Source organism: Streptomyces sp. NPDC088915, from assembly GCF_044749825.1.
Lineage (GTDB): Bacteria > Actinomycetota > Actinomycetes > Streptomycetales > Streptomycetaceae > Streptomyces.
In genome coordinates, this window is record NZ_JBIVIR010000022.1 from 55703 (window position 1) to 113373 (window position 57671).

The window sequence follows — 57671 nt, forward strand, 5'->3', positions numbered from 1 at the left end:
ACTCTTTCGAGTCGGGACGACAGGATTTGAACCTGCGACCCCTTGACCCCCAGTCAAGTGCGCTACCAAGCTGCGCCACGTCCCGATGCGCGTCTTCGGCGGGTTGTTCCCGCGTCGGCGTGCAGGGAAAACATTACCTCACTCCGGAGGGTGGGACGACGCACGGGCTGTCACCGCGTCGGAGGTGACGAGGGAGGCGCCGCAGGCGGTGGCCAGGGCGGTCGCCTCGGCGAGGGCCTCGGGGGAGTCGGTGGCGCGGGCCAGGTCGAGGCGGGCACGGGCCTCCTCGTAGCGGGACGGGGACGCGGCCAGGTGGGCGACCGCCTCGGTGAGGAGGCGGCGGGACTCGGGCGGGTCGGCGAGGAGGGCCGCGCAGCGGAGGGCCTCGCCGAGGGCCGTGGGGGTGCCGATGCGTTCGGCGTGGGTACGGGCCTCGGCGGCGAGCGCGGCCGCGCGGTCCGGGTCCGTGGGGGCGAGCGCCCGCGCGAGGTCCAGGGGCCAGGGCGCCCACACGATGTGGTGGCGGCCCCGGCCGATCAGGGCCTCGGCCGCGGCCTCCAGGGTGGCCACCGCCTCCTCGACGCGTCCCTCCGCGAGCAGGAGCCGGCCGAGGATGCTGGGGCCGTCGGGCAGGACGATCGCGTCCGGCCACGGCGGCCCGAAGGAGTAGTGGTCGGCCACGCTCCGCGCCTCCGCCGTGCGGCCCCGGGCGACGAGCGTGTCCACGAGCAGGCAGGCGGTGTCCCAGTGCACCGGGAGGCCGTTGCCCACCCGGTCGGCCAGGCGCAGGCCCTCCTCCAGGTAGTGCTGCGCCCTCGGCAGGTTGCCGCGGCGCCGGTGGACCAGGCCCAGGAGCGTGTGGGCGAACGCGAGGTGGGCGCCGCTCCAGCCCGAGATCTCGAAGGCGCGGACCGCCTCCGTGAAGAGGATCCCCGCCTGGTCGGGGCGGTCGGAGAACGCGTACGCGATGCCGGTGAGCGCCGGGATCTCGAAGCCCCACGTGGGGTCGGTCCAGCCGAGTCCACGGGCCGGTATGCCGTCGACGAGGGCGAGGTCGCAGAGGCGCACGACCTCGTCGGCGGGCTCGCCGCGCATCATGGCGTCGAACCCGCGCACCGTGAGCAGGGCCCGCTCGGAGTTGTCCGCGCCGGTGAAGTGCGCGGTGAGGTCGGCCAGGCGGCGGGAGCGGCCGGGGCCGTCCTCCTCGGCGGCCTGGAACCCCTCGTACATGAAGTTCGCGGCCTGCAGGCGGCGGCGGTCGGTGCCGGGCGGGGTGCGGACGGCCTCGGCCGCGAGGACCCGCGCGGCGTCCCGGAGCTGGTTGTTGTGGGCGAGGGCCTGCGCGAGCCGGTAGGTCGCGTCGATCCGCAGGTCGTCGTCCAGGCCCGGCAGGTCGAGCGCGGAGCTCAGGTGGCGGACGGTGGCGGCGGGCGCGGTCAGCAGGGAGGCGCAGCCGAGTTCGTACAGCACCCTGGCGTACGAGTCCGGGCCCGGCGGTTCGGCCAGGGCCCGCTCCAGACAGCGCCGGGCCGCGTCCGGGGCGCCCACGGCGAGGTGTTCGACGGCGGCGGCCCGCAGTTGGTCGACGACGTCCTCGTCCTCGTCCGGGTGCACTTCGAGGAGGTGCCGGGAGACGGCGGCCGGTCCGTGGCCGGCCTCGGTGAGCGCCCAGGCCGCCCGTCCGTGCATGGCGGTCCGCGCGGCCGGTGACATCGAGCCGTACACCGCGGACGCGATGAGGGGGTGCGCGAACTCCAGGTGGGTGGACTGCCCCACGGGCGTCACGGGCGTCACGGGCGTCATGGGAGTCACGGCGGGGTCGGTCCCCGTGCCGGTTCCGGTGTCCGGTCCCGGCCCGGCGGCCGGTCCGGTCTGTGCCTCCCGGTCCGCTCCCGTCGTCACGATCCTCGCCTGGCGCAGGAGTTCGGTGTGCTCGGCGACCTTCGCCCTGCTCGTGCCGGTGAGCAGTGCCAGGAGGTCCGGCGTGCTGTCCGCGCCGAGGACGGCGATCGTCCAGGCCAGGCGGGTCGGGCCGACGCCGAGCTCTTCGAGGCGGGCGACGAGCCCGCCGCCGCGCGCTTCGGCACCGAGGCCGCGCAGGAGGGAGGCGGAGGTGGCGACGGGTTCGAGCATCCGGTCGCGGGCCTTGGCGAGGAGTTCGACCGTCTCGTACGGGTTGCCGGAGGTCACCGACCACAGCTCCCGGCAGAACGGCTCGTCCGCGTGGCCGCCCAGCGTGTCCCGGGCGAGCGCGGCGGTCGCGCCGGGCGTGAGCGCGTGCAGGCCCAGGGTCACGACGGCGCGGTCGGCGAGCGCGGCGAGGACGGCCGGCACCCCGGTGCGCTGCGGCTCCTCCGGCAGGGGGCGGTGGGCGAGGACGACGAGGGCGGGCAGGCGGCGGTCCTGCCGGAGCCGGGTGAAGGCGTCGAGCCACGCCAGGGATTCGGCGTCGGCCCAGTGCGCGTCGTCCACGAGCAGGACCGGGGGCCGGTCCCGCAGCCGGTCCGCTAGCCGTCCCAGGAGCTTGGCCAGACCGTCCCGCACGCCCTGCGGGTCGGCCGGCGCGGCCGACGGCGGAGGCGGCGGGGCGAGGCCGAGCGCGGGGGCGAGCAGGTCGAAGTGGCCGCCGAAGAGGAGGCGGACGTCCTCCTCGTCGAAGCGGTCGAGCGCGGGCTGGAGCAGCTGGCGGGTGACGTGGAACGGGACCGAGGTGAGGGTCTCGCCGCCCCGGGCCCTCAGGACGGTGCACCGGTCGCGGGCGGTCCGGTGTATCTCGTCGAGCAGGGTGGTCTTGCCGATCCCCGACTCTCCCCGGTAGACGAGGATGCCGCCGCGCACCGGACCGTCCGCCGCCGCCGCTCCGGTGACGAGTTCGTCGACGGCATGGGCGGCCGCGGCGAGTTCCGGGTCCCGTTCGAGCAGTCCGCCGTGGGACCCGTCCGGGACCACGGGAACGAACGGCGTGACGGGCGACGGCTTTTCGGGATCCGACGACACCGGTGACTCACTCCCCTACCCGAGCTCCTTGCGCGCCGCGGCCGGCGAGACCCACGCGGACCGGCACGAAGCGCTTGTCGGACGAGCCTAGCGTTCCTGATCGTTCCGGGGGCGACAATGGAGGGGTGAACCGGACCACGAGTGACCGAGGCAGGGATCGCGACGAGGAGGGGCGGGCCCGCAGCGCCCGCCCCCGCGACGGGCTCGGCCGCCCGCTGCCGTACGGGGCGGAGGGGGTGCCCCGGCAGCCCGAGGGGGTCGTACGGGATCCCGGCGCGACCCTGCGCGAGGCGCAGCGGCTGCTGGACGCCGGGATGCCGTTCCACGCGCACGAGGTATTCGAGGACGCCTGGAAGTCCGGTCCGGAGGCGGAGCGGGACCTGTGGCAGGGGCTCGCCCAGCTCGCCGTGGGTCTGACGCACGCCGCCCGGGGCAACACGGCGGGCGGGGCACGCCTGCTGCGGCGCGGCGCCGTCCGGTTGGCGAACGGGGCGGGCGGGTCGGGAGCCGGGAGGGACGGAAGGGCGGAAGCCGGTTCGCCGGAAGCCCGGGCCTCGGTCTCCGGGCCGTACGGGATCGACGTCGGCGGGCTCGTCTCCTGGGCGCGGGAGTTGGCCGACCGTACGGAAGGGGGCGGAGGGGCGGGGGGTCCCGTCGTGGTCGACGCCGCCGTCGAGGCGCCGCGGCTGCGCGGGGACGTCCCCTGACACCGCCCACCGGGCCCGCTACTCCCCCGTCCCCTCGATCTCCTCGCGCAGTACGGACGCGTGGCCGGTCGACGGGTCCTTGACCGCCGTGAGGAGCGTGACCGTGCCGCGGCCCGCGAGGTCCTTCGGGCGGGCGAGGGCCTCGGCGGCGGCCGGGGCCGCGAGTTCGGCCCCGTAGCGGCGGCGGAACTCCTCGTGCCCGCCCTCGGGGCCGTGGTACCAGTGGCGGAGCTCCGGGGAGGGCGTGAGGGCCCTGGGCCACTCGTCGACGTGCGCGTCCGCCGTGGCGAGGCCGCGCGGCCGGAGGCGGTCGACGAGGACCCGCACCCCGTCGTCGGGCGACGGGGTCTCGTGGACGCGGCGGACGCGGACGGCGGGGGTGCTCGCGGCCATGGGTCCGGGGTGCCGGACGGCGCCCCGGCTCACCCGGCGACGCGCAGCGCCGGGAGGAGGACGGCGTCGACGAAGGTCCGCATGGTCGAGGTGTCCGTGAACCGCTCCTCGCAGATCCGCTCGACGCGGAGCATGCCGAGGAAGGAGGGGGCCACGAAGCCGACGGCCGGGTTGTCGGCCTCGACCTCGCCCCGCTCGACCGCGCGCGCCACGATCGCGTCGATGGCCGCGATCTCGGGGGCGATGACGGTCTCGCGGAACGCGGCGCGCAGGTCGGGGTGCTGGATGTACGCCTGGGTGACGGCCTCCATGAGGCCGGCGTCGCGCTCGTGGTGGGAGGCGGCGATGCGGGCGGCCTCGCGCAGGTCGCCGGCGAGGGTCCCGGTGTCGATGCCGGCGAAGACGACGCAGCGGCGCCGGGCGAGGGCGGCGGTGACGAGCCGGGGCTTCGTCCCCCACTGCCGGTAGAGCGTGGCCTTGCCGCACTTGGTGAGGGCCGCGACGCCCTCCATGGTCACCGAGTCGTAGCCGCCCTCGCGCAGGAGGCGGAGCACCGCGTCGTAGAGCTCGGTCTCGCGCTCCGGCGTGATCTTGCTGCGCCGGGCTGCGGCGGTCGCGGCCTGTGTGGACATCGGTCCCTCCCGTACGGGTCTCCCTCTGCACATACGAGAGTAGGGGGTGCACAATCGAGACGCAAACGTATCGAGACGCTTGCGTCTCGCTGAAAACGGATCTAGGCTTCCTCCGTTTGTTGCCCATTTGACGGATTAGAGGGCCGCGCGATGGCTGCCGGGATACGCGGGATACCAGGACCACGTCCTGCCGGACCTGGGGCGACGCCTACCCCCGGCCCCGCCGGGCCCGACGTCGGAGAGGGGGACGGAGCGAACGGCAAGGTCCCGAAAGCGGCCCCGCGACCGCCTCTCCTGCGTGAGCTGCTGCTCGTCACCGCCCTGTTCCTCGTCTACAAGTTCGGCCGGCTCTTCGCCAACGGCCACGAGACCCGCGCCTTCCGGAACGCCGACCGCGTCTGGGACGCCGAGCGCGCGCTCCACCTCCCGGGCGAGGGAACGGTCCAGCAGCTCCTGATGCACGGCGAACCGCTGGTCCGGGCCGCGAACACGTACTACGCCACCGTGCACTTCCCCGCCACGGTCGCCTTCCTCGTCTGGCTGTACCTGCGCCGCCCGGCCCACTACCTGTGGTCGCGGCGCGTGCTCGCGCTCCTCACCGCCGCCGCGCTCGCGCTGCACCTGCTGATGCCGCTCGCGCCGCCCCGGATGCTCGCCGCCGCCGGACTCGTCGACACCGCCCGCGTCTACGGCCCCTCCGTCTACGGGGCGGTGCCGGAGACGGACTCGATGGCGAACCAGTTCGCCGCCATGCCGTCGCTGCACTTCGGCTGGGCCCTGATGGTCGCGATCGGCCTGATCGCCGCCACCCGTTCCCGGTGGCGGGCGCTCTGGCTGCTGCACCCGCTGCTCACCCTGTTCGTCGTCGTCGGGACCGCCAACCACTACTGGTTCGACGCGCTCGCCGCCGCCGCGCTCCTCGGACTCGCGCTGCTCGCCGTCCGCGCCCCCGGGCACCGGGCGACGCCCCCACCCGTACGCCGCCCGTTCGAGACGGCCTCCCTCCCGGTCGGAGCCCTGCGATGAACCCCGCCGCCGGCACCGCGCTCGCGGTGCTCCTCTCCCTCGTCTCCGCCGCCGGGTACGCGCTCGCCGCCGTCGCCCAGTCCCGGCTCGCCGCCGCGTCCCCCGCCTCCCCCGACGGGCGCGGGGCGCTGCGCGCGCTGCTCGCCCGCGGGCAGTGGTGGTGGGCGGTCGGCCTGAACGCCGCCGGGGCCCTCGCCCACGTGGCCGCCCTGCACTACGGGCCGCTGACCCTGGTCCAGCCGCTCGGCGCGCTGACCCTCGTGGCGGCGCTGCCGCTCGGCGCGTACTGCGCGCGCCGGCGGGTGACCCGTACCGAGTGGCGCGGGGCCCTGTGGACCCTGGCCGGTCTCGTCGGCCTGGTCGCCGTCACCGGGCCCGCGGCCCCCGGCGAGGCGCTCAGCCTGCGCGAGTCGCTGGTCGTCGCCGCGGCGACGGCGCTCCTGATCGCCGCCCTCGCCTCGGGCCGCCACCACGGGAACGGCGGGCGGGCCGGGCGCGGACTCGGGCACGCCACGGCGTCCGGGATCGCCTCCGGCGTCGCCTCGGCGCTCACCCAGACCCTGACGGCCGCGCTCGCCCTCGACCTTCCCGGCACCGAACCGACCTGGTGGCAGACCGCGCTGCTCGCGGTGCTCATATCCGGCTTCGCCACGGGCGGGCTGCTGCTCTCGCAGGCCGCCTACCGGGGCGGGCTCGCCGCGCCGCTGGCCGTCGTCAACCTCTCCAACCCGGCGGCCGCCGCGGTGATCGGCGTGGCCCTCCTCGGCGAGACCTTCCGGGCCGGGGCCTGGGGCTGGTGCGCCGCCGCCGGCGCGTCGCTGGTCGCGGCGCGGGGCGTGGTGCTCCTGACGAAGGGCGGCGGCGGGGGGACGGGAGAGGGCGGGGCCGGCGGCACTGCGGAGGCCGGTGGCGTTGCGGGGGCCGGTGGCGTTGCGGGGACCGACACCGTCGCGGGGACCGACACCGTCGCGGGCGCCGGCGGGAGTACGGGAGTCGGCGCTGTCGCAGGGGTCGGTGCGGGTACGGGACTCGGTGCCGTCGCGGGGATCGGTTCCGTCGCGGGAGTCGGTTCCGTCGCGGGAGTCGGTTCCGTCGCGGGAGTCGGTGGCTTCACCGCGGCCGGTGCCTTCGTAGAGGCCGGCGGCTTGACGGAGATCGGCGGGGCCACGGGAGTCGGTGCCGTCGCAGGGGTCGGTGCCGTCGCGGGCCCCGTCGGCCGTGCCGGTGCCAGTGGCCTCGTCGAGGCCGGTGCCGTCGCGGGCCTCGTCGGCCGTACTGGCGCCAGTGCCGCCACAGAGGGCAGCGTCGTCGCGGGGGCCGCCGGAGGCCTTCCGGGGGCCCGGATCGCCGGGCTCGCCGCGCCGGAGGTCGGAGCGGCGGGCGTGCCGCTCGCCGGATGAGGGCGGACGCTCCCATTCGTCACCTTGACGACAACTGGATCCACCCCCTATCGTCAACATGACGACAAGGGGGATCCCATGGCCGACATCACCCGGCGGGCGGGCTGGCGCCACCTGCGCTCCGCGCCCACCGCGCACATCCGCCACCAGCGACGGGGAAAGCTCGTCCACGACGGCGAAGGGCTCAGCTTCTGGTTCCGGCCGCGCACCGCCGCCCTCTCCGAGGTCCCGGTGAACGACCGGGAGCTGGCGATGGCCTTCCACGCCCGCACGGCCGACTTCCAGGACGTGAGCGTGCAGTCCACCGTCACGTACCGGATCGGCGACCCGGGCGCGGCGGCCACCCGGCTCGACTTCTCCGTCGACCCCGACACGGGCGCCTGGCGCGGCACCCCGCTGGAGCAGATCGCCACCCTCCTCACCGAGACCGCCCAGCAGCACGCCCTCGACGTCCTCACCCGCACGCCCCTGGCCGCCGCGCTCGTCGACGGCGTGGCGGCGGTGCGGGACCGCATCGCGACCGGCCTCGCCGCCGAGCCGCGCCTGCCGGAGACCGGCATCGAGGTCGTCGCGGTCCGGGTCGTGGCGATCCGCCCCGAGCCCGAGGTCGAGCGCGCCCTGCGCACCCCCGCCCGCGAGCAGATCCAGCAGGAGGCCGACCGGGCCACCTACGAGCGCCGGGCCGTCGCCGTCGAGCGGGAACGCGCCATCGCCGAGAACGAGCTGGCCAGCAAGATCGAGCTGGCCCGGCAGGAGGAGCGGCTCGTCGAGCAGCGCGGCACCAACGCGCGCCGCGAGGCCGAGGAGAACGCCGCCGCCGACGCGGTGCGGGCCGAGGCCGAGGCCGTACGGAAGGTCCGGCTCGCCCGGGCCGAGGCGGAGGCCGCCCGCGAGGTCGGCGAGGCGCGCGCCGGGGCGCAGTCCGCGTGGCTGCGGGCGCACGCGGAGGCCGATCCGGCCACCCTGCACGCCCTCGCCGTGCACCGGGCCGCCGAGAACCTGCCCCGGATCGAGCACCTGACGCTCTCCCCCGACGTGCTCACCGGACTGCTCGCCCGGCTGGGCGGCGAGGGCGGAGCGGGCGGGGCCCGGTCGTGAGCCTGGCGCCGCGCGCGGTGCTCGTGCACCGGACGACGGAGTACGAGGAGCTGCTCGCCCGGCACGGCACGCACGGGCAGGCCGCGTTCTTCCTCTCCGCGCGCGGCCGCTCGGTCGAGGACGTGCGGGAGCGGCACGAGCGGGCCCACCGGGCGCTCGCCGAGGTGGCGGGCGCGGTGCCGCTGGCGTGGCGGCAGGCCCGGGTGGAACGCGCCGATCTGGACCGGTTCCTGTTCGGACCCGAGGACGTCGTGGTGGTGGTCGGGCAGGACGGTCTGGTCGCCAACGCGGCGAAGTACCTGACCGGGCAGCCCGTCGTCGGCATCGACGCGGACCCGGGGCGCAATCCGGGCGTCCTGGTCCGGCACCGGGCCTCCCGGGCGCGGCGGCTGCTGCCGTACGCGGCGGGAGGGGGCGCGGCGGCCGACGAGCTGACGATGGTCGAGGCCGTCACCGACGACGCGCAGCGGCTCCTGGCGCTCAACGAGATCTACGTCGGGCCGCCGGGCCACCAGACCGCCCGCTACACGCTCGGGCTCGACGGGACGGACGCGCCGGCCGAGGCCCAGGCGTCGTCGGGCGTCCTCGTCGGCACCGGCACGGGAGCCACGGGCTGGCTGCGCTCCCTGTGGGAACAGCGCTCCAGCACCCTCGCGCTGCCCGCGCCGTCGGACCCCCGGCTCGCCTGGTTCGTCCGCGAGGCCTGGCCGTCGCCGACCACCGGCACCACCCGCGTCGAAGGGCTCCTCGGCCCCGGGCACGGCCTGCGCCTCACCGTCGAGTCGGACCGTCTGATCGCCTTCGGCGACGGCGTCGAGTCGGACGCGCTCGAACTGACGTGGGGCCAGACGGTCCACCTCGCCGTCGCCGCGCCGCGCCTGCGCCTGGTGCACTGAGCCGGCGACGGGGCGGGAGGGTGCCGGCCGGGGCCGGGACGGAAGGGCGCCGGCCGGCGCCGGGGCGGGACGGAGTGCGTCGAGCGCCGTCGGACCGGAGCGGGAGCAGGCCGGCCGTCGCCCCGGGGGCTCCGCCCGGGCGCGGGCGACGGGGAAGACGCGGACGCGCCCCGGTCACGGTGCCCGGCGCCCCACCGGTTCCCCCGCCCGGTGCGCCCACGGCCACGGCGCCCGGCCCCGGCGCCCCGCGGCCGGATTCGATCGGTGCGGTCCGGGCCGTGGTCCGGGCGGCGTTATGCTCGGCGCGCTTTGCCCGGATATCCGCCCGGCCGTCGCCGGGCCGTCCGGGCCGCCCCGTACGCTCCCGTCGCTTCCCGGTCGTCGAAGGACACCCCATGGCCCCCGGCTCGCTGACCGTCTCCTCCGCAACGCCGCAGGACTGGGCGCTGGTGCGCTCCTGGGCCGCCGAGGAGGGGTGGAACCCCGGGCTCTCCGACGTCACGGCGTTCTTCGCGCAGGACCCCGGCGGCTTCTTCCTCGGCCGGATCGACGGGGAGCCCGTCTCCGCCGTGTCGGTCGTCGACTACGACGACGCCTACGCCTTCCTCGGCTTCTACCTCGTGCGCCCCGGACTCCGCGGCCTCGGCCACGGCCTGGCCACCTGGCGGGCCGCGCTCGCCCACGCGGGCGGCCGGGCCGTCGGACTCGACGGGGTGCCCGCGCAGCAGGACAACTACCGGCGCTCCGGCTTCACGACGGCGTACCGCACGGCGCGGTACGTGGGCGAGGTCCCGGCCCCGGAGGGCCCGGTGACCGGTCTGGTGGCCGCCGGGCGGGTCGGCGCGGCCGCCCTCGCCGCGTACGACGACGCCTGCCACCACGCGAACCGGCCCCGGTTCCTCTCCGCCTGGCTGACGACCCCCGGGCACCGCGCCCTGGCCCGGGTCGTCGACGGGCGTCTGACCGGGTACGGGGTGGTTCGTCCCGCTCAGGACGAGGCCCGGATCGGGCCGCTGTTCGCGGACGCCCCCGCGGACGCGGCGGCCCTGCTCGACGGACTCGCGGCCGAGGCGCGGGACTTCGGCTCGGACCGGATCGCGGTCGACGTGCCGGAGGTCAATCCGGCGGCGGCGCGCCTGGCCCTGGAGCGCGGTCTGGAGCCGACGTTCGAGACGGCCCGGATGTACACCGGGCCCGTCCGGCCGGTCGCCCGCGAGCGCGTCTTCGGCGTCACGACGCTCGAACTGGGCTGAACGAAGGGCTCCGGCGGGCCCGGAGCGGGCCCGTGCCCCCTCCCCCTCACCGACCCCCCGCCACCCCCCGAGGGGTGACAAGGGTTTTCCCCGTATCGGGTTCACCCCCCCGTTCCCTACTGTCCTCCGCACCGGCAGTTATCATCCTCCGAGTCGCACCATGACAGGTGCATGTGAAGGGTGGCATCCGCCGGTGACGGCCTTGACCCGGGCCGTCGCGCCGGTGGCGGCGCACGGGCCCCCCAAGCCCAGGGAACGCCGGACCGCGACCCCACATCGCCCCGTGTGCCCCGCGCCGCCGCCACTGCTCCGCAGTTACGTCGTAATCGAAAGGGCCACACCTTGAACGGTTCCAGGCGGAGAGTCATATCCGTGGTCGCGGGCGCCGCGATCCTCGGTGCCGCTGCCACCACCTCCGGGGCGTTCGCCGCCGCCCCGGCCGCTCCGACCCCGAAGCCCGCCCCGGCTTCGCAGGCGATCCAGGCGCTGCCCAGCGCCCCGGTCGAGAAGCTCATCGTCACCTACAAGAACCAGGCCGCCGAGGCCGGTTCCAACGCCGCCGCGAAGAGCGACACGGCCGAGAAGGCCGCGAAGACGGGCGAGAAGCTCGCCTTCGAGCGTCGCCTCGCCGCCGGCGGCGCCCTGGTCGACCTGGGCGACAGCGCCACCAAGCAGGACGTGTCGAAGGTCATGGACGCCTTCCGCGCCGACCCGGCCGTCGCCTCCGTCGAGCCCGACATCCGCGCCTACGCGATGGCGGTCACGCCGAACGACACCGAGTACAGCAAGCAGTGGGACCTCTTCGAGGCCACCGGCGGCATGAACGTCCCGGCGGCCTGGGACAAGACGACCGGTTCCGGCGTCACCGTCGCCGTCATCGACACCGGCTACGCCGCCCACTCTGACCTGGCGGCCAACGTCGTCTCCGGTTACGACTTCATCTCGACCTCCGCCGACGCCCGCGACGGCAACGGCCGCGACGCGGACGCCAAGGACGAGGGCGACTGGAACGCCACCGACAACGAGTGCGGCAGCGGCTCCAAGGCCTCCAGCTCCTCCTGGCACGGCACCCACGTGGCCGGCACCATCGCCGGCGTCACGAACAACACCAAGGGCATCGCGGGCATCGCGTACAACGCGAAGATCCAGCCCGTGCGCGTGCTCGGCAAGTGCGGCGGCTCGTCCGCCGACATCGCCGACGCCATCACCTGGGCCTCGGGCGGCACCGTGCCGGGCGTCCCGGCCAACCCGACCCCGGCGAGGGTCATCAACCTGAGCCTGGGCGGCGCGAGCTCCACCTGCCCGAGCGTCTACCAGACCGCCATCAACGGCGCCGTCTCGCGCGGCACCACCGTCGTCGTGGCCGCGGGCAACAGCAACGCCAACACCTCCGGCTTCACCCCCGCGAACTGCTCGAACGTCATCACCGTGGCGTCGACCAGCCGTGAGGGCAACCGGTCGTACTACTCCAACTACGGCACCATCGTGGACGTGGCCGCGCCCGGCGGCGAGACCCGCCGCGCCACCGACACGCCCGGTACCGTCACCACCCCCGAGAACGGCATCCTCTCCACGCTGAACTCGGGCGCGACCACCCAGTCGACCGAGAACTACAAGCCCTACCAGGGCACCTCGATGGCGGCGCCGCACATCGCCGGCCTCGCCGCCCTCCTGAAGTCGGCCAAGAGCACCCTCACCCCGGCCGACATCGAGTCCGCGATCAAGGCCAACGCCCGTCCGCTGCCGGGCACCTGCACCGGCGGCTGCGGCACCGGCATCGCCGACGCGGCGAAGACGGTCGCGGCCGTCACCACCACCACGCCGCCGACCGGCACCGTCTTCACCAACTCGACGCGCGTGACGGTCCCGGACAACACCACCGTGACGTCCTCGATCGCCGTCACCGGCCGCGCCGGCAACGCCCCCGCCGCCCTCAAGGTCGGCGTGGACATCAAGCACACCTGGCGCGGGGACCTGGTCGTCGACCTGGTCGCCCCCGACGGCACGGTGCGCAACCTGAAGGCCTCGTCGTCCTCGGACAGCGCCGACGACGTCGTGACGACCTACACGGTCGACGCGTCGAGCGAGGTCGCCAACGGCACCTGGAAGCTCCAGGTCCGCGATGTGGCCACGGGTGACACCGGCTACATCAACGCGTGGAGCCTCACCTTCTAAAGCACCACCGCACCACCTTCGACCCACCCCCCACATCAGCATCATTGCTGGTCAGCGACGCGCTCGTGGTCTACACCACGGGCGCGTCCTGGCGTTGTGGGAGCGCGTGCCACCGGAGCGCGCTGTCCGTATGCCGGACAAGGGGCCTGGACTCCGCCGGTGGGCTCCGTATTCTCTGCGCACGGGGCTCGTGGGCCGGGGGCCCGAGCGGCCGGAGGTGGTGGACAGTGACGACAGCTCCGCACGTCGCCCTGCGCCCCGCGGGCGTGGGGGCGAACCCCGCGCCGGTGGGCCGCGAAGAGCTCCTCGCCCGGCTGGAACGCGCCCTGCACACGCGGGGCCGCGCCCTGCTCACCGGGCCCGCCGGCGTCGGCAAGACCGAGGTCGCGCTCGCCGAGGCGGCCCGTGCCGAGGCGCGCGGCGAGACCGTGCTGTGGCTCGCGTCCCTGCCGTCCGACCGCGAGATACCCGGCGCCTCGGCCGCCGCGCTCGTCGCCTCCGTGGCGGCGACGGTGACCTGGCCCGGGCCCGGTGCCGTCCGTCCCGAACCGTCCGAAGCGCCCGGGTACGGGGCGTCCGTCCCCGTCCTTTCGGCCCTCGGCTCCCCCAGGAGCCCCGGCGGGCCGACCCCCGCCGCGCAGACCGCCGCCGGACACCCCGCCCCGACCGCCGTCGCCGGTGCGCACGCCACGGGGCCGTACACCACCGGCGTGTCCGCCTCCGGGGTCTTCGACGAGCTGCCCGGTCCCCAGCGCACCGCCGTCGCCATGCTCTGCCGCGAGGCGCCGATCGACGCGGACGGCTGGGACACGATCGCGCTGCGCCTCGGCATCGCCCGGATCCTGCGCACCCTGACCTGCCGGGGGCCCGTCCTGCTCGTCGTCGACGGGGTGCAGCACGTGGACCCGGACAGCGCGGACCTGCTGCGGTTCGCCCTCCACCTGGCGCCGCCCGCGCTGCGGGTGGTGGCCGTGGAGACCCCCGAGCCGTACGGGGAGGCCCACGACCCGTACGGCGAGCCCCACCGCTCCGAGGACCCGCACGCCCGCCACCTCTGGGTGCCCTCGGAGGCGGACGTGCTGCGCGTCCCGCCGCTGCACGCCGACGAGATCGCCGAGCTCCTCATCCACCACCGGCTGCCCTCCCGGATGGCCGGCCGCATCCACCGGGCGAGCGGCGGCAATCCGCGGCTCGCGCTCGCGGTGGGCCGTTCGCTGGCCGACGCGCGGACCCCCGTGCACCACGCCGAGGCCCTGACGCTCTCCGGGCGCGCCCGCGACCTGGCCCGCCAGCTCCTGGGCGCCGCGCCCCCCGCCGTACGGGAGACGCTGCTGCTGGCCGCCCTGGCGCTGCGCCCGTCGGCGACGCTGGTGCGCCGGGCCGGGCGGCCCAACGCGGAGGCTGACCTGGCGGCGGCCGAGCGGGCCGACCTGGTGTCGCTGGCCGAGGACGGTTCGGTGACCTTCACCGCGGGTCTGCTGCCCTCCACGCTGGTGCACGACGCCTGCTGGGCCGAGCGGAGCGCCGGGCACGCGGCCCTCGCGGAGGTCGTGGACGACCCCGTGGAGGCCGTGCGGCACCGGGCGCTCGCCACCGACAGTCCGGACGAGGAGCTGGCCGCCGAGGTCGCGGCCGCCGCCGATCTGGCCCGGCGGCGCGGGAACAGCGCGCTCGCCGCCGAACTGGCCCTGCTCGCGGCCGAGTCGACGCCGGGGCGGCACGGGACGCGGCGGATCGCACGGCTCGTCGACGCGGCCGAGGAGGCCGCGCGGGCGGCCCGCGCCGACCTCGCGATGCGGGCCGCGACCGACCTGCTCGCCCGGGACGCCGTGCCCGCCGACCGGGTGCGGGCGCGGCTCGCCGTGCTCGACACGGCGGGGCAGGGCCTGACCGGCCTCGACGAGATGTACGTCCACGCCATGGAGGACTCCGAGGGCGACACCGCCCTGCGGGCCGCTGTGCAGCTCCGGCTCGCCCTCAAGTACGTGCTCGCGGACGGCGATCCGGAGCGCTCGCGGACGGCGGCGGTCGAATCGGCCGCGCTGGCCGCCTCCATCGGCGACCCGCGCACGGCCTCGCAGGCGCTGACCGTGCAGGCGCGGATGGAGCGGGCGCTCGGCTCGCCGGACGCGGAGTCCGTGCTCGACCGGGCGCGGGCCCTGGAGCTGGCCGAGCGCCCGCTCGGCATCCGCAACGCCGCCCAGATCCTGACGATCCGCCACGCCCTGTTCGACGACCGCCTGGTGGAGGCCCGCGACGAGTTGGGCGCGCTCCTGCCGCTGGTGCAGCGGCGCGGCTCCGTCGAGGACGCCATCGAGCTCTTCCGCACGCTGGCCGAGATCGAGTCCCGGATCGGGCCCTGCGCGGCGGCCCTCGCCCACGCCGGGCAGTCCCTCGCCCTCACCCTGGAGGCGGGGCTCTCCCCCGGGCCCGCCTGGTACGCGCTGGCGCTCGCGGAGACGGCGGGCGGCAGCTTCGCGCGGGCCGCGAGCTACGCGCGCCGCAGCGTGCAGGCCTCGGAGGAGGAGGGCGACCGGGTCTTCCTCTCCCGCAGCCGGTACGCGCTCGGCCGGGTCCAGCTGGTCAACGGGGACGTGGCGGCCGCCCTGGAGACCCTGCGGCGGGTCCAGGCCGACGAGCGCGCGCAGTCGACCGTGGACCCGTCGATGCTCCGCTGGCACGAGGAGCTGGCCGAGGCGCTCCTCGCGAACGACGCCGGGGACGAGGCCCTGGCGCTCCTCGCGGAGGTGCGGCCGGTGGCGGAGCGCCTGGGGCGGTCCACGGTCCTGCTCGGCTGCGACCGGGCGCACGCCCTGTGCCTGGCCGCCGAGGGGCGTACGGACGAGGCGGCGGAGCTGCTGACCCGTACGGCCGGGGACTTCGGGCGTGCCGGGCTGCCCCTGGAGCGGGGCCGGGCGCTGATCGCCCTGGCCCGGGTGGAGCGCCGCCGGAGGCGCCGGTCGGCGGCGCAGGCCGCCCTGCACGAGGCGGCGTCGGTGTTCGAGCGGGCCGGGGCGGCGCCGTGGCTGGTCCTGGCGGGCGAGACCCCGGCGGGCGAGGGACCGGCGGGCGGTCCCGGGGCCGAGGAGACCGTTCCCGCGCTCTCCTCCCTGACGGAGGCGGAGCTGCGGCTCGCGCGGCTCGTGGGCCAGGGCGCCAGCAACCAGGAGGCGGCGGCGAAGCTGTACCTGAGCGTGAAGACGGTCGAGGCGCGGCTCACCCGCATCTACCAGAAGCTCGACGTGCGCTCCCGGGCGCAGCTGGCGACGGCGCTCAGGCCTTGAGCTCCGTGGACGCGGTGGACGCGGTGAGGTCCGTGGACGCGGTGAGGTCCGTGAGCGCCGTGGCGTAGGTGCCCCGGGCGGTGGTCCCGTCGGGCCGCTGCCACTCGCCGGTCACCCGGCCCCGGGTGCCGTCGGTCCCGCCGTCCCCGCCCTCTCCGTCGGCCCGCAGAACGCGCCGCACCCGCAGGACGAGCGGTGCGGACGCGCCGGGCCGCCGCACCACCACGTCGGTGTGGTCGGGGCCCTCCTCGACCCGTACGACTCCCACGGGCTCCGCGCCCGTTCCCGTACCGCCCGGGGTGAGCGGCGAGACGGCGACGGTGGGGTCGGGCGCGTCGGACGTGCTCTGGGCCTGCGGCTCGGCGCGGCCGTCGAGCAGGGCGTACAACCGCTCGACGAGGACGGGGTCGTGGGCGCCGTCGTAGACCCAGCGCTTGCCCAGGACGCCGTGCTCGGAGGTGCCGACGAGGGCGTGCTCGGCGCCCGCGAGCGGGTCCGCGCGGTAGGTCAGGGGGACGTGGTGGGCGACCGCGTCCGGGCCGGTGCCCTCGGTCACCACCATGAACTCGATGCCCACCTCGCCCTCGGGGTCGTCGAGCCGGAAGCCTCCCGCCCTGACCGGCCGGGGGCCGTCGGCGCCGGCGGCGTACCAGGGGCGGGTGGGCAGCCACGCGGTGAGCAGCTCCATCTTGGTGGGCTGCATCGTGGTGCGGTGGATGACGGCCATCGTGCGCTTCTCCCTCTCGGTCGGACTTCCCGGATCACCGTACGAGGTCGTGCGGTCGGTCCTCGCGTCCCACTCGCACCACGCCTGATAACGTCACGAATTACTCATTGGTTACCTTTGCGGCACTCGTCCGCGTCCTCGTCCGAACGGGAGCAGGAATGACCGGTGGACCCGAGCCCATCAACGCCGACGCCCGCGCGGAACTGGAGAAGGAGCTCGCCGAGCTGCGCGCCGAGCGCGACTCCGTCGCCGCCACCCTGCGGGACGGCGGCGGCGACCAGACGGGCGACAGGGCCGACCAGGCCGACGAGTTGATGCGCGCCGACGAGGCCGACCGGCTGAACGGGCGGATCCGGGAGGTCGAGGACCGGCTGGAGGAGGCGTCCGTCGCCGCGCCCCCGGCCGCCGGCACGGTCGGCGTCGGCAGCAGCGTGACCGTGCGGTTCGAGGACGGCACCGAGTCCACCGTGCGGATCGCCGAGCCGGCCGACGCACTCGACCCCGGCCTGGTGACCGGCGACAGCCCGCTCGGCAGGGCGCTGCTCGGTCACGGCGCCGGCGACACCGTCACGTACGAGACGCCCGAGGGCCGGCAGACCGCGACCGTGGTCTCGGTCGGCTGACGGCCCGTGCCGGAGGCCGGCGCCACCGGCCGGCTGCGCCGGGCCGCGGGGGGCTCAGCCCGTGACGATGCCGGTGACCAGGTTGATGGTGGTCGCCAGGATGCCGGCCCCGAAGACGTACGACAGCAGGCAGTGGCGCAGGACGATCGCGCGGAGCCCGGCGGTGGAGACGTTGGTGTCCGAGACCTGGTAGGTCATGCCGAGGTTGAAGCTGAAGTAGAGGAAGTCGCTGTACCGGGGCGGTTCCCTGGTGTTGAAGTCGATCCCGCCGCCCGGCTCCGGGACGTAGTAGTGGTACGCGTAGCGGGTGGCGTACATCAGGTGGAGCGCGGCCCAGGCCATGAAGACGCCGCAGAGCGCCGTCGCGGCCGCCGCGTGGCTCAGGTCGGTGCGGCCGACCAGGAGCAGCACGACGATACCGACCAGGCCGGCCAGGGAGGTCGCGACGACGGCGATTTCCTCGACGACGGGCCGGAACTCCTCGCGGCGGACGTTGCGGTGGGTGGTGGCGGCGTCCATGGGCCACAGGACGATCCAGCCGGCGACGACGAAGGCGGTCTCCGCGGCGGCGATGCCGGCGAGGACGCCGAGCGGCGCGTGGGTCGTCACGGCGACGAGGGCGCCGATCGCCGCGCCGACGAGCGCCGACCCGACGAGCCGGGGGACGGCACCGAGCAGCCGGGGGCGCACGGCTCAGGCCTCCGGGAAGACGACGGCGACCGGAGTGCCCGGCCGGTCCGGAAGGGCGGACTGGGGTACGGCCATGACGCTCCTGCCGGAGGACGGCCCCGCGCGACGGGACGAGAAGGACGAGGGGGGCGAGAAAGCCAAGGACACCGCGAGACAGCGACAGCCTAGGCGCATGTGATCCACCGCGCAGCCCGGCGCGGTGCCCCCTCCCGGACCGGGCCACGCACAGCCCGGCGCGGCAGGCTGCCGGGCATGGCCGAGGCGCTCCTGGAGCAGTCCGCGACCGATCCCAAGACCCTGGACCGGGAGTTCGTCGAGCGGCACACCACCGGTTTCGAGGAGTACCGGGCGTTGTGCGAGGCGACTCCGCGGGAGGAGCTGGAGACCCAGTCGGGGCCGAGCCGGGCCGACGTCCCGGAGGCGGCCCGCGTCTGCCGCGAGGCCGACCGCTCGATCATCAGTTGGTGCCTGGGCATCACCCAGCACGAGCACGGCGTCGACGCCGTCCGCGAGATCGTCAACCCGCTGCTGCTCCGGGGAAACCTGGGCCGCGAGGGCGCCGGTCCCTCCCCCGTGCGCGGGCACAGCAACGTCCAGGGGAACCGCACCTGCGGCATCGACCACCACCCCCGTCAGGAGTTCCTCGACCGGCTCGCCGAGGTCTGCGGGATCGACCCGGCCCGCGAGCACGGCAAGGACACGGTCGCCGTCATCAGGGCCATGCGCGACGGGGAGATCGAGGTCTTCGTCGGCATGGGCGGCAACTTCGCGCTCGCGGCCCCGACACCCCGGTCACCCACGAGGCGCTGCGCACCTGCGAGCTGACCGTCCAGGTGAGCACCAAGCTGAACCGCAGCCACGTCGTGCACGGCCGGCGGGCGCTGATCCCGCCCTGCCTCGGCCGGACCGAGAAGGACCACCAGCGCAAGGGGATCCAGAGCACCTCGGTCGAGGACTCGATGAGCATGGTGCGCCTGCCGCTCGGCTTCCGCATCGAGCAGCCCGCCCGCGAGCTGGTCTTCCTCACCGACTCCGGCCGGGCCGAGTTCTCCTCCTCCGCGCTGCCCGACGTGGTGCCCGCCCCCGGCGAGCCGGCCCTGGGCACCCTGCGCTCCCACGACCGGTGGATCACCACGATCCACTCCGACGACGACCGCTACCGGGACGTCAAGAACCTGCGCACGCCCGTCTTCATGAACCGGGCCGACATGCGCGAGCGCGGCATCGCCGACATGGGCCCGGTCGACATCACGAGCACCGCGCGGGACGGCGGCCACCGGCACCTCAACGGCTGCCTCGCCGTCCCGTACGACATCCCCCGGGGGTGCGCGGCCGGCTACATGCCCGAGATGAACGTGCTGTGCGCGCCGGACGACCGCAGCACCCGGAGCGACCGGCCGATCGTGAAGCACGTCCGGGTCACCGTGGTCCCCGCGGGCGCCCCCGCGTGACCGCGTGACGGTACGGGCGCGATGCCGGGGCGCACCCCGCGTCGCGCGCCGCTCCCCGGACGGCTACCGTCGGCGGTCGGGCGGCGTGACACCGCGGCCCCGGGATCCGGCGTCCGGTCCACCGGCCGGAGCCAGAGGGAGGAAGAACCATGGGACGAGTGACCGCGCGGCGGCGCGTCCTGCGCGTGCGGGAGGGAGGGGCCTCCTACCGCCCGGACACGCTGGCCGCCGAGGAGCCGATGGAGATCAGGGTCGGCGGGCGTCCGCTGACCGTGACGATGCGCACCCCGGGCGACGACTTCGACCTGGCGGCCGGGTTCCTGGTGAGCGAGGGCGTGGTGCACGCGGCCGGGGACGTGGCCGGGATCCGGTACTGCGCGGGCGCCACCTCCGACGGCGGCAACACGTACAACGTGGTCGACGTCGTCCTGGCGCCGGGCACGGCCGCCCCCGACGCCTCCCTGGAGCGGAACTTCTACACGACGTCCTCGTGCGGCCTGTGCGGCAAGGCGAGCCTGGACGCGGTGCGCACGACGGCCGCCTGGTCGGTGGCGGAGGACCCGCTGCGGATCGGCACGGAGGTGCTCACGGCCCTTCCCGACCGGCTGCGGGCCGCCCAGCGGGTCTTCGACAGCACGGGCGGGCTGCACGCGGCCGGGCTCTTCTCGGCGGGGGGCGAGCTGCTCTGCTTGCGGGAGGACGTGGGCCGGCACAACGCCGTGGACAAGGTCGTCGGCCACGCCCTGCGGTCGGGCCTGCTGCCGCTGCGCGGGACGGTCCTGATGGTGAGCGGCCGGGCCTCCTTCGAGCTGGTGCAGAAGGCGGTGATGGCGGGGATCCCGATGCTCGCGGCCGTCTCCGCGCCCTCCTCGCTCGCCGTGGACCTGGCGGCGGAGAGCGGACTGACCCTGGTCGGGTTCCTGCGCGGCACGTCGATGAACGTGTACTGCGGGGACGAGCGCCTGGAGACCGTGGCGGTGGCCTGAGACCGGCCACCGCCGGGCGCCCGCGCGGGCGGTCCTACGCCGCCGCGGGGCTCTCCGCGTCCTCGCGGTGGGCGCCGCCCCCGGAGTCGCCCTTGCGGACCGTGCAGTGGATCGAGTCGTCCACCACGTCGGCGACGATCGTGTCGCCGGGTTCGGCGTCACCGCCGAGCAGCAGGGAGGCGACCCGGTTGTCGAGTTCGGTCTGGATGGTGCGGCGCAGCGGCCGGGCGCCGAACGCCGGCTGGTAGCCGTGGGCGACGAGGAGCTTCTTGGCCGCCTCGGTGACCTCCAGGGTCATGCCCTGCGCATGGACGCGGTGCTTGCTGCGGTCCAGGAGGTGGCCGACGATCTCCGACAGGTCCTCCTCGGTGAGACTGTGGAAGACGATGATGTCGTCGATGCGGTTGAGGAACTCGGGCAGGAAGCGTTCCCGCAGGTCCTCCATCAGCCGGTCCTTGAGCTCGGCCGCGTCCCCCCGGTGGTCGAGGATGCGGTGGGCGCCGATGTTGGACGTCATGATGACGACGCAGTGGCGGAAGTCGACCGTGCGGCCCTGCCCGTCGGTGAGGCGTCCGTCGTCGAGGATCTGGAGCAGGGTGTTGAAGACGTCCGGGTGGCCCTTCTCGATCTCGTCGAACAGCACCACGCTGTAGGGCCGGCGGCGGACCTTCTCGGTGAGCTGGCCGGCCTCCTCGTAGCCGACGTACCCGGGAGGCGCGCCGACGAGCCGGGCGACCGTGTGCTTCTCCTGGAACTCGCTCATGTCGAACCGGATCATGCGGTCCTCGTCGCCGAAGAGCAGCTCGGCGAGCGTCTTGGCGAGTTCGGTCTTGCCGACGCCGGTGGGGCCGAGGAAGAGGAAGGAGCCCACGGGGCGGTCGGGGTCGCCCATGCCGGCCCGGTTGCGGCGCACGGCCTCGGAGACCGCCGTGACCGCCTCGGCCTGGCCGACGATCCTGGCGTGCATCTCCTCCTCCAGCCTGAGGAGCTTCTCCTTCTCGCCGGCGGTGAGCTGGGAGACCGGGATGCCGGTACGGCGGGACACGATGTCGGCGATGTCGGCGGCCGTGACGGAGACGACGCCCTCGCGCCGCTCCTCGATGCCCGCGAGCTCGCCCTCGACCTCGGCGATCTGCCGCTTGAGGTCGGAGGCCTTCTCGAACTCCTCGCCCGCGACGGCCTGGTCCTTCTCGCGGCGCAGCTTGGCGAGCCGGTCCTCGCGGCCGACCACCTCGGTGGAGCGGCCGCCGCTGCGCAGCCGCACCCGGGCGCCGGCCTGGTCCATCAGGTCGATGGCCTTGTCGGGCAGGAAGCGGTCGTTGACGTAGCGGTCGGAGAGCTCCGCCGCCGCCGTGAGGGCGCCGTCGGCGAAGCGGACCCGGTGGTGGGCCTCGTACGCGTCGCGCAGTCCTTCGAGGATCTGCACGGTCTCCTCGACGGTCGGTTCCGGGATCAGGACGGGCTGGAAGCGGCGTTCGAGGGCGGCGTCCTTCTCGATGTGCTTGCGGTACTCGTCGATGGTGGTCGCGCCGACCACGTGCAGCTCGCCGCGGGCGAGGGCCGGCTTGAGCATGTTGCCGGCGTCCATCGAGCCCTCGCCGGTGGCGCCGGCGCCGACGACCGTGTGCAGCTCGTCGATGAAGAGGACGATGTCGCCCCGCGCCTCCTGGACGTCCTCGATGACCTTCTTCAGGCGCTCCTCGAACTGCCCGCGGTACTGGGCGCCGGCCACCATCCCGGAGAGGTCGAGGGAGACGACCCGCTTGTCCTTGAGGGTGTCGGGCACCTCGCCCGCCACGATGCGCTGGGCGAGGCCCTCGACGATGGCGGTCTTGCCGACGCCGGGCTCGCCGATGAGGACGGGGTTGTTCTTGGAGCGCCGGGAGAGGATCTCGATGGTCTGCTCGATCTCCTCGGCCCGTCCGACCACGGGGTCGAGCTTCCCGGCCCGCGCCTCCTCGGTGAGGTCCCGGCCGAACTCGTCGAGGGTGGTGGCCGGCTGCTTCGGGGCGGGGGCCGCGCCCTCGCCGCCGAAGGCCGCCCGGTCCGCGGCGCCGCGCAGCTTGGAGACGTCCAGGTCCCCGGCGCGCAGGAAGCGGGAGGCGCCGGAGTCGGGGTCGCCGAGGAGGGCGCCGAGGATGTGCTCGGGGCCGATGTAGGAGACGCCGGCGGCCTGCGAGCGGGCGTGGGCGAGGGCGAGGGTGCGCTTGGCCGCCGGGGTGAGGCCGGGCTCGGAGGAGGGCTCGGCGGACTCCCCGGGCAGCGCCTCGGCGATCCGGTCCGCGAGGGCGTCGGGGTCCACGCCGCCCCGGGCGAGCAGCCCGCGGGAGGGGTCGACCCGGGTGGCGGCCCACAGCAGGTGTTCGGTGTCGAGGTCGGACGTGCCGTCCTCGGCGGCCTTGCGGGTGGCCAGGTTGAGCAGTTCGTGCGAGGACTCCGTGAGCAGCCTTCCGATGGGCACGCGCTGCACGGCCGGGGGCGAGGAGGCCGGCGACATGCCGAAGAACCGGTTCAGCATCTCGCTGAACGGATCGGAGGAACCGAAAGGTGAACCGAACGCCATCGACATGTCTGCTCCAGAGAAGCGTGGGGGGGAATCCCTCTCACTGAAACGCCATGTCCACCGCTCCGCAAACGGACGAACGGGATGTACGGGACCCCGAAACCGGCGCGACCGGAACGTCCGCTGCGCCGGTTCACCCCACGGCCCGAGGGGGCGGTCCGGCTACTCCTCCTCGTCCCACGGCGGCTCGGACTCGTCGAAGTCGAAGGGCGGTTCGTCGTCGTACGGGGCGCCGGACGCGGGCGCGGACGCCGCTTCGGTCCGGGCGGGCGCGGCCGGGGCGGTGGCGGTCGGGGCGGTGGCGGTCGCGGCCGGGGCGTTTTCCGCCGGGGCCGGAGCCGGGTCCTGTCCGGCCGGGGCCGCGGGACCGGCCGCCGCCAGCGTCTCCAGGACGCCTTCCGCGTACTTGGTCAGCTTGGCCTCGCCGACCCCGCCGACGGTGCCCAGCTGCTCGACCGTGGTGGGGCGCAGGGTCGCGATCTCCCGCAGCGTCGCGTCGTGGAAGACGACGTACGCCGGCACGCCCTGCTCGCGGGCGGTCGCGGCCCGCCAGGCGCGGAGCGCCTCGAAGACCGGCACGGCCCCGGCCGGCAGGTCGACCGGCACGCGGGCGCCCTTCCCGGAGCGGCTCCCGGGCTCCTTCCGGGCCGGGGCGACCGTCTTCTCCTTGCGCATCTGGACGGTGCGGCGTCCGCCCAGGACCTCGCCGCTCTGCTCGGTGAGGACGAGCGTCCCGTAGTCCCCCTCGACCGCGATCAGCCCCTGGGCGAGGAGCTGGCGGACGATCCCGCGCCACTCGGGGGTGCCCAGGTCGGAGCCGACGCCGAACACCGAGAGGGCGTCGTGGTCGAACTGGATGACCTTCGCCGTCCGCTTGCCCTGGAGGATGTCGATGATCTGTCCCGCGCCGAACTTCTGGCGCCGCTCCTTGGCGAGCCGCCACACCGTCGACAGCAGCTTCTGCGCGGCGACCGTGCCGTCCCAGGACTCGGCCGGGGTCAGGCAGGTGTCGCAGTTGCCGCAGGGCTCGCCCTTCTGGCCGAAGTACTCCAGGAGGCGCACCCGGCGGCAGTCGACGGTCTCGCAGAGCGCCAGCATGGCGTCCAGGTGCATGGCGAGGCTCCGGCGGTGCTGCTCGTCGCCCTCGGAGGAGTCGATGAGCTTGCGCTGCTGGACCACGTCCTGGAGGCCGTACGCCAGCCACGCCGTGGCCGGTTCGCCGTCGCGGCCCGCGCGGCCGGTCTCCTGGTAGTAGCCCTCGACGGACTTCGGCAGGTCGAGGTGGGCCACGAACCGCACGTCCGGCTTGTCGATGCCCATGCCGAAGGCGATCGTCGCCACCACGACGACCCCGTCCTCGCGCAGGAAGCGGGCCTGGTTCGCGGCACGCGTGCGGGCGTCCATGCCGGCGTGGTACGGCACGGCGTCGACGCCCTGCTCCACGAGGAGCGCGGCGGTCTTCTCGACGGAGGACCGCGAGAGGCAGTAGACGACTCCGGCGTCCCCGGCGTGCTCGGTCCTGATCAGCTCCAGGAGCTGCTTGGTCGGGTTGTTCTTGGGGACGATGCGGTACTGGATGTTCGGCCGGTCGAAGCCGGCGACGAAGTGCCGGGCGTCCTCCAGGCCCAGCCGCTTCGCGATCTCGGCGTGGGTGGCCTCGGTGGCCGTCGCCGTCAGCGCGATCCGCGGCACCTTCGGCCACCGCTCGTGCAGCATGGACAGGGCCAGGTAGTCGGGCCGGAAGTCGTGGCCCCACTGGGCGACGCAGTGCGCCTCGTCGATCGCGAAGAGCGACACCCGGCCCCGGTCCAGGAGCCGCTGCGTGCCCTCGGTCCGCAGCCGCTCGGGGGCCAGGTAGAGCAGGTCCAGCTCGTCCGCGAGGAACGCCTGCTCGACGGCCTGCCGCTCGTACGGGTCCTGCGTGGAGTTCAGGAACCCGGCCCGCACCCCGAGCGCCCGCAGCGCGTCCACCTGGTCCTGCATGAGCGCGATGAGGGGCGAGATCACGATGCCCGTGCCGTCTCTGACCAGGGCCGGGATCTGGTAGCAGAGCGACTTGCCGCCGCCGGTCGGCATCAGCACGAGCGCGTCGCCGCCGCCGACGACCTGCTCGATGATCTCCTGCTGCTCCCCGCGGAAGGAGTTGTAGCCGAAGACACGGTGGAGCACCCGGGCGGGCTCGGAGATCTCTGGGGAAGCGTCGGAGAGGACCATTCGTGAAGCGTATCCGTCCGCGCCGACAGCCCGGTCCCGTCCGTCGCAACCTGTGGAGAACCCGGCCGGCCGGGCCCCGGCGGCCTGTGGAAAACCCGCCCGGGGCCCCCTTCTACCCGTCACCGGCGCAGTTCGGCTCCCTCCCTGGTGTCGTCGAGGAAGCCGCCCGACTGGTGCTGCCACAGCTTGGCGTAGGCGCCCTCCGCGTCGAGCAGCTCCTGGTGCGTGCCCTGCTCGACGACCCGTCCGCGGTCGAGGACGACGAGCCGGTCCATGCCGGCCACCGTGCTCGGCCGGTGGGCGACGACGAGCGCGGTCCGTCCCTCCATAAGGCGCCACAGCGCCTCCTGGACGAGGATCTCGCTCTCGGAGTCCAGGGCGCTGGTGGCCTCGTCGAGGAGGATCGGGGCGTCGCGCAGGATCGCCCGGGCGAGGGCGACCCGCTGGCGCTGGCCCCCGGAGAGCTTCACGCCCCGCTCGCCCACCATGGTGTCGAAGCCGTCGGGGAGCCCGTCGACGAACTCCGTGACGTGCGCCGCCCCGGCCGCGCGCCGGATCTCGGCGTCGGTGGCGCCCGGCCGGGCGAAGGCGATGTTGTCCCGCAGGCTCCGGTGGGACATCGCCGGGTCCTGCGGGACGTAGGCGATCATGCTCCGCAGGTCGGCCCGGCGCAGCCGGCCGATGTCCTGCCCGCCGACGAGGACCCGGCCGCCGTCGACGTCCGTCATCCGCAGCAGCAGCCGGGTGAGGGTGGTCTTGCCCCCGCCGGACCTGCCGACGAAGCCGATCTTCGCCCCGTCGGGCACGTCCAGGTCGAGCCCCTCGAAGAGGGGCTTCGCGCCCGCGTGGGCGAAGGTGACCTTCTCGAAGCGGACGCCGGCGCCCCGGGGCTCCAGCGGCTCCGGGTCCTCCGGGTCGAGCACGGTGGGCGGTTCGAGGAGCAGTTCGGTGAACTGCCCGGCCTCCGTCATCGCGCTCTCCAGGCGCCGGTAGGTTGCCCATGATCGAGAAGATCAGCGTGTCGACGAACACCTCGAAGCGGGAGGCGAAGCCGAGGACCCGCTTGGTCAGCGATCCGGCGAAGTTGTCGTGGAAGAACGAGGTGTCCTTGGCGAACAGCTCGTCCATGCCGACGACGTACAGGTGCTCGATGCCCCGGGCGTCGAGGCGGTTCAGACAGTGCGGTCCGACGCGCCACAGCGCCTCGCCGAGCAGCAGCACGCCGGCGAACCCGAGGACGTACGGAAGGTGCGCGCCGATGCCTCCGGCGTCGGCGCCGTCCCCGGCGACCCGTCCGACGAGCTTGGCGACGACGAGCGGTGCGACGTAGAAGAGGCCGATGTTGCCGAGCGCCGGCAGCAGCATGGCCGGAGCGGTCAGCCGCCGCAGACGGAGCAGCTCCCGTCCGTAGTGGCGCAGCGCGAGGAGGACCGAACCCTTGGAGGGCAATCCTTCATGATTTTCGGGTGATCCCATGCCGCACCCCCTTTCTGCCGTACGGAAGGCAGGAAAGGGGAGTTTTCCGTGCAAATGCCTCCGGGGTCCACGTGTTCTTTCGGCATCCCTCGGGGGTCTTCGGCGGCCGGGGCAACCCGCCGCGCCCGGGCCGCGTCCTTCCGCACAGGACCCGACGCCACCCGGCGGCCACCGACCCAGGAGCCAGGACACCCCATGAGCGACAAGGCCCGGACCCTCTTCGACGCGCTCGACCTCGACCGGGACGGGGCGCTGACGCGTACCGAGGTCATCAACGCCCTGCGGTCCGAGGGCCCCACGCTCGCCGCGCGGGGCGTGATCCCCTTCTGGGGCGTGGGGACCGACGCCGACTCCTCGGCCCTGTTCGACGAGGCCGACCTGAACGGCGACCGGGTGCTGTCCTTCGAGGAGTTCGCGACGCTGGTGAACCGGCGCTTCGGCTGGTGACCCCGGGCCCCCGCACAGGCCCCGCCCGGACGCGCGAACGGCACCGCGCGGAGGGCGCGGTGCCGGTGCGGGGGCCGGTGAGGGCCGGGGGAACGGGTCGGACCGGGTCAGACGGAGACGGCGGGGAGCACCCCGGTGACCGGCGCGGCCAGGTCGGTGAGCTGGTGGAGCTGCTGCAGGTCGTGGATCCGCTGGAGCCCGCCCAGCTGCTCGGAGATGCCGGGGAGCTGCGCGGCCTCCTCCTCGGGGAGACCGGTCGCGGCGAGGGAGTCGAGCTCCGTGACCGGGTTGATCGGCGGGCCGAGCGGACCGGCGGCGGGGGCGGCGCTCGCCGCGGACGCGCCCAGGCACGAGAAGGCGGCGGCGACGGCGAGGACGGAGGAGATGCGTCGTGCTGAGGTCATGCCCCCACCAACGCGTCCGGCCCGCCGGCGGTCACGGTCGCCCCCGTTCCCACCGCCCGAACGGGGGCCCGCGGCAGAAGTCGAAGGGCGGGGAAAGCGAAGGTCACCCGTGCGCGGAAGGTGAGGAGGAAGCCCTCTCACGACAAGTCCGGTGGACGGGATCGGATCCGGACGGTTGACGCGCGGGATCCGGGGAACCCGCCTAATGTGACCGAAGTACCCTAGTCAACCAGAAAAGGGGCATAGCAGTCATGGGTGAGAGCCACGTGGACAAGGCCAAGGGCAAGCTCAAGGAGGCCGCCGGCAAGGCGACCGGAAACGAGCGCCTCAAGAGCGAGGGTCAGGCGGACCAGGCGAAGGGTCAGGCCCGCAAGGTGGGCGAGAAGGCCCGGGGGAAGGCCGAGGGCGTTCGCGACTCCCTCAAGCGCGACGACTCCTAGGGCTCGCACCTCCGAAACGCTCGGGCCGCCGTACCGCGCTCTGGAGGACGGCCCGAACAGCGGAAGGACCGCCCGGCACCCGCCGGGCGGTCCTCCTCGCGTCTCCGGGGCCTCCGCCGGTACGGATCCTCAGGGGGTCGTCCGTACGGGGAAGCTGAAGGCGTGCCCCTGCTGCTTGAGCCACGGCAGCACCTGCCGCAGCGCCGCGACGGTCTGGCCGCGGTCGCCGCCGCCGTCGTGGAAGAGGATGGTCGGGCCGTTGGACAGCTCGTTCTTGACCGTGTTCACGATCGAGGCCGTGCCGGGCAGCTCGAAGTCCTTGGTGTCCACGTTCCAGCCGAGCGGCCGCATGCCGGCCGCGGCGGCGATCCGCCGGCTGTCCGGGGTGAAGGCGCCGCCCGGCGCCCGGTAGTACTCGACCTTCGCTCCCCCGGCCGCGTCCTCGATCATCTTCTTCGCGTCCAGGATCTGCCGCTTCTGGTACGCGACGGACTTCTTGTCCATCGAGGTGTCGTGGGAGATCGTGTGGTCGCAGAGCCGGTGCCCGTCCGCGACGACCTTCTTGACCAGCTCGGGGTGCCGCTTCGCCTCGGGTCCCACCATGCAGAAGACGGCCTTGACGCCGTTCTCCTTCAGGATGTCCAGCATCTGGGGCGTCCAGCGCGGGTCGGGCCCGTCGTCGATCGTGATGTTCACCGCCGTGCCGCCCGCCTCGGCATCGTGCGCGATGCTCTCCGGCGTCTTCTTCGGCGGCGCCTGCGCGGGCCCCTCGGCGTCCCCGGACGGCGACTGTCCGGCCGTCGGCCGCCCGCCCCCCGCGCTGGCCTCGGCCTCCGTCTGCGTGACGGCACTGGCCGCCCACACCGCCAGGCTGAGTCCGACCGCGGAGGCGACCACGGCTATGTGCGCTGTGTACTTGTTCCGCCCCATGGAATTGTCCACTCCCCGTTGTTCCAGGTCCTTCTCCCGGGTGAGAGGACGGTACAAGCGGCGAGAAGGTTTCACCCAAACGGCGGGACTTGCGTCCCGGAAGCGGAGGACGCACGTCCCTGCACCGGCAGGACGTACGGCCCCCGGCCCGAAGGGCCGTACGTCCCTCCGGGTCGGCGCGCGCGTCCCCCTCCGTGGTTTCCCGTCGTCCGCCCGGCCGTTGCCGGGCGACCCGCCGACGGTGCCGAAAATCGGCCCCCTGGCCGGGAGCGACCGGTGTCCGGCCGGCGCGGCCGGCCCGCCGGGCGCGCGGAACTGCCGCGTACGCGCCAATGGTGTAGCCCACGCCGTGGAGAGGCGCCGGGAGCAGGACCGGCCGGCGGCGCGGGGTCGCACCCGCTGCGGCGTGCGCGGATGCGATCGTCCCGGGCCCCTCACGGTTCCCCCGCGGCTCCTTCACGGGAAGCGCGCTTTCGGCCGCCGGGCGCCCGAGCCGCCCGCGCGGGGGCAGACGCCGGGCCGCGGCCGTCCCTAGCCTCCCGGGCCATGCGATCCCACCTCACGAGACGCCTGGGTCTCACCGCCGTCCTCGCCCTCTTCCTCGCCGTGTTCGGCCTGGCCCCGGCCGCGAGCGCCTCCGCGTCGCTCGCCCCCGCCGAGCTGTCGTTCAGCACCGACGCCGCCACGACCACCCCCGGCGGCACGGTGAACCTGTCCATGACGCTGACGAACAACAAGACCCACGACATCTGGTTCGTCTACCAGACGATCGACCCGACCTGGCTGACCACCCAGCGCCCGGACCTGAAGTACTCCTTCACCGGCTGTTCGCTCGTCGGTCCCGGCGGCAGCACCCCCTGCGCCGGCACCGGCCCCGCCAATCTCGGCGGCAACTACGGGACCACCGTGCCGCCCGGCCAGAGCAGGACCGTGACCCTGACCCTCCAGGTCGCCGCCGACTCCGGCTGCAACGGCAACATCGGCTTCTACTCGTACTTCTACGCCGAGTTCAGCGACAGCTCCAGCGTGAGCGGCGGTCCGGTCTACACGCCCGAGACCCGCGTCCTCTGCGCCTGACGGTCCGACGGCCGGGTGGGGGGAGCGTCCGAAAACAGACCCGACCCCGCCCGACCCACCGGTCTACACCAATGGTGGTCGCCTCGGCGGCCTCCCGGTCCACCGGCGCCCCTCCACCTTCCGCCACCTGGGCTCCGCCTCCCGGGCGCGAGGAGTGACCGGGCCCCGGGGCGAGTTCCGAACCGATCGTCACACCGGAACCACCGCCTCGGACGCCCGCGCTTTTCCGCCACCTTTCGCGACGGGACCACAAAAGCTCCACAGATACCTCACCATTTGACGCGACGGACGCGTGGACGACCGGCCTTCGAGGGGGATGCCGGCGTCCACGAGGGGGTGCGTCCGCTCCTCGGAGCCGTACCCACCCCTGCTCCGGGAGGGGACACCACCGCATGAAGCGGCTCATAGGCACCACCCTGTTCACCACGGGCGCGCTCGTCGCCGCCCTCGCCCTGCCGGGTGCCCCGGCGCAGGCGGTCGAACCGGAACCGCGCATCGACCTGCGGGTCCTCGTCGTGACCGACGGCGGCCCGGCCACCGAGGCCATCGCCGCCGAACTGGACGCCGCGGGAACGCCGTACACGAAGGTCGACCTCAACCGCGCCGACCGGCCCGTCATCGACGCCGGCTACCTCGCGGACACCGTGGGCGACCGGAACCGGGCCAAGTTCCAGGCCGTCGTGCTGCCGAACGACAACCCGTTCCCGGCCGGCTCCGCGGAGATGACCGCGCTCGCGAACTACGAGCGGACCTACGACATCCCGCAGGTCGACGCGTACACCTACGCCCGGCCCGAGGTCGGCCTCCAGTACGCCGTCTACGGCGGGTACGCGGGGAGCCTCGACGGAGTGCGGGCGCAGACGACCGCCGCCGGGCTCTCGGGGCCGTTCGGCTACCTCGAAGGGGCCGTGCCCTTCGAGGACAACTCGCCTGCGGTGGGAGAGAGTTACGCCTACCTGTCGACCCCGGCGACGGGCGCGGACTTCACCCCGTACGTCGATGCCGCGATACCCGGGACGACCAAGCGCGGGTCCCTGGTCGGCGAGTACCGGCACGACGGGCGCCGCGAGCTGGTCGTCACCTTCGTCTACAACCAGTACCAGCAGCAGTTCCGCCTCCTCTCCCGCGGCATCGTGGAGTGGATGACCGGCGGGACGCACCTGGGCTCCTCCCGGAACTACTTCGCCGTCCACGTCGACGACGTGTTCGCGGCGGACGACCGCTGGAACTCCACGCTCAACTGCACGCCCGGCGACGTGGACTGCACCGACCCCAGCGCGGTGCCGGACCCGATCCGCATGACGGCCGCCGACGTGGACCACGCCGCCTCCTGGCAGACCTCCCGCGGCTTCACCCTGGACATGGCGTACAACGCCGCCGGCACCGTCGACTTCCGCGCGGACAACAACGGCGCGGACCCGCTGGCCGACCGGTTCGTCGCGAAGCGCAACGACTTCCGCTGGATCAACCACACCTACACGCACGCCTTCCTCGGCTGCGAGCAGAACACGAGCGTGGTGCCGTGGCAGTGCGCCACCCACCCGAACGGCTCGATCAAGTGGGTCTCCCGGCAGAGCGTCTCCGACGAGATCGCGCTCAACCGCGTGTGGGGCCAGACCGCCGGACTCCCGCTGCAGAACGACGAGCTGGTCACCGGCGAGCACTCCGGGCTGCGCGTCCTCCCCCAGCAGAACGTCGACAACCCCAACCTGGGGCCGGCCCTCGGCGACAACGGCATCGGCTGGCTGGGCTCGGACAACTCCCGCGAACCCGGCCAGCGCCAGGTCGGCACGGCCACCACGGTCCCCCGCTACCCGATGAACGTCTTCTACAACGCGGGCCGGGCGGCCGAGCAGGTCGACGAGTACAACTGGATCTACACCAGCCGCGCGCAGGGCGGCAGCGGGATCTGCGAGGACAACCCGGCCACCACCACCTGCCTGGCCGCCCCGCTCGACCCCGCCACCGGCTACACGGGCCACATCGTGCCCCTGGAGCGGCAGATCGCGCTGGGCCACGTCCTCGCCAACGACCCCAAGCCGCACTTCATCCACCAGTCGAACCTGGCCGAGGACCGCATCGCCTACCCGGTCCTGGACGGCGTCCTCGACGCGTACGACGCGCTGTTCGCCCCGAGCACCCCGGTGGTGAACCTGCGGATGAAGGACATCGGCCAGGAGCTCCGGCGGCGCTCCGCCTGGCGCACGGCCGTCCAGAGCGGCCAGGTCACCGCGTACCGCATCGGCGCGACGGTGACCGTCGAGGGCCCGAGCGGCACGACGGCCCCGGTGACCGTGCCCGAGGGCACCGTGCGCTCCGGCTCCGCCTTCGGCGAGGCGTACGCGGGCGGGCGCTCCGGCTGGACGTCCCTCACGGGCACGTCGCTGGCCCTGGAGCTGCCCTCCGTCCAGGCCCTGCGGGCGGACGGTCCCGCTCCGGCCCGGGTCGCGGCTCCGGCTCCGGCCGCCCGGGTCCCCGCGGGCGTGGCCGAGCCGGTCACCCCCGGCGCGAACGGCTGACCGCCGCACCTCCGGCGCCGGCCCCGTACGGGCGGCGAGGTCCCGACCGCCCACCGGCGGCCGGGACCGGCACGACCACTCCCACCACGGCCGTGGAGTCCACACCCATGCACGTACACCGCGCCGCACGGCGCTCCGGCGCCCCGCGCGTCACCCTTCTGACCGAAGGCACCTACCCCCACAGCCACGGGGGTGTCAGCGTCTGGTGCGACCAGCTCGTCACCGGCATGCCGGACGTCGACTTCGACGTCCTCGCCGTCACCGGCTCCGGCCGCGAGCCGCTCGTCTGGGACCTGCCGCCCCACGTCTCCCGCGTCCTGTCCGTCCCCATGTGGGGCCCGGCGCCGGAGGGCCGGCCGCCCCGCGGCAGGGCCGGCAGACGGCTGGCCGACGCCTACGAGAAGTTCCTGACGGCGCTGCTCGACCCGGGCGCCGAGGCCGGCTTCGGCCCCGCCCTGTACGCCCTCGCGCACGCCGCGGGGGACGGTCTGCTCAGCCCGTTCCTGCGGAGCGACGCCGCGATCGCGGTGCTCACCTCCGTGTGGCGGCGGCCGGGGCTCGCCGTGCGGGAGGCCGGGCCGACCGTGCACGACGCGCTCACCGCCACGGCCCTGCTCGAACACGCGCTGCGGCCGCTGTCCGCGCCGCCGCCCGCGGAGGGGGTCGCGCACGCCGTCAGCGGCGGGGTGGCCGTCCTTCCGGGCCTCGCCGCCCTCGAACGGAACGGGGTGCCGCTGCTGCTCACCGAGCACGGCGTGTACCTGCGCGAGCGCTACCTCGGCTACCGCACCGCCCCCTACCGCTGGCCGGTGAAGGCCGTGATCCTGGGCTTCTTCCGGCTGCTGGCGGAGGAGAGCTACCGCCGGGCGGCCCTGATCACCCCGGGCAACCGCTACAACCGGCTGTGGGAGGAGGAGGGCGGCGCCGACCCCGAGGCGATCCGCACCGTCTACAACGGCGTCGACCCCGCCGCCTTCCCGCCCGCGGGCCCCGAGCCGGACGCCCCCACCCTGAGCTGGGCCGGGCGCGTGGACCCGATCAAGGACCTGGAGACCCTGATACGCGCCCTCGCCCTGGTCCGGGAGCGGATGCCCGCCGTCCGGCTGCGGCTCTTCGGCGGCACGCCCCGGGGCGGAGAGGCCTACCGGGAGCGCTGCGAGGCCCTGGCGGCCGAGCTCGGCCACGCGGACGCCGTCACCTTCGAGGGACGCGTCGACGACATCAAGGACGCCTACGCGGCCGGCAACGTCGTGATGCTGTCCAGCATCAGCGAGGGCTTCCCGTTCACCCTGATCGAGGCGATGTCGTGCGGGCGCGCGACCGTCTCCACCGACGTCGGCGGGGTCCGGGAGGCCGTCGGCGACACCGGGCTCGTGGTGCCGCCGCGCGATCCGGCCGCGATGGCGGACGCCGCGCTCGCGCTCCTCGGCGACGCCGCCCGGCGCCGGGCGATGGGCGAGGCGGCCCGGCTGCGGGTGATCGAACGGTTCACCCTCCGGCAGACCGTCGACACCTTCCGCGCGATCTACCACGAACTGGCCGCCGGCGGACGGCGGTCGGAGCCCGTCCGGATCGTGCTGCCCGTCCCGGTGGCCAGCGGCACGGGGAGCCTCGCCGGATGAGCGGCCCGATGTTCCTCGAACCCGGCGGGGCCGAGCAGGACACGCTCGCCATCCGCCTGGCCGTGCCGCGCCCCCGTCGTTTCCTGGACGACGCGACGCTCGCGATCCGGCTCCCCTCGAAGGGCCCCGACGAGGAGGCGGTCAGCGCGCTCGCCGCCGAACTCGCCGACCGCGTCGGCCCGGCCGTCCACCCCTACGAGGTGGCCGCGCTCCTGGAGGCGGACGGCCTGTCCGCCTCCGTGATCAAGGAGCGGTACGGCCACCCCACCCTGTTCTCGCTGGCGGCGGCGCTGTACGAGCGGGTGCCCCGGGCGTTCCCCGAACCGGCCGCGCCGCCCGACCCGTGGCGGCCGGACACGGTCCGGTGCCTGCTGCGCGGCGTGCTGTTCGCGCTCCCGGCCCTGGCCTATCTGCTCACCGGCCCGCTGTGGCGGATCGACGAGCACGCCCCCGTCCTGATCACGGCGGGCGTCGTCTCCTGGGCGTGGGGGCAGGGGCTCGGGCACCGGGCGCACCTGCGGCTCACCACGGGGCGGCGGGAGGCGTCGCGCACGCTGCTCGCCGGTTCCCTGCTCGGGGCGTGCGTGGCCACGGGCCTCGCCGCGATCCCCGCCGGGGGCGGCCCGGCCACCGTCGCGGCGGCGGCCCAGTCGCTGTACCTGGCGGCGGCGGGCGTCCTGCTCGTGCTCGGCCGGGAGCGGCTGCTGCTCGCCGCGCTCAGTCCGCTGATCGCCGGCGCCGCGGCCCTGCCCTGGTGGGAGCCCGGCACCCTGCTGCGGCTCACCTTCCCGCTGCTCGCGCTCCTCGCCACGCTCGCCGTCGCCCTGCGGGTCCTGGCCTCCGGCCTCGGCGCCCCGGCAGCCGAGGGCCCGCGCCCCAAGCTGCGCGGCTCCGTGCCGTACGGCCTGTTCGGGCTCGCGGCGGCGGTGCTCGTGACCCTGGAGGGCCGCCAGGACGCGTACGCGGTCATCGTCCTGACGCTGAGCATGGGCCCGGCGGAGTGGCTGCTCTACCGCTACCGGGGCTGGTCGGTCGCCGCGCTGCGCGCCAGCGCGACCCCCGGGGCGTTCCTGCTCCGCTCCTCCGGCGTCCTCGCCCTCTGTCTCGTCTGCTACCTGCTGCTCCTGCTGGTCCCCGCGCTGCTCCTGGGATCCGGGCCGGTCGCGCTGCTCTCCCTCGCGGCGGTGCTGTGGGCCGCCCTCCTGCTCCAGGCGTTCGGCGTGGCCTGGCCGCCGGCGGTGGTCTGTCTGGCGACCGCCGCGGGCGCCGTGCTCATCACCCGGGCGGACCTGCCCGACGGGTCCGCCGTGCTGCCGTCGGTCTGCGCCGCGGCCGCGGTCTGCCTGGCGGCCTGTGTCGTCGCCCTCCTGGGCCGGCCGTCCCCGCACGTCTGACGGGCCGCCCGCCGCTCGTCACGCACGACCACCACCCCGTCTGTTCCTGTCGAAAGGACCGAAGAGTTGACCTCCGCACCGCTCGCCGCCGTCACCGGGGCCGAAGGGTTCATCGGCTCGCACCTCACGGAGGCGCTCGTCGCCTCCGGCCACCGGGTCAGGGCCATGGCCCAGTACAACTCGTTCTCCTCGTACGGCTGGCTGGAGACCCTCTCCCCCGAGGTCCTCGACCAGGTGGAGATCGTGCTCGGCGACGTCCGCGACCCGGGTTCGGTGCGCGGCCTGCTCGACGGCGCCGACTGCGCGTACCACCTGGCCGCGCTCATCGCGATCCCGTACTCCTACCAGGCGCCGCACAGTTACGTGGACACCAACGTGACCGGCACCCTCAACGTCCTCGAAGCCGTGCGCGCCCTGGGCACGCCCCGGCTGGTGCACACCTCGACCAGCGAGACGTACGGCACGGCGCAGACGGTCCCGATCACCGAGGACCACCCCATCAACACCCAGTCCCCGTACGCCGCTTCGAAGGCGGGCGGCGACCGGCTCGCGGACAGCTACCACGCCAGCTTCGGCACCCCCGTGGTGACGCTCCGCCCGTTCAACACCTTCGGCCCCCGGCAGTCGATGCGGGCCGTGATCCCCACCGTCATCGGCCAGGTGGCGGCCGGGGAGCGCACCCTCACCCTCGGGGACCTGCGCCCCACCCGGGACTTCACCTACGTGAAGGACACCGCCCGGGCGTTCCTCGCGGTGGGCACGGCCCCGGCGGAGGACGTCGTGGGCCGCACCTTCAACGCGGGCACCGGCGGGGAGATCTCCGTCGGCGACCTGGTCGCGCTGATCGGGAAGGTCATGGACACCCCGCTCGACGTCCGCGAGGACGCGGCCCGGCTGCGGCCGGCCGACTCCGAGGTGATGCGGCTGGTCGCGGACGCGTCCCGGCTGACCGCGGCGACCGGCTGGCAGCCGGACCACTCCCTGGAGGAGGGCCTCGCGCGGACCGCCGAGTGGTTCACCGACCCCGCCAACCTGGCCCGCTACAAGACCGGCATCTACAACATCTGACCCGTCCGGCACGTCCCGCAGGAGGTATGCCATGCACGCTGTGATCCTGGCCGGTGGAAAGGGCGTCCGGCTGCGGCCGTACACCACCGCCCTGCCCAAGCCGCTCGTCCCCATCGGCGACCAGCACGCGATCCTGGAGATCGTGCTGCGCCAGCTCTCCCAGGCCGGCTTCACCCACTGCACCCTCGCCATCGGACACCTCGGCGAGATCATCCGCGCCTACGTGGGCGACGGTTCGCAGTGGGGCCTGAGCATCGACTACGCCACCGAGGAGAACCCGCTCGGCACCATGGGTCCGCTGCTCAACCTGCGGGACCGGCTGCCGGAGCACTTCCTCGTCATGAACGGCGACGTGCTCACCGACCTCGACTACGCCGACGTGCTGCGCCGGCACGAGACGTCGGACGCGCCGCTGACCATCGCCACGTACGCCCGCAAGGTGCACATCGACTTCGGGGTGCTGACCACCGACGACAGCCGGGTGGTGGCCTTCACCGAGAAGCCCAGCATCGACTACCGGGTGTCCATGGGGGTGTACGGCGTCTCCCGGAAGACCCTCGACGCCTACACCCCGGGGCTCCCCCTCGGCTTCGACGAGCTGGTGCTCGACCTGCTCGCCGCCGAGACGCCCCCGCACGCCTACGACTTCGACGGCTACTGGCTGGACATCGGCCGTCCCGACGACTACGACCGGGCCAACGCGGAGTTCACCAGCCGCAAGTCCCTCCTGCTCAAGGGAGCCTGAACAGCAATGCGCATCCTCGTCCTCGGCGCCGGCGGATACCTGGGCGGCCACGTCACCGAGCGGCTGCGCGCCCTCCCGGGCGCGCGGGTCCTCGTCGGCGGCCGTTCCCCGGGGGCCGACGTGGCCGTCGACCTCGCCGCCGACCGCCCGTACCTCCTGGCGGGGGCGCTCGCGAAGGCCGCGCCCGACGCCGTGGTCAACTGCGCGGGCGCGACCGGCGGCGACGCCGTCACGCTCGCGGAGGTGAACGCGCGCGGGCCCGCCGCCCTGTGCGCGGCCCTGCGCGAGGCCGCCCCCGGGGCCCGGCTCGTCCACCTGGGGTCGGCCGCCGAGTACGGCCCGGGCACGCCCGGTCTGCGGGTGACCGAGTCGGAGCCGTGCGCCCCGGCGGGGCCGTACGGCGCGACCAAGCTGGCGGGGACGGTGGCGGTGACGTCGTCGGGGCTCGACGCGGTGGTGCTGCGGGTGGGCAATCCGGTGGGTGCCGGGGCGCCCGCCACGGGCCTGCCGGGCCGGGTGGCCGCGCTGCTCGCCGAGGTGGAGGACCCCGGGGACCCGGAGGGGGAGCTGCGGCTCGGCGACCTCTCCGCGTACCGCGACTTCGTGGACGTACGGGACGTGGCGCGCGCGGTGGAACGGGCGGCGACCGCGCCGGGCCCGCTGCCGCCGGTCCTGAACGTCGGCGGCGGCGAGGCGCTTCCCGTACGGGAGGTGGTGCGGCGGCTCGCGGACGCGGCCGGGTTCCGCGGCCGGATCGTGGAGACGGGGACGGACGGAAGCGGGGGCGGGGGCGGTTCGGAGCGGTCCGCGCGGGTGTCCTGGCAGTGCTCGGACGTCACCGCGGCCGCCACCGCCCTGGGCTGGGCCCCGGCCCACTCCCTGGACGCGTCGCTCGCGGCGCTGTGGGAGGCGCGGCCCCGCTCCTTCGTGCCCGACGGGGTGGCGGCGTCGTGAGCCTGCTGATCCCGCTGTACGTCCACCCGGCCGAGGACCCGGACGCCTGGCACCGGCTGATCAACGGCGCCGCGCACACCTACGCCGTCGTGCTCAACCCGGCGAGCGGCCCCGGCGACGCGCCGGACCCGGCGTTCGCCGCCGCCGCCCGCGCGCTGCGCTCCGCGGGGGCCCGGCTGCTCGGCTACGTGGACACGGACTACGGCATGCGCGACGCGGAGGTCATCACCGAGGAGGCGCTCCGGCACCGCGAGTGGTACGGGGTGGACGGCTGTTTCCTGGACCAGACGACGGCGGGGCGCGACGGCCTGCCGGCCGCCCGGCGCGTGGTGCGTTCGCTGCGCAGGGAGGGCGTCTCCCCCGTGGTCATCAACCCGGGGGTGCACCCCGCCCCCGGCTACGTGCGGCTCGCGGACCTGACGGTCACCTTCGAGGGCCACTGGTCGACGTACGTCTCGACGTTCAGCCGCCCGTCGTGGACGGCGCGGTCACCGTCCGAACGGCTCTGCCACCTGGTGTACGGGGTGCCCGCCCCGCTCGTCCCGCTGGCCGTGCGCACCGCGCGCGAACGGGGCGCGGGGGTCTGCGGCCCGGTCACGGGCGAGCCGCCGAACCCGTGGGCGGGGCTGACCCCGGCCCTGGCGGAGGCGGACCGGTGAGGCGGCGACCGGGCGCGGTCCTCACAGCCGCGGTCCTGGCCCTGACCGTCCTGGCGGGCTGCTCGGGGGAGCCGGAGGGACCGGCCGAGGGGGCGGGTACGGGTACGGGCGGACCGGGCGCGAGCCCTTCCGCGACCGGTCGGCCGACGCGCCCGGCGCCCACTCCCACGCCCGCCCCCACGACCGGCGGCCCGACGACGTCCCGCCCGCCCGGCCCCACCCCCGCCCCCACGCCCGGCCGGCCCGCGACCACCCGGCCCACGCCGGACCGCACGCCCACCCGTCCTCCCGTGTCCGGCGCGCGCTGGCGGCCGCGCCCCGGCCTCTCCTGGCAGTGGCAGCTCAACGGCAAGGTGGACCCGTCCGTCGACGTGCCGGTGTACGACATCGACGGCTTCGAGAACAGCGCCGCCGACGTGGCCCGGCTGCACAGGGACGGGCGGAAGGTGATCTGCTACGTCAACGTGGGCGCCTGGGAGGACTACCGCCCCGACCGGGACGCCTTCCCCGACTCCGTCCTGGGCGGCCCCAACGGCTGGCACGGAGAACGCTGGCTGGACATCCGCCGCGTCGACGTCCTGCGCCCCCTGATGGAACGGCGGTTCGACATGTGCCGCGACAAGGGCTTCGACGCGGTGGAACCGGACCTGGTGGAGGGCTACGGCAACGACACCGGCTTCCCGCTGACGGCGGACGACCAGCTCCGCTACAACCGCATGATCGCGGACATCGCCCACGCACGCGGCCTGGCGGTGGGCCTCAAGAACGACCTCCCCCAGATCCCCCGTCTGGTGGACCACTTCGACTTCGCGGTCAACGAGGAGTGCGCCCAGTTCGACGAGTGCGGTCTGCTCGAACCCTTCATCGCGGCGGGCAAGGCGGTCTTCCACGTGGAGTACGAGGAGACCCCGTCCCGCTTCTGCCCCCGGTCCCGTTCCCTGCGCCTGTCGTCGATGCTGAAGAACCCGGAGCTGGACGTGTGGCGGAAGCCCTGCTGAAGGGGGCGCACCGGGGCCCGTCCGGCGCGGTTAAGGTGTGTCCGTCCGCGACGGCACACGTGCGCCGTTCGCCGCTCGTCGTTCGCCGCTCGCCCAGGAGGTCATGAGTGGGGCCTGCCGAACCCCCGCCGATACGCGTGCCGGTCGGGGAGGGAGCCCACCGGTGGGCGAGCCGCACCGTCCGGCGACGGGTCCTGCTGGTGGTCCACAACGCCACGTCGGCGGGCCGCCTGCTCGACCTCCTGCCGCTGTTCCACGACGACTTCCGCGTCCAGCTCCTGGTCACGTCGACGGGCTCCTCCGCGTTCCGGAGCGGCGTCCAGGAGATCTTCGCCGAGCTGGAACTCCCCGTCCTGCCGTGGGAGCAGGCCCTCTCGACACCGGTGGACCTGGCGATCTCGGCCAGTTTCGGTGGTGAACTCGCCCTGATCCAGGGGGCTTTGTCCGTCATTTCACATGGTGTCGGATACACCAAGCGGCTGGGCACTCCTGGAACCGACGGTCCGGGGCCGACGTTCGGGCTGTCGCCGGAGTGGCTCCTCTCCGACGGGCGGCCCTTCGTCGACGGCCTCGTCCTCTCCCACCCGGAGCAGCTGGAACGGCTGGCCCGGGTGTGCGCCGAGGCGGTGCCCTCCGCCGTACTCGCCGGTGACCCCTGCTTCGACCGCATGCTCGCGGCCCGCCCGTACCGGGAGAGGTTCCGCCGCGCCCTGGGAGTGCGCCGCGGGCAGCGGCTCGTCGTCCTGAACTCCACCTGGAACCCGGAGGGTTTCTTCGGCAGCGGCGACCAGGACGTGCTGCCCGGCCTGCTGCCCCGGCTCGCCGCCGAACTGCCCGCCGACGACTACCGACTGGCCGCCGTCCTCCATCCGAACATCTGGCACGGCCACGGCCCCGGTCAGATCCGGGCCTGGCTGGACCGGGCCCGGCGCGGCGGACTGACCCTGATCGACCCCGTCCACGGATGGCGGCAGGCCCTCCTCGCGGCGGATCTGGTCCTCGGGGACTTCGGAGCGGTGACGTACTACTCCGCGGCCCTCGGCACCGCCGTGCTCCTGGCGGCGGACGGGCGGGAGAGGCTCGACCCCGAGACCCCGCTCGCGGAGTTCGTCCGGCGCGCGCCCCGGCTCGCACCGCACGCGCCCCTGCGCCCGCAGGTGGAACGGGCGCTGGAGGAGCACCGCCCGGACCCCGCCCACGCCGGGTCCGTCACCTCGGCACCCGGCCGGTCGGCCGTGCTGCTGCGCCGGCACTTCTACGCGCTGATGCGCCTCCCCGAGCCGGCCGCCCCCGCGTCCCTGGAGCCCCTGCCCCTCCCCCCGTACGATCCACCGAGGCCGACCGCCCCGCTGTACGTGCGGACGCGCGTGCGCGGGGCGGACGTCACGATCGAGCGCTCCACCGAGCACCTGCACGACGCGGTCGGCGACACCCACCTCGCCGTGCACGAGGACACCCGCCACCCCGGGGACCTGGAGACGGCGGACGTGATCACGCGCGACGGGCGGGCGGGCGATCCGCGCCTGGGGGGCGCGGACCTATGGACCGCCGAAGTGCTGCGGGAGCACCCGCACTGCGCGGCGGCGGTGTACGTGACGGGGCCCGGCACCTGCATCGTGCGCACCCGGGACCACGGCGTGTTCCGGCTGACCGCCGGCGCCGGAGCGGACGCGGACCCGGCGGCGTACGCGTCGTCGCTGCACGCCTGGCTGGCCTGCGGAGGAACGGTCCCCCCGGACGGCATCACGCTTCGGACCCATGCGGCGGGTGGTACGCACCCGGTCGTCGTGGAAGCCGTGGTGGAACCGGGCGAACAGTGGCCTCGCAGCGCTGTCGCAGATTGGCCAGATACCGAAGGTGCGGAGCCGCAACCGGTGTGAGCAGGCCTTCCGCCTGGGCGATCTTCGTCAATGCCGCCGTGTCGTCGCCGATCTTGTGCAGCGTCTCCGCGAGGTCGGTGAGGGCCCGGGCCCAGTTGTACGCCTCTCCCGACCGCTGGAAGAACGCCACTGCTCCCTCCAGCAACAGCCGGGACTCGTCGAGGCGGCCCAGACAGCGCAGGGCCCGTCCCTGGTGACGTTCCACCAGTGCCAGGGCACGCAACAGGTCCTCGGCCCTCTCCTGCCCCGGAGCGATCCTCCGATAGATGCGCTCGGCCTCGACGAACCTTTCGTACGCCTCCTCGGAATGCCAACGGTTCAGGTGCAACAGTCCCTGCAACTCCACGGACGACGCCTCGCCCAAGAGGTGGCCCGCCGCCCGTTCGTACGCGGCGGCGGCCCGCGCCGCGCGGTTGGCCTGCTCCCACCGGTGCAGTTCGCCCAGGCAATGCGCCAACTGGAAGCACAACGCCCCCGTCATACGCTCGTCCGTGCGGTTCTCCTCGCCGCACCGGACTGCGACACGAAGCGCCGGAAGCACCTCGTCCCCGTGTCCGGCCTTCAATTGCAGCGGCCACAGAGCGCGGGCGAGACGCAGCGCGGTGGCGATCTGCCGTCGTTCCTCTGCCACGGACACAGCGTGGACCACGTTGGTCACCTCGGCCGCCAGCACCGCAATGCCCTCCGATTCATCGGGGAGGGCGTCCGACGGCTCCGGATCCGGCTCGGTCCGCCAGCTCGTCGACAGGGCGGCATGCGCCGCGCGCAGCACTCGGTTCAAGAGTGCGTCGAGCACCCGCGTCACCGCGTCCGAGCATTCCTGGGCCCCGTGCTCTGGGGCAGCCGTGTCGGCCAGATGACGCCTGACCTCGGGCCGGAAGCGGTAACGCGCGTCGGGAAGGAGTTCCAGCAGTCCGACGTCCGCCGCCTCGGCCAGCATCCGGGCCGCCCGCTCCTCGTCGTCGTCGACGCCTGCGGCTGCGGCCGCGATCTCGGCGCTGACGGACGGCCAGCCGCCCAGTGCCGTCAGTCGACAGAGCCGTACCGTCTCCGGGCCGAGCCGTAGCGAGGTGCGCTGCGCCATGGCGCGTACCGGATGGTGCCACCACGTTCCGGCTCCCCGATCCGGAACACTCGTTCCCCCGGCCAGCAAGCGTGCCTCCACGTGGAGGGCGAGCGGATTGCCCTGACATCGGTCGAGCAGTCCCCGCAGCTCCGGTTTGAAGCGCTGGAGGTTCTCCTGGCCGACCGTCCTCAACACCATCTGCTTCGCGTGGCGTTTGCTCAACGGCGGTACGGCGACACGTTCCGCCTCCAGCAGAAGAGGCTGCCCTGACACCACGACGAGCAGGAAGACATCAGGCGTGGCCGGCACGAGACCTCGAACCTGGGCCAACGAGGTCACGTGGTCGATCACCACCAGCACCTTGCGCTCTGCGGTGAGCTGCCGGTAAAGCTGCTCCCGGTCCGATTCGGTGGACGGGATCTCGTCGGAGCCCACACCCATCGTGCGCAACAGCCTCAGCAGGACCGCGGCCGGCTCCGGTTCGCTCGCTCCGGCCCATTCACGCAGATCGACACAGAACTGCCCGTCGGAGAACAGGTCGCGGCACTCGGCACCCAGACGGCGGGCCACGGAGGTCGTACCACCGCCAGGAGGGCCGTACAGCAGTGCCGTCCGAGGTCGTCCCTCCCAGGGCCGGGTGGCCTCTCCCATCAACTGCTTCAGGACCTTCTGCTGGTTGGTGAACGCCCAGGGAGCAGGGGGCATGCCACCGCGGGCAAGCTCCATCGCCCGCTCCCGGCCGCTCTCCATGAGGAGCAGCCATTCGCCGGCCAGCCTCGGGTCGTGGACCACCCTCGCGTACACCTGCCTCGCCAGCGCTTCCCGGCCATCCGCGTCGACGGGAAGGGAGACTTCCCGCCCCAGGGTCCTCCTCACAAGGGCGCCTACCGATAAGGACAGGTTCTTGCCGACCTCCCCGGCCGCTCCGTTCCCCACCCCCAACAGGAACGTGGTGAGCGCGCTGAGCGCGACGACCTCCAACATGTCAGTTCCTCCCCCGCGGTTCCCGCAACGACCTCGGCCGGTCCACCCCGCCGTGACTCCGTGCACAAAAGCGTTCGGCTCTCTGTGATTCCCCTTCCCAGCGCAAGACATGCCGCGCACGGGCCCCCTCAGGAGGCCCGAGAACGGTGTGCCTCTCTGACGCGCCGGAGCAGCCCGCCCCAGGCCCCGGCGAAACCACCCGCATGCCTCACAACAGGCGGGGCAGACGCCCCTCGCATAACGTCGACGCAGGCGAAGACGAGGAGGAGGACCCGTGGAATCCGTGGACCAATCCGTGGACCGGAGCACAGCGGCGGACCGGGCCACAGGTGTCCCTGCCGAGGCCGCTTCCACCCTCACCCTGCGGGTCAACGGCAAGGACCGCACCCTCACCGTCGACAACCGCACCACCCTTCTGGACGCCCTGCGCGACCACCTCGACCTCACCGGTTCGAAGAAGGGCTGCGACCACGGGCAGTGCGGGGCCTGCACCGTCCTCCTCGACGGGCGGCGGGTGAACGGCTGTCTGCTGCTCGCCGTCGCCTGCGCGGGCGCGTCCGTGACCACGGTCGAGGGCCTCGCCGACGGCGACCGGCTCCACCCGGTCCAGGAGGCGTTCGTCGCGCGGGACGCCCTGCAGTGCGGCTACTGCACCCCCGGGCAGATCTGCTCGGCCGTCGCCCTCCTCGACGAGGCCGCCGACGGGCAGCCGTCGTACGTGACGCCGCCGGAGCGGTCGCCGGGCGGCCCGGTGTCCCTCACGCCGGAGGAGATCCGCGAGCGCATGAGCGGGAACATCTGCCGCTGCGGCGCCTATCCGAACATCGTCGACGCGATCGAGGAGGCCGCGCGGTGAAGCCCTTCGCGTACGTCCGGCCGGAGCGCACCGAGGAGGCCATCGACCGGTTCGCGGCCCAGCCCGGCGCCCGGTTCCTCGCGGGCGGGACCAACCTCGTGGACCTGATGAAGCTGGGGGTCGCGGGGCCGCCGCTGCTCATCGACATCAACGGTCTGCCGCTCGACACAGTCGAGGAGACCGCCGCGGGCGGCCTGCACATCGGCGCGACCGCGCGCAACAGCGACGTGGCCGCCCATCCGCTCGTGCGCGACCGCTACCCCGCCCTCTCGCAGGCCCTCCTGGCCGGCGCCTCCCCGCAGCTTCGGAACGCGGCCACCACCGGGGGCAACCTGCTCCAGCGCACCCGCTGCCCGTACTTCCAGGACACGTCGAAGCCGTGCAACAAGCGCGCGCCCGGCTCGGGCTGCCCGGCCAGGGAAGGGGTCCACCGCGACCTCGCCGTGCTCGGCCACTCCGCCCACTGCGTCGCCACGCACCCGTCGGACATGGCGGTCGCCCTCGCCGCCCTGGACGCGGAGGTCCGGCTGCGTGGCCCGGCGGGCGAGCGGACGGTGCCGGTCGCGGAGTTCCACCGGCTGCCCGGCGACCGTCCCGACCGGGACACCGTCATCGAGGACGGCGAGCTGATCACCGGCGTGACGCTGCCCGCGCCCCCGCCCGGCGCGTACGGCACCTACCGCAAGGCCCGCGACCGTGCCTCGTACGCCTTCGCGCTCGCCTCCGTCGCCGCCGTCCTGACCGTCGAGGACGGACGGATCGGGCACGCGGCCCTCGCCTTCGGCGGTCTCGCCCACAAGCCCTGGCGGGCCCGCGCGGCGGAGGAGGTGCTGCGCGGCGCCCCGGCGACCGCCGAGACGTTCGGGCGGGCCGCCGACGCCGAGCTGGCCGCCGCCGAGCCGCTGCGCGACAACGGCTTCAAGGTCCCCCTCGCCCGCAACCTCGCCGTGAGCGTGCTGCACGACCTCGCGTCCCGCGCCGACACGGCCTGACCACCCCACCCGTCCACCCGACGCCCATCACAGGAGGCACCGCGCCATGACCAGCCAGCTCGTGCGGCCGACGACGGGGGCCGTCCGCCGCGACGCCCGGCAGAAGGTGACGGGCGAGGCCCGCTACGCCGTCGACCGGACGCCGCCCGGCTGCCTCCACGCCTGCCCCGTGCCCGCCACCGTCGCCCGCGGCCGGGTCACCGCCGTGCACGCCGACGCGATTCTGGAGCGCCCCGGCGTGCGCGCCGTGCTCACGCACGAGAACGCGCCCCGGCTCGGCGAGTCGGACGACCCGACGCTCCTGCTGCTCCAGGACGACCGGGTGCCGCACCGCGGCTGGTACGTGGCCGTCGTCGTCGCCGACACGCCGGAGATCGCGCGCGAGGCCGCCGAGGCCCTCGACATCGACTACGCCACCGAGGACCACGACGTCCTGCTGCGCGCCGACCACCCGGACCTCTACACGCCGGAGGAGGCCAACGGCGGTCACCCGGCCGTGCGCGAGCGCGGCGACTTCGCCGAGGCGTTCGCCGCCTCGCCGGTGCGGATCGACGCGACGTACTCCATGAGCGCCCTGCACAACCATCCGATGGAGCCCCACGCGTCCACGGCCCGCTGGGAGGACGGCGGCCTCATCGTCTACGACTCCAGCCAGGGGGCGTCGACGGTACGGGACGTGCTCGCGGGCCTGTTCGAGCTGCCCCCGGAGCGGGTCACGGTCGTCTCGGCCTTCGTCGGCGGCGGCTTCGGCTCGAAGGGCACGCCCCGGCCCCCGTGCGTCCTGGCGGCGATGGCCTCCCGGCACACCGGCCGTCCGGTGCGGCTCGTCCTGCCCCGCCGGGAGCTCCCGGCGGTCGTGGGGCACCGCGCGCCCACCGTCCAGCGCCTGCGCATCGGCGCGTCCGAGGACGGGGTGATCAGCGCCCTCTCCCACGAGGTCGTCACCCAGACGTCGACCGTGAAGGAGTTCGTGGAGCAGGCCGCCGTCCCCGCCCGCGCCATGTACACCTCCCCGCACAGCTTCACCGGCCACCGGGTGGTGGCCCTGGACGTGCCGTCCCCGTCGTGGATGCGGGCGCCGGGCGAGGCGTCCGGCATGTACGCCCTGGAGTCGGCCATGGACGAGCTGGCCGGGGCGGTGGGCGTCGACCCGGTGGAGCTCCGGCTGCGCAACGAGCCCGACGCGGAGCCCGACAGCGGCAAGCCGTTCAGCAGCCGGGGCCTCGTCGACTGCCTGCGGGAGGGCGCGCGGCGCTTCGGCTGGGAGGGCCGCGACCCCCGGCCGGGCGTCCGGCGCGACGGGGACCTGCTGTGGGGCACGGGGGTCGCCTCGGCCACCTATCCCGTCCTCCTGAGCCCGTGCAAGGCGTCGGCGCACGCGGCGCCGGACGGGCGGTACACCGTACGGGTCGACGCCACCGACATCGGCACGGGCGCGCGCACCGTCCTGGCCCAGATCGCCGCCGAGGCCCTCGGCGTCCCGCTCGACGCGGTGCGGGTCGAGCTCGGCAGCAGCGTCCTGCCCGACGCCCCCGTGGCGGGCGGTTCCTCCGGCACGGGCTCCTGGGGCTGGGCCGTGCACAAGGCCTGCACCGCCCTGCGCGAGACGCTGGCCGACCGTTCGGGAGCGCTGCCGTCCGAGGGGGTCACCGCCGAGGCGGACACGGAGGAGGAGACGGGCGAGGACTCCCCGTACGCCCGTCACGCCTTCGGCGCCCACTTCGCGGAGGTCCGCGTCGACACCGTCACCGGCGAGGTCCGGGTGGGCCGGCTGCTCGGCGTGTACGCGGCGGGGCGGATCCTCAACTCCCGTACGGCCCGCTCCCAGTTCATCGGCGGGATGACGATGGGCCTCGGCATGGCACTGACCGAGCACAGCACCATGGACGCCGCCTTCGGCGACTACACCGAACGCGACCTGGCCTCCTACCACGTGCCGGCCTGCGCCGACGTGCCGGCGATCCAGGCGCACTGGGTGGACGAGCACGACCCCCACCTCAATCCGATGGGCAGCAAGGGCATCGGGGAGATCGGCATCGTCGGCACGGCCGCGGCGATCGCCAACGCCGTCCACCACGCGACCGGCGTGCGGCTGCGCGACCTGCCCCTGACCCCGGACCGGCTCCTGCCGCACCTGACGGCGGCGGACCGCACGCGGTAGGAGGGCCGGTCTCAGTCCCGGGCCGCGGCGGTCCGCCGCGCTCCGGGGCCGTACCAGCAGAGGGCGGCGGCGAGGAGGGCGAGGGCGGTCGGTCCCGAGGCCCGGCCGAAGACGGCGGAGATCGTGCCGGCGGTCTCGCCGTCGCCCGAGGTGAGGGGGACGAGCAGCACCGCGAGGCCGATCGAGCCGCCCACGCCGAGGGCCTGTCCGGGGACACCGACCCGCTGGAGGCGCCGACCATCCGGATGGGCCACGCCGTGCGGCACTCCAGCACCTTCCGCGGCCTGGTCGGCATCCTCACCCGGAGCATGTACGACGAGGGCACCCCCTCGCACGCCGCGTGCGCCGCCATGCACGGCAGTGGCGCGGACCTGCTGCGGGCGGCCCGGCGGGCCGGCCGGGTGCGCGCCGACCTCACCCCGGACGAGCTGTTCGACCTGCTCAGCGGCGCGGCCTGGGTCCGCGAGAACGCCCTGCCCGAGGGCCGCGACCGCACCGACCGGCACCTCCGGCTGATCATGGAGGGCAGGGTCACGCGCCCACGGACGGGATGAGACGCCTCCGAACGGGGTGAGACACCCCGGCGCCCCCGGACGCACGAAAGGCCGCCCTCTCGATGCGAGAGAACGGCCTCCGACCTGCGTTTCCGCGTGGTCGGGACGACAGGATTTGAACCTGCGACCCCTTGACCCCCAGTCAAGTGCGCTACCAAGCTGCGCCACGTCCCGTTGCCCGCCTGACCTGGGGTTTTCCCCTGGCCGAACGTGCATGAGAACAATACCGCACTTTCCCGGGTGGTCACGAACCCCTTTCCCGGCACCCCCGGAGGAGGGCGGACGAGGGGGGCGGGGAGGTGGCGAGAAGGCGCCGGAGAGGGACAGAATGCCGCTCTTCTGCGGAGGAGGCCGCTCATATGGTGAAGATGTGGGCTTCACCGCCATATGCCCGGCTCTTCCTTGCCTCTGGCATGTGGCAGAAACATGCCCACGGGCGGGAGGGTGCGGAGAGGGCCGAGCAGGCCAAGACCACCCGAAACATAGTCGAACTCAATCGTCAACCGCTCCTGTTTCAGACAAACTTCGTTCCGTTATTGATCCATCACAGAAAGATCAACACCATGAAGAGGTCGGCCTGTTCGGGACGGGACCACTGCCGATGCACCACCTGGTCGGACAACCCGACGATCAGGCGTTTCGCGGGAGGAACTCGTCATGGACAGCTACTTCAGCAGTCGGCTGCATCATGAGCTCAGGGAGACGGTGAGGGACTTCGCGGAGCGCGAGGTCCGGCCGCGGATAGCCGAGATGGAGGCGTCCCGGACGGTCCACCACGAGTTGTCCCGGATGATCGCCGCGCAGGGCTGGCTGGGTGCGACGATCAGTCCCGAGTACGGCGGCATGGGCGCGGGCCACCTGGCCAAGACCATCATCATCGAGGAGCTCTCCCGGGTCAGCGGCGCCATGGGCGCCATGGTCCAGGCCTCCCAGCTGGGCACCGCCAAGATCGTGCACTTCGGCAGCGACGAGCAGCGCAAGACCTGGCTCCCGGCGATCGCCGCCGGCGAGTGCCTGCCGACCATCGCGGTCACCGAGCCCGACGCCGGCGGCCACGTCCTCGGCATGAGCGCCAGCGCGGTCCGGGACGGCGACGACTACGTCCTCAACGGCAGCAAGGTCTACGTCGGCAACAGCCACGTGGGCGACCTGCACGGCGTCGTGGTCAGGACCGGGCCCGGCTCGAAGGGGCTCAGTGCGTTTCTGGTCGAATCCGATCGACCGGGTTTCAGGACCGGTCCGCAGCAGACGGCCATGGGGCTCCACGGCTTCAGCTTCGGCGAGCTGATCTTCGAGAACTGCCGGGTGCCGGCCGCCAACCGGCTCGGCGACGAGGGCGACGGCCTCTCCGTCGCGTACTCCTCCAGCGTGCTGTACGGGCGGGCCAACCTCACCGCCGTCTCCCTCGGCATCCACCAGGCGATCCTGGAGGAGACCACCCGCTTCGCCTCCGAGCGCATCCGCTACGGAAAGCCGCTCCACGACCTCCCCACGGTCAAGCTGAAGCTGGGCCGGATGCAGTCCCGGCTCATGACCGCCCGGCTGGCCGCGTACCATGCCGTGCACCTGCTCGACCAGGGCCTCTCCTGCGACGCCGAGCTGATGAACGCCAAGCTCGTCAACGTCGAGTCGGCGATCGACTCCGGCCGCAACGCCATGGAGATCCACGCCGCAGCCGGCCTCTTCACGGACCGGGCCATCGAGCGGTACCTCCGGGACGCGCACCACATCTTCGCCCCGGCCGGCACCTCCGACATCCAGCTCCTGCGCCTGGCCGAGGTCGCCCTCGGCCAGGACAAGGGCAGCTGGTCGGAGCGGCTCTCCGAGGTGGTCCGCACCCCCGTGCCGGAGCCGCTGCCCGTCTGAGCCGCGACCGGTCCCGACGGGCCGGGGCCCGGTACGGCCACCGCCGTACCGGGCCCCGGCCCGTCGTCGGACGCCGGCGGTCAGAGCACGCCGTCCTCGCGGCGGTGGATCTGCTCCACCAGCTCCGCGGCCATCGCCTTGATGGTCTCCAGACCGGCGCGGCCCCACGGGCGCACGTCGGTGTCGACCACGCAGATGGTGCCGAGCGCGACCCCGGTCCGGTCGATCAGCGGCGCCCCCATGTAGGAGCGGATGCCGATCTCGTCCACGACCGGGTTGCCCGCGAAGCGCGGGTAGTCGCAGACGTCCTCCAGGACGAGCGCCTTGCGCCGCACCACCACGTGCGGGCAGTAGCCGTGGTCACGGGCCATGAAGCGCCCGACGCCGCCCCCGCCCGCCGCCGCGGCGGCGCCCAGGTCGCTGCCGGTGTGGGTGCCCTCGGGGGTGTGGAGGCCCGCGAAGAACTGCCGGTTCTCGTCGATGAAGTTGACCATCGAGAACGGGGCGCCGGTCATCTCGGCGAGCCGCTGCGCGAAGTCGTCGAACGCCGGCTCCGGCCGCTCCCCCAGGCCGAGCTCGCGCAGCCGCCGCACCCGGGCCGGCGCGTCCTTGTCGTTCGGGGTCAGCAGGAGGTGACCGGTCGGGTCGTAGGTCATGGCGTGGCTCCGTAGCTCGGCACGGTGTCCGGGATGGTGGTGAGCAGGTACTGGACGAGGGTGAGCAGGGTGCGGATGCCGGAGCTGGAGATCCGGGCGTCGCAGAGGACGACCGGCACCTGCGGGTCGAGGTCGAGCGCGGCCCGCACCTCGTCCGGCTCGTAGCGGTGGGCACCGTCGAACTCGTTGATCGCGACGACGAAGCGGATCCCCCGCCGCTCGAAGAAGTCGACGGCGGCGAAGCACTCCTGGAGCCTGCGGGTGTCGGCGAGGACGACCGCCCCGAGCGCCCCTTCGGAGAGCTCGTCCCACATGAACCAGAAGCGCTCCTGGCCGGGGGTGCCGAAGAGGTACAGCACGTGGTTGTTGTCGAGCGTGATGCGGCCGAAGTCCATGGCGACGGTGGTCGTGGTCTTGGACTCCACGCCCTCCAGACTGTCGGTGGCCGCGCTGACCGAGGTCAGCAGCTCCTCGGTGCTCAGCGGTTCGATCTCGCTGACGGCGCCCACGAGGGTCGTCTTGCCCACGCCGAAGCCGCCCGCCACCAGGATCTTGACCGCGGTGGGAAAGGAGTCGGCGGGGAAGGGGTCGGCCGCGAAGCTCTCGTGGCGCTCAGAGCCGTTGTCGTAGGCCATCGAGCACTGCCTCCAGCAAGGAACGGTCGGTGGGGTTGGCGTGGAAGCGGGGCGCCCGGGCGGTGAGCGCCCCGCAGTCCACGAGGTCGGAGAGCAGGACCTTGGTGACGACGGCCGGCAGCCTCAGGTGCGCCGCGACCTCGGCCACCGAGGTGGGCCCGCCGCACAGTCCGAGGGCCAGGCTGTGCTCGGGGCCCATGTGCGCCTGGGGGGACGAACCGGTCGCCATCACCATCGACAGCAGGTCGAGGGCGGTGGTGGGCCTGGTCCGGCCGCCGCTGACGGTGTACGGACGGATCAGCCGGCCGGCCGCGTCGTCGAGCCAGGGTCCTTCTTGGGGGGACGTCACGGTTACTGTCCGAAGCCGCCGAGGGCGCCGGCGGCCTGCCGGGCGGGAGTGACCAGGTACGGCCGGACGCTCTTGACGAGCATCGCCATCTCGTAGCCGAGGACGGCGGCGTCCGCCTCGCGCCCGGCGAGGACGGCCAGGCAGGTGCCGGAGCCGGCGGTGGAGACGAACAGGAGGGTGGAGTCCAGCTCCACGACCACCTGGCGGACCTCGCCGCCGTCGCCGAAGCGGGCACCCGCGCTCCGGCCGAGCGAGTACAGGCCGGAGGCGAGCGCCGCCATGTGGTCGGCGGCGTCGGGGTCGAGCCCGTGGACGGATTTGACGAGGCCGTCGGAGGAGAGCAGAACGGCGTTGCGGGTGTACGGGACCCGCTGGACCAGTCCGCTCAGCAGCCAGTCGAGGTCCGAGGAATGGCCGGTCGGCACATTGCTCGCCATGGTGCATCTACTCCTTGTGGGGGTCGCCGGGACGCGGCGACTCATGGGGGGCGGGCTGGGATTCCGCGAGGCCGATGCCGCGCTGGAACGCGGCCATCAGACCCGGGTCGTGCAGGGCGTGTTCCTCGGTCCTGCGGGCCACCGGCTCGTCGCGCAGCTGCGGGACGAGGTGCTCCTGGGCGCGCCGCTTGGGGAGCAGGGGCCTGCCGTCGTCCTCGGCGGGGGGTGCCGGGGGCAGCGGCGAGACCAGGGAGGCCGGCGGGCCCTGGTGGTGTCCGGTGTCGGCCGGACGGTCGGAAACCAGGGGTACGGGGCCGGTGTCCCCGTACCCGCCGGGCCGCTCGGTCGTACGGGGGTACGCGTACGAGCCGGTGGCGGGGGTCTCCTCGTGGCGGGCGGCGGCCCGCTCCGGGGAGGGGGCGGCCGCCGGTGTGCGGGAGGCGGGCGCTCCGTTCGCCTGCGCGGGCACGGGCGCCTGCGGGTGGGACGGGGCGGCGGGGGGCGCCTGGGCCGGTACGGGGGCCGGGTACGGGTCGGGGGCCGGCGCGTGGGACGGGGTCCGCGCGGGGGACGGGGCCGTGATCGCGGGCTGCGCCGGGGGCTGGGGCTGGAGCTGCACCTGGCCGGGCGGGATCGCCGAGGACCCGGCGGTCGCGGCGGCCTGGCGCTCGTGCTGGGCGAGGCCTTCCGGGTCGGCGCCCAGGAGGCCCTGCGGGAGGACGAGCACGGCCTGGACGCCGCCGTAGATGTTGGACTGGAGGCGTACGGCGATGCCGTGCCGCCGGGCGAGCGCCGAGACGACGAAGAGTCCGATGCGGCCGTCCTGGAGCAGGTGCGAGACGTTGACCTGGTCGGGGTCGGCGAGGAGGGCGTTCATCTTGTTCTGCTCGGCGGCGGGCATGCCGAGTCCGCGGTCCTCGACCTCGATCGCGAGGCCCGCCGTGACGTACTGGGCGCGCAGCAGCACGGTGGTGTGCGGCGCGGAGAACAGCGTCGCGTTCTCGACGAGTTCGGCGAGGAGGTGGATGACGTCGGCCACGGCATGGCCCCGGAGCGTACCGTCGATCGGGGGTACGAGCTTCACGCGCGGGTACTGCTCGACCTCGGCGATGGAGGAGCGGAGCACCTCGGTCATGGTGACCGGGTTCGACCACTGGCGGCGGGAGATGGCGCCGCCGAGCACGGCGAGGTTCTCGGCGTGGCGGCGGATGCGGGTGGCCAGGTGGTCGACGTGGAACAGGCCCTTGAGCAGCTCCGGGTCCTCGACCTCGTTCTCCAGTTCGTCGAGGAGCTGGATCTCGCGGTGGACCAGGGACTGGAGGCGCCGGGCGAGGTTGACGAAGACCTCGACCTTCTGTTCGTTCCCGACGCTGCTGGAGAGCCGGGACGCCTGCACGACGGCCGCCACGGAGGCTTCGTGAGAGCGCGTCAGTTCCTGCGCGAGGAGGTCGAATTCGTCACCTGTGGTGGTCGCGGCCGGCGGGGCGGGCCGGGGCGGGATCCCCTCTCCCCTGCGCAGTTGTTCGACGATCGCGCGCAGTTCGCTCTGGCCTCGGGCGCTGGCGCGGCGCAGGGCGTTGCAGCGGTCGAGGACCGCCTTGGCGGCGCGGTCGGCGCCGAGCGCGGCGGCCGCGACGGAAGCGACGGTGAGGGCGGCGGCGCCGGTGAGCGCGGCCCAGAGGCCGGGGGTGGGGGTGGCTCCCGTGGAGCGGATGGTGAAGAGGACGGCCGCCGCGCCGCCGAGGGCCACCGCGACGGCGGGGAGGACCGAGGTGCGCAGGAGCTGTGGACGTATGCGGGCTTCCGCCGGGAGCGGCGCGGGGGGCTGCGCCGTGGGGTTGCTGCCGTTACCGGTGGCGGAGCGGGCGCCCGGCCGGCCGTGCCGCCCGCCCTCGCGTCGGTCGGAACGCGAGGCGGGTGCGCGAAGTTGAGACATGAGTGTCCTTGGTACGTGCCCAGGAGTCGGCGTACTGCGGGGAGCGTGTCGGGGGCGAGCCGGGTGTTCTCCCGGAGGGAATACGGGGATCGTCTGCGGGGGGGGGATGTCTACAGGGATGGGGGGAGCCTACCGATGATCATCAACCACACACTGTAGTCGTCAACCGTTCATGTGCGGTGCGCAGTTGGCAAACTTACCCGTAGTGCGACCCGGTCCGGTATCACCCCTCGGACGACAGGCCGAGAACCGTCGGCCGAAAGCCGCTTCAGTGGCGCGGAGTGACCGCCGCGGAACAGAAACGGAAGCGGGCGGAGGCGTGGAAACGCCTCCGCCCGCCGGACGGCACCCTCTGACCGGAACGCCCCGGACGGCACCGGCGGCGAGCGCCGTGTCACACCGGGTGAGCGCACGGGCTCCCCGCCGCCGACCGCGGGGCCCGGCTCAGGCCGAACAGGCCGGCAGGCCGCCGTGGAAGGCGACCATGTCCGCGAAGAGCTCCTCGATGTCGAGCGGAGCGCCGGGCTCCGCCCCCTGGGCCTCGGCGTAGGCGCGGTGGAGGTTGGGCACCAGGCGCTCGCTGTCGAGGAGTCCGGCGTACGGGCCCAGGTCGGCCTCGCGGGCCGCCTCCAGCGGGGTGAGCCCCGTGGCGATCCCCTTCGCCGCGAGGTCCTGCACGAACCGCAGGTAGTCGGCTCCGGCGTCGAGCACCTCGGGGCCGCCCACCGGGCCGTGTCCGGCGACGACGACGGCGGGGTCCAGGGCGCGCAGCCGGGCGAGCACGTCGAGCGAGCCGGCGACGGAGCCGGTGAGGCAGAACGGGGTGACGCCGGACATGGCGACGTCCCCGGTGAACAGGACGCGCCGGTGGGGCAGCCAGACCACGGTGTCGTTGCGGGTGTGGGCGACGCCGAGGTGCATCAGTTCGACGCGGACGTCGCCGACGTGGAGGGCGAGGGGCTCACGGAAGGTGATGCCGGGGAGCTCCACGGCGACGTCGCCCCAGCAGACGTCCGGCCACAGCGTGGTGAGGTGCAGGCCGGCGAGGGCCATCTCGTCGCGGGTCGCCTCGTGCGCCACGACTACGGCCCGGTCCGTGAAGAAACGGTTTCCGAAGGTGTGGTCGCCGTGCGGGTGGGTGTTGACGACGTACCGGGGCGCGTGCGGCGTCACCGTCGCCACGGCGGCGCGCAGAGCGCGGGCGCGGGCCTCGGTGGCGGCCGTGTCGATCAGGGCGGGCCGGTCGCCGGCGGCGACGAGACCGGCGTTGTTGAGGCACCAGCCGCCGTCGGGCTGGACGTAGGCGTAGACGTCCTCGGCCACCTCGTGCAGACGGGCGGCGGCCGGTGAGTGGTCGGCGGTCACGGCGTTCCTTCGCTCGGTCGTGCGCGGCGGGGCGGCGTCAGCGGGTGGCGGCGGGGGCGCGGACCGGGCCCGCGTCGGGCCGGGCGAACCGGCGGTTGTGGTAGACGAGGGGTTCGGTGCCGCCCTCGTACACGGCCTCGACCCGGCCGACGAGGATGCTGTGGTCACCGCCGTCGAGCACCTCGTGCAGAGTGCAGGCCAGCCGGGCGGTCGCGGCGCGCAGGCCGGGCAGGCCGAACTCGCAGGGCTCCATGGGCGTTCCGGCGAACTTGTCGCCGCCGGAACGGGCGAAGGCCCCGGCGATCGGGACCTGGCCGGTGGACAGGACGTTCACCAGGAAACGGTCGGCGGCGACGAAGGCCGGGTGGCAGGAGGCCGTCTTGGCGGGGCAGACCAGGACGAGGGGCGGGTCGAGGGAGAGGGAGGTGAAGGAACCGGCGGTGAACCCCCAGCGCCGGCCGGTTCCGTCGACGGTGGTCACGACGGTGACCGGGCTGGGGACGTGCGCCATGGTCCGGGTGAACGCGGCGGGGTCGACGGTGGGCAACGGTTCTCCTGACTCTGGGGTGGGCGCCTCCCGGCCGGGTCGCCGCCACGGACGGCGGCCCGGCGGGTGCGGCGGACGCGCGGGACGCGCGGGATGCGCGGCGGGGTCAGGACGCGGCCCGCACCACGATCGCCGAGTTGAAGCCGCCCCGGCCCCGGGCGAGCACGAGCGCCGTCCGGAGGCGGGCGGACCGGGTCCGGACGACCAGGTCGACGGGGCAGTCGGCGGCCGTTTCGGTCACGTTGACGGTGGGCGGGATCACCTGGTCCCGCAGGGCGAGCAGGGCGGCGGCGACGTCGAGGGAGCCGGCGCCCGCCGCGAGCCGGCCCGTCATCGTCTTGGGCGCGGTCACCGGGACGGCCCGGGGGCCGAAGAGGGCGGCGAGCGCCTCGCTCTCCTCCCGGTCGGCCGTGCGGCGGCCGGCCGCGTCGGCGAACACCACGTCGACGTCACCCGGCTCGGCCCCGGCGTCGCGGAGCGCCTGCGCGGCGGCGCGGCCCAGTCCCGGCCCGCCGGGGACGCCCGGGGCCGGGTCGAAGGTGGCGGCGTACCCGGCGATCGTCCCGTACGGGCGGGCGCCGCGGGCGGCGGCGGAGTCCGCGTCCTCCAGGACGAGGAGGGCGCCGCCCTCGCCGACCACGTGTCCGGAGGCGTCGGCGGAGAACGGCAGGTAGGCGCGGTCGGGATCCTCGCCGCCGCTGAGCTCGCCGCCGGCGATGTGGGCCGTCCAGCCCCACGGGCAGAGGGAGGAGTCCACCCCGCCGGTGATCACCAGGCCGACGCCCTTGCGGATCTGGCGGCGCGCCTGGGCGATGGCGTCGAGGCCGCCCGCCTGTTCGGTGACCAGGACGCCGCTGGGGCCGCGCAGGCCGTTGCGGATCGAGATCTGGCCGGTGTTGACCGCGTAGAACCAGGCGAAGGACTGGTACGCGCTGACGAACTGACCGCCCTTGCTCCAGAGGGCCTCCAGTTCGCGCTGTCCGAACTCGAAGCCGCCCGCCGAGCCGGCGGTGACGACTCCCGCGCCGAAGTCCGGCAGGTCGGCCGGGTCGACGCCGGCGTCTTCGAGGGCCTCCTCCGCCGCGACGAGCGCGAGTCGGGTCATGTGGTCGGTCTGGGGCAGCAGCCGACCGGGCAGGTGCGCGGCCGGGTCGAAGTCCTGGACCTCGCCGGCGAGCCTCGCGGGGTAGGGGCCGCCGTCGAAGCGGGTGAGGGGGCGGATGCCGCTGGTGCCGTCGCGGACGGCGTCCCACCACGTCTTCGCGCCCAGGCCGTTGGGCGCGGTGACGCCGATGCCGGTCACGACCGGCGCGGCGGGCGCCGCCGGGGGCACCGGGGCGAGGGGGGCGGCCGGTGCGGTCGGGCCGGTCATGCGGCGGCTCCCAACTGGGGACGGGTGAGGATCATGGCGCTCTGGAAGCCGCCGAAGCCGCTGCCGACGCTGAGGACCGTGTCCACGCGCCGCTCTCGGGCGGTGAGGGGGGTGTAGTCGAGGTCGCAGACCGGGTCGGGCTCGTGCAGGTTGGCCGTCGGCGGCAC

General features: G+C 74.3%; 46 protein-coding genes, 2 tRNA genes and 2 pseudogenes (1 of these 50 cut by a window edge). 28 read left to right on the plus strand and 22 right to left on the minus strand.

What is annotated here, in order from left to right; all coding sequences use genetic code 11:
- Positions 1 to 11 precede the first annotated feature (11 nt).
- Together ACIP5O_RS32200 and ACIP5O_RS32205 are read right to left on the minus strand one after the other, a co-directional pair.
- Positions 12 to 85: transfer RNA gene (locus ACIP5O_RS32200), tRNA-Pro, on the minus strand.
- Positions 86 to 138: 53 nt separating this feature from the next.
- Positions 139 to 2949, minus strand: coding sequence for an AAA family ATPase (locus tag ACIP5O_RS32205; RefSeq protein WP_401299896.1), 2811 nt, complete (start codon positions 2947 to 2949; stop codon positions 139 to 141).
- Positions 2950 to 3122: 173 nt separating this feature from the next.
- On the opposite strand from ACIP5O_RS32205, the gene ACIP5O_RS32210 reads away from it, so the two are divergent.
- Positions 3123 to 3704, plus strand: a complete 582-nt coding sequence (locus ACIP5O_RS32210; protein WP_401299899.1) for a DUF309 domain-containing protein — start codon at positions 3123 to 3125, stop codon at positions 3702 to 3704.
- Between the two features lie 18 nt (positions 3705 to 3722).
- Here the strand turns inward: ACIP5O_RS32210 and ACIP5O_RS32215 are convergent, their stop codons facing one another.
- Both ACIP5O_RS32215 and ACIP5O_RS32220 read right to left on the minus strand, forming a co-directional pair.
- Positions 3723 to 4097, minus strand: a complete 375-nt coding sequence (locus tag ACIP5O_RS32215; protein WP_401299901.1) for a DUF488 domain-containing protein — start codon at positions 4095 to 4097, stop codon at positions 3723 to 3725.
- A gap of 29 nt (positions 4098 to 4126) precedes the next feature.
- On the minus strand, positions 4127 to 4729 hold the full coding sequence (locus tag ACIP5O_RS32220; protein WP_401299904.1) for a TetR/AcrR family transcriptional regulator: 603 nt from the start codon (positions 4727 to 4729) through the stop codon (positions 4127 to 4129).
- Positions 4730 to 4879: 150 nt separating this feature from the next.
- Between ACIP5O_RS32220 and ACIP5O_RS32225 the strand changes: the two genes are divergently transcribed.
- The 7 genes from ACIP5O_RS32225 to ACIP5O_RS32255 all read left to right on the plus strand — a co-directional run bounded on the left by ACIP5O_RS32225 (position 4880) and on the right by ACIP5O_RS32255 (position 15861).
- Complete coding sequence (locus ACIP5O_RS32225; protein ID WP_401299907.1) at positions 4880 to 5755, plus strand: phosphatase PAP2 family protein; 876 nt, start codon at positions 4880 to 4882, stop codon at positions 5753 to 5755.
- Positions 5752 to 7155 (plus strand): DMT family transporter, encoded by a 1404-nt coding sequence (locus tag ACIP5O_RS32230; RefSeq protein WP_401299911.1) that lies wholly within the window; start codon positions 5752 to 5754, stop codon positions 7153 to 7155. Before ACIP5O_RS32225 ends, ACIP5O_RS32230 begins: the two co-directional genes overlap by 4 nt.
- Positions 7156 to 7233: 78 nt before the next feature.
- The gene (locus ACIP5O_RS32235) at positions 7234 to 8253 is read left to right on the plus strand and encodes an SPFH domain-containing protein (protein WP_401299914.1); all 1020 of its coding nucleotides are present in this window, start codon (positions 7234 to 7236) and stop codon (positions 8251 to 8253) included.
- Positions 8250 to 9149, plus strand: coding sequence for a hypothetical protein (locus ACIP5O_RS32240; protein ID WP_401299917.1), 900 nt, complete (start codon positions 8250 to 8252; stop codon positions 9147 to 9149). Before ACIP5O_RS32235 ends, ACIP5O_RS32240 begins: the two co-directional genes overlap by 4 nt.
- A gap of 395 nt (positions 9150 to 9544) precedes the next feature.
- Positions 9545 to 10402, plus strand: a complete 858-nt coding sequence (locus ACIP5O_RS32245; RefSeq protein WP_401299920.1) for a GNAT family N-acetyltransferase — start codon at positions 9545 to 9547, stop codon at positions 10400 to 10402.
- Between the two features lie 372 nt (positions 10403 to 10774).
- A complete protein-coding gene (locus tag ACIP5O_RS32250) occupies positions 10775 to 12577 on the plus strand; it encodes a S8 family serine peptidase (protein ID WP_401299923.1) in 1803 nt (600 codons plus the stop codon).
- A gap of 227 nt (positions 12578 to 12804) precedes the next feature.
- A complete protein-coding gene (locus ACIP5O_RS32255; protein WP_401299927.1) occupies positions 12805 to 15861 on the plus strand; it encodes an AAA family ATPase in 3057 nt (1018 codons plus the stop codon).
- Here the strand turns inward: ACIP5O_RS32255 and ACIP5O_RS32260 are convergent.
- Positions 15851 to 16588, minus strand: coding sequence for a 1,4-alpha-glucan branching protein (locus ACIP5O_RS32260; RefSeq protein WP_401299929.1), 738 nt, complete (start codon positions 16586 to 16588; stop codon positions 15851 to 15853). The genes ACIP5O_RS32255 and ACIP5O_RS32260 overlap by 11 nt on opposite strands.
- Before the next feature lie 158 nt (positions 16589 to 16746).
- On the opposite strand from ACIP5O_RS32260, the gene ACIP5O_RS32265 reads away from it, so the two are divergent.
- Positions 16747 to 17211 carry a GreA/GreB family elongation factor gene (locus tag ACIP5O_RS32265; protein ID WP_401299932.1) on the plus strand — a complete coding sequence of 155 codons (465 nt, stop codon included), beginning with the start codon at positions 16747 to 16749 and terminating at the stop codon, positions 17209 to 17211.
- Between the two features lie 54 nt (positions 17212 to 17265).
- Here the strand turns inward: ACIP5O_RS32265 and ACIP5O_RS32270 are convergent, their stop codons facing one another.
- Complete coding sequence (locus ACIP5O_RS32270) at positions 17266 to 17901, minus strand: DUF1345 domain-containing protein (protein ID WP_401299935.1); 636 nt, start codon at positions 17899 to 17901, stop codon at positions 17266 to 17268.
- 243 nt (positions 17902 to 18144) lie between these two features.
- On the opposite strand from ACIP5O_RS32270, the pseudogene ACIP5O_RS32275 reads away from it, so the two are divergent.
- A pseudogene (locus ACIP5O_RS32275) lies at positions 18145 to 19352 on the plus strand (formate dehydrogenase); the annotation flags it as partial.
- Between the two features lie 149 nt (positions 19353 to 19501).
- Entirely contained in the window at positions 19502 to 20338 is an 837-nt protein-coding gene (gene fdhD / locus ACIP5O_RS32280; RefSeq protein WP_401299938.1) for a formate dehydrogenase accessory sulfurtransferase FdhD, read from the plus strand.
- Positions 20339 to 20372: 34 nt separating this feature from the next.
- Here the strand turns inward: fdhD and ACIP5O_RS32285 are convergent, their stop codons facing one another.
- The 3 genes and pseudogenes from ACIP5O_RS32285 to ACIP5O_RS32295 all read right to left on the minus strand — a co-directional run bounded on the left by ACIP5O_RS32285 (position 20373) and on the right by ACIP5O_RS32295 (position 26480).
- Positions 20373 to 22907, minus strand: a complete 2535-nt coding sequence (locus tag ACIP5O_RS32285; RefSeq protein WP_401299941.1) for an ATP-dependent Clp protease ATP-binding subunit — start codon at positions 22905 to 22907, stop codon at positions 20373 to 20375.
- Positions 22908 to 23063: 156 nt separating this feature from the next.
- Positions 23064 to 25115 carry a DNA helicase RecQ gene (gene recQ / locus ACIP5O_RS32290; RefSeq protein ID WP_401299944.1) on the minus strand — a complete coding sequence of 684 codons (2052 nt, stop codon included), beginning with the start codon at positions 25113 to 25115 and terminating at the stop codon, positions 23064 to 23066.
- A 119-nt stretch (positions 25116 to 25234) separates the two neighbouring features.
- A pseudogene (locus tag ACIP5O_RS32295) lies at positions 25235 to 26480 on the minus strand (ABC transporter ATP-binding protein).
- 306 nt (positions 26481 to 26786) lie between these two features.
- Between ACIP5O_RS32295 and ACIP5O_RS32300 the strand changes: the two are divergent.
- Positions 26787 to 27038, plus strand: coding sequence for an EF-hand domain-containing protein (locus tag ACIP5O_RS32300; RefSeq protein WP_356545737.1), 252 nt, complete (start codon positions 26787 to 26789; stop codon positions 27036 to 27038).
- Positions 27039 to 27145: 107 nt separating this feature from the next.
- Here ACIP5O_RS32300 and ACIP5O_RS32305 read toward each other — a convergent pair whose 3' ends face one another.
- Entirely contained in the window at positions 27146 to 27442 is a 297-nt protein-coding gene (locus tag ACIP5O_RS32305) for a hypothetical protein (RefSeq protein ID WP_401299947.1), read from the minus strand.
- A gap of 251 nt (positions 27443 to 27693) precedes the next feature.
- On the opposite strand from ACIP5O_RS32305, the gene ACIP5O_RS32310 reads away from it, so the two are divergent.
- Positions 27694 to 27882, plus strand: a complete 189-nt coding sequence (locus ACIP5O_RS32310; protein ID WP_401299949.1) for a CsbD family protein — start codon at positions 27694 to 27696, stop codon at positions 27880 to 27882.
- A gap of 129 nt (positions 27883 to 28011) precedes the next feature.
- On the opposite strand, the gene ACIP5O_RS32315 is transcribed toward ACIP5O_RS32310, so the two are convergent.
- On the minus strand, positions 28012 to 28812 hold the full coding sequence (locus tag ACIP5O_RS32315) for a polysaccharide deacetylase family protein (protein WP_401299952.1): 801 nt from the start codon (positions 28810 to 28812) through the stop codon (positions 28012 to 28014).
- Positions 28813 to 29358: 546 nt separating this feature from the next.
- Here ACIP5O_RS32315 and ACIP5O_RS32320 point away from each other — a divergent pair.
- The 13 genes from ACIP5O_RS32320 (at position 29359) to ACIP5O_RS32380 (ending at position 47787) form a co-directional block, all read left to right on the plus strand.
- Entirely contained in the window at positions 29359 to 29889 is a 531-nt protein-coding gene (locus ACIP5O_RS32320) for a hypothetical protein (protein WP_356545745.1), read from the plus strand.
- A gap of 392 nt (positions 29890 to 30281) precedes the next feature.
- Entirely contained in the window at positions 30282 to 32408 is a 2127-nt protein-coding gene (locus tag ACIP5O_RS32325; RefSeq protein WP_401299954.1) for a hypothetical protein, read from the plus strand.
- 107 nt (positions 32409 to 32515) lie between these two features.
- The gene (gene pelF / locus ACIP5O_RS32330) at positions 32516 to 34030 is read left to right on the plus strand and encodes a GT4 family glycosyltransferase PelF (RefSeq protein WP_401299957.1); all 1515 of its coding nucleotides are present in this window, start codon (positions 32516 to 32518) and stop codon (positions 34028 to 34030) included.
- On the plus strand, positions 34027 to 35424 hold the full coding sequence (locus ACIP5O_RS32335; protein WP_401299960.1) for a hypothetical protein: 1398 nt from the start codon (positions 34027 to 34029) through the stop codon (positions 35422 to 35424). Before pelF ends, ACIP5O_RS32335 begins: the two co-directional genes overlap by 4 nt.
- A gap of 66 nt (positions 35425 to 35490) precedes the next feature.
- Complete coding sequence (locus ACIP5O_RS32340; protein ID WP_365540268.1) at positions 35491 to 36492, plus strand: GDP-mannose 4,6-dehydratase; 1002 nt, start codon at positions 35491 to 35493, stop codon at positions 36490 to 36492.
- Positions 36493 to 36523: 31 nt separating this feature from the next.
- Positions 36524 to 37237 carry a nucleotidyltransferase family protein gene (locus ACIP5O_RS32345; RefSeq protein WP_365540269.1) on the plus strand — a complete coding sequence of 238 codons (714 nt, stop codon included), beginning with the start codon at positions 36524 to 36526 and terminating at the stop codon, positions 37235 to 37237.
- Positions 37238 to 37243: 6 nt separating this feature from the next.
- The gene (locus ACIP5O_RS32350; RefSeq protein ID WP_401299964.1) at positions 37244 to 38191 is read left to right on the plus strand and encodes an NAD-dependent epimerase/dehydratase family protein; all 948 of its coding nucleotides are present in this window, start codon (positions 37244 to 37246) and stop codon (positions 38189 to 38191) included.
- Positions 38188 to 38850, plus strand: coding sequence for a spherulation-specific family 4 protein (locus tag ACIP5O_RS32355; RefSeq protein ID WP_401299967.1), 663 nt, complete (start codon positions 38188 to 38190; stop codon positions 38848 to 38850). The genes ACIP5O_RS32350 and ACIP5O_RS32355 overlap by 4 nt, the downstream gene beginning before the upstream one ends.
- Positions 38847 to 39848 carry an endo alpha-1,4 polygalactosaminidase gene (locus ACIP5O_RS32360; RefSeq protein WP_401299970.1) on the plus strand — a complete coding sequence of 334 codons (1002 nt, stop codon included), beginning with the start codon at positions 38847 to 38849 and terminating at the stop codon, positions 39846 to 39848. The genes ACIP5O_RS32355 and ACIP5O_RS32360 overlap by 4 nt, the downstream gene beginning before the upstream one ends.
- Before the next feature lie 107 nt (positions 39849 to 39955).
- Entirely contained in the window at positions 39956 to 41728 is a 1773-nt protein-coding gene (locus tag ACIP5O_RS32365; RefSeq protein ID WP_401299973.1) for a hypothetical protein, read from the plus strand.
- A gap of 2345 nt (positions 41729 to 44073) precedes the next feature.
- A complete protein-coding gene (locus ACIP5O_RS32370) occupies positions 44074 to 44634 on the plus strand; it encodes a 2Fe-2S iron-sulfur cluster-binding protein (RefSeq protein ID WP_401299976.1) in 561 nt (186 codons plus the stop codon).
- Entirely contained in the window at positions 44631 to 45626 is a 996-nt protein-coding gene (locus ACIP5O_RS32375) for an FAD binding domain-containing protein (RefSeq protein ID WP_401299979.1), read from the plus strand. The genes ACIP5O_RS32370 and ACIP5O_RS32375 overlap by 4 nt, the downstream gene beginning before the upstream one ends.
- 46 nt (positions 45627 to 45672) lie before the next feature.
- The gene (locus ACIP5O_RS32380; RefSeq protein ID WP_401299982.1) at positions 45673 to 47787 is read left to right on the plus strand and encodes a xanthine dehydrogenase family protein molybdopterin-binding subunit; all 2115 of its coding nucleotides are present in this window, start codon (positions 45673 to 45675) and stop codon (positions 47785 to 47787) included.
- Positions 47788 to 47798: 11 nt separating this feature from the next.
- On the opposite strand, the gene ACIP5O_RS32385 is transcribed toward ACIP5O_RS32380, so the two are convergent.
- Complete coding sequence (locus tag ACIP5O_RS32385; RefSeq protein ID WP_401299985.1) at positions 47799 to 48041, minus strand: hypothetical protein; 243 nt, start codon at positions 48039 to 48041, stop codon at positions 47799 to 47801.
- A 3-nt stretch (positions 48042 to 48044) separates the two neighbouring features.
- Here ACIP5O_RS32385 and ACIP5O_RS32390 point away from each other — a divergent pair, with 3 nt between their 5' ends.
- A complete protein-coding gene (locus tag ACIP5O_RS32390; protein ID WP_401299988.1) occupies positions 48045 to 48341 on the plus strand; it encodes a hypothetical protein in 297 nt (98 codons plus the stop codon).
- 97 nt (positions 48342 to 48438) lie between these two features.
- On the opposite strand, the gene ACIP5O_RS32395 is transcribed toward ACIP5O_RS32390, so the two are convergent.
- Positions 48439 to 48515: transfer RNA gene (locus ACIP5O_RS32395), tRNA-Pro, on the minus strand.
- Positions 48516 to 48998: 483 nt separating this feature from the next.
- Here ACIP5O_RS32395 and ACIP5O_RS32400 point away from each other — a divergent pair.
- Positions 48999 to 50207, plus strand: coding sequence for an acyl-CoA dehydrogenase family protein (locus tag ACIP5O_RS32400; RefSeq protein WP_401299991.1), 1209 nt, complete (start codon positions 48999 to 49001; stop codon positions 50205 to 50207).
- 80 nt (positions 50208 to 50287) lie between these two features.
- Here the strand turns inward: ACIP5O_RS32400 and ACIP5O_RS32405 are convergent, their stop codons facing one another.
- The 9 genes from ACIP5O_RS32405 to ACIP5O_RS32445 form a co-directional block, all read right to left on the minus strand.
- Positions 50288 to 50863, minus strand: coding sequence for a GAF domain-containing protein (locus ACIP5O_RS32405; protein WP_401299994.1), 576 nt, complete (start codon positions 50861 to 50863; stop codon positions 50288 to 50290).
- Positions 50860 to 51498, minus strand: coding sequence for an ATP/GTP-binding protein (locus tag ACIP5O_RS32410; RefSeq protein ID WP_356545767.1), 639 nt, complete (start codon positions 51496 to 51498; stop codon positions 50860 to 50862). The genes ACIP5O_RS32405 and ACIP5O_RS32410 overlap by 4 nt, the downstream gene beginning before the upstream one ends.
- Positions 51476 to 51847 (minus strand): DUF742 domain-containing protein, encoded by a 372-nt coding sequence (locus ACIP5O_RS32415; protein WP_401299998.1) that lies wholly within the window; start codon positions 51845 to 51847, stop codon positions 51476 to 51478. Before ACIP5O_RS32415 ends, ACIP5O_RS32410 begins: the two co-directional genes overlap by 23 nt.
- Before the next feature lie 2 nt (positions 51848 to 51849).
- Positions 51850 to 52284 carry a roadblock/LC7 domain-containing protein gene (locus tag ACIP5O_RS32420; RefSeq protein ID WP_356545771.1) on the minus strand — a complete coding sequence of 145 codons (435 nt, stop codon included), beginning with the start codon at positions 52282 to 52284 and terminating at the stop codon, positions 51850 to 51852.
- 7 nt (positions 52285 to 52291) lie between these two features.
- Positions 52292 to 54220, minus strand: coding sequence for an ATP-binding protein (locus tag ACIP5O_RS32425; protein ID WP_401300001.1), 1929 nt, complete (start codon positions 54218 to 54220; stop codon positions 52292 to 52294).
- 444 nt (positions 54221 to 54664) lie between these two features.
- Positions 54665 to 55585 carry an MBL fold metallo-hydrolase gene (locus ACIP5O_RS32430; RefSeq protein ID WP_401300004.1) on the minus strand — a complete coding sequence of 307 codons (921 nt, stop codon included), beginning with the start codon at positions 55583 to 55585 and terminating at the stop codon, positions 54665 to 54667.
- 37 nt (positions 55586 to 55622) lie between these two features.
- Positions 55623 to 56132 (minus strand): flavin reductase family protein, encoded by a 510-nt coding sequence (locus tag ACIP5O_RS32435; protein WP_401300006.1) that lies wholly within the window; start codon positions 56130 to 56132, stop codon positions 55623 to 55625.
- 106 nt (positions 56133 to 56238) lie between these two features.
- Complete coding sequence (locus ACIP5O_RS32440) at positions 56239 to 57504, minus strand: ketosynthase chain-length factor (RefSeq protein WP_401300009.1); 1266 nt, start codon at positions 57502 to 57504, stop codon at positions 56239 to 56241.
- Positions 57501 to 57671 carry the end of a beta-ketoacyl-[acyl-carrier-protein] synthase family protein gene (locus ACIP5O_RS32445; protein WP_401300012.1) on the minus strand. It continues 1101 nt past the right edge of the window, so 171 of the gene's 1272 nt are visible here — the last part of the coding sequence; its start codon lies off the right edge, out of view; its stop codon occupies positions 57501 to 57503. Before ACIP5O_RS32445 ends, ACIP5O_RS32440 begins: the two co-directional genes overlap by 4 nt.

Coding starts and splice junctions, on each gene's coding strand:
- ACIP5O_RS32440 (WP_401300009.1), bottom strand. CDS start 57,504: ATGACCGGCCCGACCGCACCGGCCGCCCCCCTCGCCCCGGTGCCCCCG.
- ACIP5O_RS32230 (WP_401299911.1), top strand. CDS start 5,752: ATGAACCCCGCCGCCGGCACCGCGCTCGCGGTGCTCCTCTCCCTCGTC.
- ACIP5O_RS32245 (WP_401299920.1), top strand. CDS start 9,545: ATGGCCCCCGGCTCGCTGACCGTCTCCTCCGCAACGCCGCAGGACTGG.
- ACIP5O_RS32410 (WP_356545767.1), bottom strand. CDS start 51,498: ATGGCCTACGACAACGGCTCTGAGCGCCACGAGAGCTTCGCGGCCGAC.
- recQ (WP_401299944.1), bottom strand. CDS start 25,115: ATGGTCCTCTCCGACGCTTCCCCAGAGATCTCCGAGCCCGCCCGGGTG.
- ACIP5O_RS32335 (WP_401299960.1), top strand. CDS start 34,027: ATGAGCGGCCCGATGTTCCTCGAACCCGGCGGGGCCGAGCAGGACACG.
- ACIP5O_RS32215 (WP_401299901.1), bottom strand. CDS start 4,097: ATGGCCGCGAGCACCCCCGCCGTCCGCGTCCGCCGCGTCCACGAGACC.
- ACIP5O_RS32260 (WP_401299929.1), bottom strand. CDS start 16,588: ATGGCCGTCATCCACCGCACCACGATGCAGCCCACCAAGATGGAGCTG.
- ACIP5O_RS32300 (WP_356545737.1), top strand. CDS start 26,787: ATGAGCGACAAGGCCCGGACCCTCTTCGACGCGCTCGACCTCGACCGG.
- ACIP5O_RS32350 (WP_401299964.1), top strand. CDS start 37,244: ATGCGCATCCTCGTCCTCGGCGCCGGCGGATACCTGGGCGGCCACGTC.
- ACIP5O_RS32420 (WP_356545771.1), bottom strand. CDS start 52,284: ATGGCGAGCAATGTGCCGACCGGCCATTCCTCGGACCTCGACTGGCTG.
- ACIP5O_RS32320 (WP_356545745.1), top strand. CDS start 29,359: ATGCGATCCCACCTCACGAGACGCCTGGGTCTCACCGCCGTCCTCGCC.
- fdhD (WP_401299938.1), top strand. CDS start 19,502: ATGGGACGAGTGACCGCGCGGCGGCGCGTCCTGCGCGTGCGGGAGGGA.
- ACIP5O_RS32310 (WP_401299949.1), top strand. CDS start 27,694: ATGGGTGAGAGCCACGTGGACAAGGCCAAGGGCAAGCTCAAGGAGGCC.
- ACIP5O_RS32425 (WP_401300001.1), bottom strand. CDS start 54,220: ATGTCTCAACTTCGCGCACCCGCCTCGCGTTCCGACCGACGCGAGGGC.
- ACIP5O_RS32345 (WP_365540269.1), top strand. CDS start 36,524: ATGCACGCTGTGATCCTGGCCGGTGGAAAGGGCGTCCGGCTGCGGCCG.
- ACIP5O_RS32325 (WP_401299954.1), top strand. CDS start 30,282: ATGAAGCGGCTCATAGGCACCACCCTGTTCACCACGGGCGCGCTCGTC.
- ACIP5O_RS32285 (WP_401299941.1), bottom strand. CDS start 22,907: ATGTCGATGGCGTTCGGTTCACCTTTCGGTTCCTCCGATCCGTTCAGC.
- ACIP5O_RS32400 (WP_401299991.1), top strand. CDS start 48,999: ATGGACAGCTACTTCAGCAGTCGGCTGCATCATGAGCTCAGGGAGACG.
- ACIP5O_RS32220 (WP_401299904.1), bottom strand. CDS start 4,729: ATGTCCACACAGGCCGCGACCGCCGCAGCCCGGCGCAGCAAGATCACG.
- ACIP5O_RS32225 (WP_401299907.1), top strand. CDS start 4,880: ATGGCTGCCGGGATACGCGGGATACCAGGACCACGTCCTGCCGGACCT.
- ACIP5O_RS32265 (WP_401299932.1), top strand. CDS start 16,747: ATGACCGGTGGACCCGAGCCCATCAACGCCGACGCCCGCGCGGAACTG.
- ACIP5O_RS32405 (WP_401299994.1), bottom strand. CDS start 50,863: ATGACCTACGACCCGACCGGTCACCTCCTGCTGACCCCGAACGACAAG.
- ACIP5O_RS32315 (WP_401299952.1), bottom strand. CDS start 28,812: ATGGGGCGGAACAAGTACACAGCGCACATAGCCGTGGTCGCCTCCGCG.
- pelF (WP_401299957.1), top strand. CDS start 32,516: ATGCACGTACACCGCGCCGCACGGCGCTCCGGCGCCCCGCGCGTCACC.
- ACIP5O_RS32380 (WP_401299982.1), top strand. CDS start 45,673: ATGACCAGCCAGCTCGTGCGGCCGACGACGGGGGCCGTCCGCCGCGAC.
- ACIP5O_RS32305 (WP_401299947.1), bottom strand. CDS start 27,442: ATGACCTCAGCACGACGCATCTCCTCCGTCCTCGCCGTCGCCGCCGCC.
- ACIP5O_RS32235 (WP_401299914.1), top strand. CDS start 7,234: ATGGCCGACATCACCCGGCGGGCGGGCTGGCGCCACCTGCGCTCCGCG.